Here is a 56,109-nt window from a genome sequence, read left to right on the forward strand (position 1 = left end):
GGGGAAACTCCTGGACTGGGTGGTGAAGTCGAAAACCCGAAATGGCGTGCTCAGTGGGAAGGCAAAAAACTGTTTGATGACAGTTTAAAACCTGCAATCCATGTCGTGAAAGGTGGCGCACCTGAAGGTGATGCTCACGGTATCGACGGCCTGTCAGGTGCAACTCTGACAAGTAACGGCGTGCAGAATACCTTCAAGTTCTGGTTGGGCGAAAACGGCTTTGGTCCGTTCCTGACGAAAGTGCGTAACGGAGGCCTGAACAATGGCTGATACTAAAGAAATGAAAAAAGTCCTGTTTGGGCCGATCCTGAGTAACAACCCGATCGCCCTTCAGGTACTGGGCGTGTGTTCAGCTTTGGCTGTAACCACGAAACTGGAAACAGCGTTTGTAATGGCGCTTGCGGTAACTTTTGTTACAGCATTTTCCAACTTCTTTGTTTCTCTGGTACGTAACCAAATCCCGAGCAGTGTCCGTATTATCGCGCAGATGGCGATTATTGCGTCTCTGGTTATCGTGGTTGACCAGATCCTGAAAGCATACGTTTACGACATCTCTAAACAGCTGTCTGTATTCGTTGGTCTGATCATCACGAACTGTATCGTGATGGGCCGTGCAGAAGCATATGCCATGAAGTCTGCACCACTGCCGTCTCTGCTGGATGGTGTGGGTAACGGTCTGGGTTACGGTTTCGTTCTGCTGACGGTTGGTTTCTTCCGTGAGCTGCTGGGCTCAGGCAAACTTTTCGGTATGCAGGTGCTGCCGCTGATCTCTGAAGGTGGCTGGTATCAGCCAAACGGTATCATGCTGCTGGCTCCGTCTGCCTTCTTCCTGATTGGCTTCCTGATCTGGACACTGCGTACTTTCCGTCCGGAACAAGTTGAAGCGAAGGAGTAAGGGAAACATGGAACATTATATTAGCTTACTGGTTCGCTCGATTTTCATCGAGAACATGGCACTGTCTTTCTTCCTGGGGATGTGCACATTCCTGGCGGTTTCTAAGAAAGTCAAAACCTCTTTTGGTTTGGGTGTCGCGGTTACCGTTGTACTGACCATCTCTGTGCCGGTGAACAACCTGGTTTATAACCTGCTGTTGAAAGACGGTGCAATTGCTGAAGGCGTGGACCTGACGTTCCTGAACTTCATCACCTTCATCGGTGTGATTGCGGCACTGGTACAGATTCTGGAAATGATTCTGGACCGTTTCTTCCCGCCGCTGTACAACGCGCTGGGTATCTTCCTGCCGTTGATCACCGTGAACTGTGCAATCTTCGGTGGCGTATCTTTCATGGTACAGCGAGACTACAACTTCCCTGAGTCTATCGTGTATGGCTTTGGCTCTGGTGTGGGCTGGATGCTGGCAATCGTTGCTCTGGCGGGTATCCGTGAGAAGCTGAAATATGCTGACGTACCAGCGGGCCTGCGTGGTCTGGGTATCACCTTTATCACGGTCGGTCTTATGGCGTTGGGCTTCATGTCCTTCTCCGGTGTACAGCTGTAATCAGGATATTAAGGAATAATTCATGAATGTTATTATTCTTGGCGTAGTTATGTTTACCTTGATTATCCTGGCTCTGGTTTTAGTGATCCTGTTCGCTAAATCTAAGCTGGTACCATCAGGTGACATTACTATTCTAATCAACAACGACCCGGAAAAAGCGATTACGACCCCAGCGGGTGGTAAGCTTCTGGGTGCGCTGGCGAGCAACGGTATTTTCGTATCTTCTGCTTGCGGCGGTGGTGGCTCATGTGGTCAGTGCCGTGTGAAAATCAAATCAGGCGGCGGTGACATCCTGCCAACTGAGCTGGATCACATTACTAAAGGTGAAGCCCGTGAAGGTGAGCGTCTGTCCTGTCAGGTCAACGTGAAAGCCGACATGGACATCGAGCTGCCAGAAGAAATCTTTGGTGTGAAGAAGTGGGAATGTACTGTTATCTCTAACGATAACAAGGCAACCTTCATCAAAGAACTGAAGCTGGGTATCCCGGATGGCGAATCTGTACCTTTCCGTGCAGGTGGTTACATCCAGATCGAAGCGCCTGCTCACCATGTGAAGTATGCTGATTACGACATTCCTGAAGAGTATCGTGAGGACTGGGATAAATTTAACCTGTTCCGTTACGAGTCTAAAGTGAATGATCACACAATCCGTGCATACTCAATGGCGAACTATCCGGAAGAGGAAGGCATTATCATGCTGAACGTGCGTATTGCTACGCCGCCACCTCGTAACCCGGATGTACCACCAGGTATCATGTCTTCTTACATCTGGTCACTGAAAGCTGGTGATAAAGTAACGATTTCAGGTCCGTTTGGTGAGTTCTTCGCGAAAGACACAGATGCAGAAATGGTCTTCATCGGTGGTGGTGCGGGTATGGCGCCTATGCGTTCTCACATCTTCGACCAGCTGAAGCGTCTGCACTCTAAGCGTAAGATGACCTTCTGGTATGGTGCTCGTTCTAAGCGTGAAATGTTCTACGTAGAAGATTTCGACATGCTGCAAGACGAGAACGATAACTTTAAGTGGTACTGTGCCCTGTCTGATCCGATGCCTGAGGATAACTGGGACGGTTACACTGGCTTCATCCACAACGTGCTGTATGAAAACTACCTGAAAGATCATGAAGCACCGGAAGACTGCGAATACTACATGTGTGGTCCACCGATGATGAATGCCGCTGTTATCAGCATGCTGAAAGACCTGGGTGTTGAAGATGAAAACATCCTGCTGGATGACTTCGGCGGCTAAGACAGCCTGAAGCATCATTCAAGAATGGCTGATCCTCTGGGTCAGCCATTTTTCGTCAACCAATCCCTGATTTATTCTTTGAGAGCCCAAAGCACTCACACCGTGATACCGGTGTCTGGGTGGATATGTTCTGAATTTTGGAGATCCCTTGCATGAAAAGACTCTTCACCCGAGCGATGATGCTGCTGGTGATGGCACTGGTTATCAGTGGCTGTAGCGAACAACGTCAGCTGATTCACCTGAACGGCTCAACGATGGGGACATACTATTCAATTAAGTTGATTAAGCAGGAAGGCTTACCAAGCGAAGCTGAACTTCAGAAAGAGATCGATCGGCGCCTGGAACTGGTCAATGACCAGATGTCGACCTATCGTAAGCTCTCCGAGCTCAGTCAATTTAATCAGCACACCAGCAGCGAGCCGTTTGAAGTTTCAGCGGATACGGCTAAAGTCGTCAAAGAAGCAATTCGTTTGTCTGAGCTGACAGATGGCGCGCTGGATGTGACTGTTGGACCACTGGTGAACCTGTGGAGTTTTGGTCCGGAAGCACGGCCTGAGGTGATCCCGACGGATGCTGATTTGGAAGAACGGCGTAAGGAAGTCGGCATTGAGCATCTGAAAGTTGCCGGAAATACTTTAATAAAAGATCTGCCTGGGCTGTATGTTGATTTATCATCGATTGCCAAGGGATACGGTGTTGATGTGGTGGCAGATTATATTGCCTCCATGGGTGCTCAGGATTATCTGGTTGAAATTGGCGGCGAAATCCGCCTGAAAGGCAATAATCTGGAAGGTGTGCCATGGCGCATTGCTATCGAGAAGCCGACTCAGGACGGCAGCCGTGCCATCCAGGAAGTGATTGAACCGGTCGAAATGGCTGTAGCAACATCCGGCGATTATCGTAACTATTTTGAAGAAAATGGTGTACGCTACTCGCATCTGATTAACCCGAAGACTGGGAAGCCAATCACAAACCGTGTTGTGTCTGTGACCGTTTTGCATCCGTCATGTATGACAGCGGATGCGCTGGCAACCGCGTTTTCTGTGATGGGTGAAGAAAAGGCAATTGCACTGGCAAACAAAGAAAAGCTGCCGGTACTGCTGATTGTGAGCACAGACGAAGGCTTTAAAGAGTACAGTTCTGAGGCCTTTGCCCCTTACATGCAGAAAAAGTAATCTGAGAGCATAGTATGTTGGTATATGTAGCAACTTTTGGTGTGTTTCTGTTGGTCATCGTAGCGATGGCTGTGGGTTATATCTTCCAGCGCAAAACCGTTGCCGGTAGCTGTGGTGGGTTAGGGGCCGTTGGCATCGAGAAAGAATGTGACTGCCCGGAACCCTGTGATAAGCGTCTGAAGCGTGAAGCCCGCGCTGCCAAACAAGCAGAATGGAAAAAGAATCAGATTATCTGAGAAATTCACTTTTCCCGGAAAGTATTTCAAAGCCCGTGATTTTCACGGGCTTTTTGCTGCTCGCTATCTGACGGTTCGGCGCTTATAATACTGTATATAAAAACAGTTTATTCGATATAAAGCACGTCTGTTATGTCAGAGAATGATTCCGGGCAACCAGCACAGAAGAAAATCATCCATGTTGATATGGACTGCTTTTTTGCAGCGGTTGAAATGCGTGACAATCCGGCACTTCAGCAGGTGCCGATTGCGATCGGAGGTCGCTCTGAGCAGCGGGGTGTGATCAGTACCTGTAACTACCTTGCCAGGAAATTTGGTGTGCGTTCTGCGATGCCAACTGCACAGGCCATGAAGCTTTGTCCGGATTTAGTCCTGATCCCGGGCAGAATGTCTGTTTACAAAGAAGTATCCCAGCAGATCCGCGAAATTTTCCAGCGTTATACATCCCTCATTGAGCCATTATCTCTGGATGAAGCTTACCTTGATGTCACCCTTTGCCCCTTACATCGGGGGTCTGCAACCCTGATTGCGCAGGATATTCGTCAGGCGATCCGCGAGGAATTGCACCTCACGGCATCTGCGGGTATTGCGCCGGTCAAGTTTATTGCCAAGATTGCTTCGGATATGAATAAACCTGACGGGCAGTTTGTGGTGACTCCGGCAGATATCCCGGCATTTGTCGCGGAACTGCCTCTGGAGAAAATACCCGGGGTTGGCAAAGTGACTATTCAAAAGTTGCATGAACATGGCCTGTATCTGGGCAAAGATGTGCAGGCATACGACAGGACAAAACTGTTACAGCAGTTTGGTAAATTTGGTCAGTCACTCTGGTCGCGGGCACACGGCATTGATGAACGAGAAGTGGTCGTTTCACGAGAGCGGAAGTCAGTGGGCGTTGAACGAACATTCTCGCAAAATATCCGTGAATATGATGAGTGCTGGCAAGTCATTGAGCGGCTGTATCCGGAGCTGGAATCAAGGCTGAAAAGAGTCCGCCCTGATCTTCGGATCGCCCGGCAGGGCATTAAGATTAAGTTTGCTGATTTCCAGCAAACGACAGTCGAACATAGCCAGCCTGTTTTGGAGAAACGTCAGTTTGCGGTCTTGCTGAGTGAAGCGCTGACCAGACAAAAAGGCCGTGAAATCCGGTTGATCGGGATGAGTGTGGGACTGGAACTGGGAACCAAGGCCCAGCAGCTTTCCTTTAACTGGTAACTCATGATAGAAAAAGGGGAGCCTGTGGCTCCCCTTGAAAATCAGAGGTTCATTGTGACCGGAATTATTGTTTGACCGGAATCTGTTTCAGGATGGCAACCATTTGCTCCCAGAACAGGCCGACGGTCTCAATATTTACTTTCTCGTCTGGTGAATGCGGGAACTTAATGGTCGGGCCGAAAGAAATCATATCCATCTCCGGATAAGGTTCTTTGAACAGTCCGCACTCCAGGCCTGCATGGATCACCATGATATTCGGAATATTTCCGTAGATATCTTTATAAGTTTCGCGGAACAGGTGCATCACTTCTGAACTTGGATCCGGTTTCCAGCCAGGGTAAGCACCGGAAAATTCACACTGCGCGCCTGCCAGTTGAGTCAGTGCCAGCAGCGTGTGCTCAACATAGCTGCGGCCGGAATCGATCAGGGAACGGATCAGGCACAGCAGGGTAATGCGATCTGAATCTGTGGTGATAACGCCCAGATTCAGTGAAGTTTCTACCACACCCGGAATATCGTCACTCATGCGAACCACGCCGTTCGGGCAGGCATTGATCAGTGACATCAGGCGTTGCTGACTGCTGATCGCCAGAACGTCAGACGGCATTTCTGCCTGGTCAACCGACAGCTGGATGTTGGTTTCCACTTTACCCAGCTCTTCATTCAGGATTTGCTGGAATGTTGCGAAACGTGCATGTAAAGCATCTGCTTGCTCTGCTGGCAGGGTGGCAATTGCAAATGCTTCCCGCGGAATGGCGTTACGCAGTGTGCCGCCGGTCAGGTTGCTGACTCGCAGACCGAGTTCATCTGCATGACCGAACAGGAAGCGACCCAGCAGTTTGTTCGCATTGGCACGGCCGGTGTGGATATCACAGCCGGAGTGGCCGCCTTTCAGACCCTTGATGACCAGTTTCACGGCAGTGTGACCGGCAGGAACGGCTTCACGGTCAATGGACAGCGACAGCTCGGCGTCGACACCGCCGGCACAACCCATATAAATTTCGCCTTCCTGCTCTGAGTCGGTATTCAGCAGAATGTCGCCTTCCAGCCAGCCTTCTTCCAGACCAAAGGCACCGGTCATTCCTGCTTCTTCATCAATCGTCAGCAGCACTTCCAGCGGACCGTGCTCGATATCTTTCGAAGCCAGTACGGCCAGACAGGTTGCCATGCCGATCCCATTATCCGCCCCCAGGGTGGTCCCTTTCGCGGTGACCCACTCGCCATCAATGTAAGGCTGAATCGGATCGACGGTGAAATCATGATCAGTGTCTTCGTTTTTCTGCGGCACCATATCAATGTGCGCCTGAAGAACAACACCCTTACGGTCTTCCATACCCGGTGTCGCTGGTTTTTTGATGAAGACATTACCCGTGGCATCACGGCGAACTTCCAGACCTTCGCTTTCAGCAAAACGAATGATGTGCTGGGCCAGCGCTTCTTCATGCTTGGATGGATGAGGGATGGCGCAGATTTGATCAAAGAATTGCCACACGATTTGTGGCGAAAGTTGGCTGATTTCAGACACGGAACTCTCCCTAATAAACTGTCATTCATACTGCCTGTTCTGGGCTATCCTTCGGTTTATTTCCAGATCAGGCAGCTGAATATATTACAACAGCTGAAGGGTGCTTGCCATTTTTCCTAAATTTTGAACTGAGAGATTTGCTCATTCAGATGGCGGCCACTGGAGAGTAACTGCTCACTCGCTGCGGCGATTTGTTCTCCCTGTGCAACATGGTGATGACTGTGCTCACTCAGTTCTGCCAGACTCATGTTGATGGCTTCTGCGGCATCTGTCTGCTGCTGGCTGGCGTCAGCGATATGCTGGTTTAAATCCCGGATGGTGTTGATTTGCTGACTGATGGCTGCCAGCGCCTGAGCGACTTCCCCTGAATGTTCAACGGTACTGACTGATTGTTCCCGGGTTTGAACCAGGGCGCGGCTGACATCGGCAGAGCGGTTTTGCAGGCGGGTGATAATGGTTTCAATTTCATTGGTACTGCTTTGGGTCCGGGTCGCCAGGGTGCGGACTTCATCCGCGACGACCGCAAAGCCACGACCCTGCTCACCGGCCCGAGCTGCTTCAATCGCGGCGTTCAGGGCCAGCAGGTTGGTTTGCTCGGCAATATTGCGGATGACATCAAGGACGGCGCCAATGGTTTCTGAATCTTCTGCCAGCGCCTTGGCGCTTTCATTGGTTTCGTCGAGCAGCGCCAGCAGCGCACGCATTTCCTCACTGGAGCGTGAGACAACGTCCAGTCCCTGATCGCTGTGAGTCTGTGCTTCCGTTGCGGCTTCTGCGGCGTTCGTCGCCGAGCGGGCGACTTCCTGATTGCTTGAATGCAACTCAGTCATTGCTGACGCGACTGAATCAACACGCTGATGCGCCTGACCTGCACTTTCTGCTGTGGTATTGGCGACGACATTGAGCTGACTGGCTGCCGCGCTGATGTGTTCACTGACGGGGGAGACGGCTCTCAGCATTTCGCTGATCTTGTCTGCAAACTGGTTGTAAGCCGTGGCAATTTTACTTAATTCATCATTGCCCTGAACGGGCAGGCGGCGGGTCAGATCGCCTTCTCCCCGAGAGATGTCCTGCATGGCTTTCAGCGTTGATTCACAGGGGGCGGTGATGGTCCGGCCGATGGCTCTGGCCAGAATGAGCATGAGGATCAAGGAGCCGCCAATAATCAGACCAAGGCGTTTCAGCTCGGCATAGAATTGAGCTGCCACGTCATCGACATAGATTCCCGAACCGATGATCCACCCCCAGGGGCTGAAGCCTTTCACGAAAGAAATTTTGTCGACAGGTTGGGCATGTCCGGGTTTTTCCCATTGATAGTCGACAAAGCCTTCCCCCTGACGCTGAACAATTTCAGCCATGTTGACGAAAAGCTTGTTCCCGATGGGATCCTGAAACTGAGACAGATCTTTACCATCGAGTTCTGGCTTGAAGGGGTGCATGATCATGCGGGGATGGCTGTCGTTAATCCAGAAATAGTCATTCTTCTCATATCTCAGGCTGGCAATTGCTTGCCTGGCAAGCTGCTGGGCTGTTTCGCGGTTCAGATTTCCGGTTTTTTCCTGCTGATAGTAGAAGTTCAGCAGGCTGTGGGCACTTTCAACCAGATTCCGCGTCTTATCTCGCTTTTGATCCAAGAGTGAATCCTGGTAACCAGATACAAATGTCATCAGCGGGAAGAGTGTGAGGAGCGTGATGATAAAGCCAAGCAGGTAGAGTCGGCTGCTGATCGATAAAGAACGTAGGTGGTGAAGTATTGTCATAGCGCTGCCTTCCTTGTTTGCACTCATGGCAAATGAGCATGAGTCATGTTGTATTCTTATTTGGCGACTATATATGCAACTTTAGTCTCATTTCTTAATTTTTATGCGTTTGCTAACACTTGTGTTGTAAGAAAAATACTTTCACAGGGGTGAGTTTTGTGGTGTTGATCCAGGAAAAATGTGATCTAGTTAAAATTAATATTGTAATTAAATTACCTTTTGGTTATCCTGTGACCAAGTTGCAAGAACGATAGTCAGCACAAGGAAAAGGTATGTGCGCGGACTCCAGGGAACCGAGATCAATCAGCTCTGCTTTGTTTGCAACCTCAAAGCAGCATAAGTAATTGAGGAAGTCGTTGTCATGAAAGTATATGAATCCACAGCTAAATTTTGGAACAAGAAAGGCATTTTCGGTGGTTCTTTCAACTATCCAAGTGCGTTTGGTTACTAAGTAAATTCAAGCCAGCTTTGTTTCTGTCTGGCTATCTGCCTGATTGACTCGCAGCGCTGAGGCGGTGCGAGGTTGATATTCACCCCCTAACTTTCAAGACTGTATACAGCGGTTTGGTAGCAATTTTGATTGTTGCTCTCGCCAGTGAGATTAGTTTTGGCGCCACCCAGGATCGGGTGGCGTTTTTTTATTTCTGTTTTTTTATTCATGAAGTTTCATTCATTCTTTCTCATTGAGAGATTGGATAAAAAAGCATGTATACGATTACATCTTGATGAGCCAGCCAAAGCAGACACTCTTTTTTCTGATTTAAGCGTTTGCCTTGAAAGCAAAAAATAAATTCGGTTAAAAGACATACATCCCTGTATCTGTTTAAGGTGTTGATTTTTAATTGTTTTTAATCTTCAGTAATTTTTGCCGAAGAAAATTTACGCATTATTTGCGGTCAGGCGTGTATTCTTGATGAGTCTGGTAATTTATTAGTGATAAGCCTATAATCGCCCCCCAAAAATGGCTGTGACGCAAACGTTTCCCTTATTGAGGTATAAAATTTTAGCGTTCAGTCTGAACAGATACTTTTCTCCAAGGACCAGAGAACAATGCTTGAGAAACTGTTTAAGTTAGAAGAAAACGGTACGAATGTTCGTACTGAAGTGCTGGCAGGGGTAACGACCTTTTTGACCATGGCCTACATCATCTTTGTCAACCCATCAATGCTGGCCGCGACGGGGATGGATAAAGGCGCGGTTTTTGTTGCAACCTGTCTGGCTGCGATGATCGGCTGTTTCATGATGGGGCTTGTCGCCAACTACCCGGTTGCTCAGGCACCTGGCATGGGTCTGAATGCCTTCTTTACCTATTCAGTTGTCCTTGGTATGGGCCACACCTGGCAGGTTGCCCTGGCTGCTGTGTTTTTCTCCGGTTTATGTTTCATCTTGCTCAGCTTGCTGAAAGTTCGGGAGTGGCTGATCCATGCGATACCACTGTCTCTGAGAACAGGCATCACTGCTGGTATCGGTTTATTCCTGGCCTTTATTGCGCTGCAAAGCGCCGGCATTGTGGTTGATAACCCGGCGACCCTGGTGCACGTTGGTGATTTGACCAGCTTCCCGGCGGCAATGGCTGCGCTGGGCTTCATGCTGACCATCGGTCTGGTTCACCGGGGAATGAAAGCGGCTGTGCTGGTGGCGATCCTGATCGTGACCGGTTTGGGCATTGCGTTTGGTGATGTTCAGTACAACGGCATTGTGTCTGCGCCACCGAGTATTGCGCCAACATTTATGCAACTGGATATCAGTGGTGCCATGGATGTCGGGCTGATCTCAATCGTGTTTGCTTTCCTGTTTGTTGACCTGTTTGATACGGCTGGGACTCTGGTCGGAGCCACCACGAAAGCAGGAATGGTTGATAAAGATGGCAAAATGCCGCGTCTGGGCCGTGCTTTGCTGGCCGACAGTACGGCGACATCTGTTGGTGCTCTGCTGGGCACATCCAATACGACCTCTTATGTTGAGAGTGTGGCCGGTGTCGCTGCGGGTGGCCGGACAGGTCTGACGGCGGTTACAGTGGGTATCATGTTCCTGCTGGCACTGTTTTTTGCCCCTTTGGCTGGGATGGTTCCGGCTTATGCGACCGCTGGCGCGTTGTTTTATGTGGCCATTTTAATGGTCTCCGGCCTGGCGGGAATCGACTGGCGTGACTTAACAGAAGCTGCACCTGTAGTTGTGGTCTGCCTGCTCATGCCGTTAACATACTCCATTGCGGAAGGTATTGCGCTGGGCTTTATTACTTATGCAGCGGTGAAACTGCTGAGTGGTAAAGGCCGTGATGTGAATGTCAGTGTTTGGGTCATTGCCGCACTGTTCACAGCTAAAATCGTCTTTTTATAATTTGTTTTATTGACCAGCGGTATTGATTCGCTGATTTAGAGGTTCATCGGATATGACTAAAAAGTTCGTCATCACCTGGGATAACATGCAAAGCTACACGCGCCAACTGGCGGAAAAACTGCTGCCGGCGGATCAGTGGCAGGGGATTATCGCAGTGAGCCGTGGTGGCCTGGTGCCGGCTGCAATTCTTGCTCGCGAACTGGGTATTCGTTATGTCGATACCGTTTGTATTTCCAGCTACGACCATGACCACCAGCGTGACATGAAAGTACTGAAGAAAGCCGACGGTGATGGTGAAGGATTCATTATTGTGGACGATCTGGTTGATACAGGCGGCACCGCGGAAATGATTCGTGCTATGTATCCGAAAGCAAAATTTGTGACGGTCTGCGCCAAGCCAGCCGGTAAACATCTGGTTGATGATTATGTGGTTGATATTGAGCAGGATACCTGGATTGAACAACCATGGGATATGGCTGTCACTTTTGTTGAGCCGATTTCCAAGCGCTCATGATCCAGCCCGGTTGAAAATATATTTGAAAAGGAGCCTTCAGGCTCCTTTTTTGTGTGCCGTGTTTGGGGTAATTATCCCGAAAACATATACAATGAAGCCAGATTGAAAGTAAAACGGGTTTTGAACCTTCCACACGCAGGAGTCAATAGTGTCTGAGCCTTCCAAGGTGAACCTGTCTGAAAAACTGTTCGCACCGCGTCAAACGACCAAAGAAACCTCCAGTCTGGTCAGGCTGGCCCATGCCTCATCTACAGAAGTTCACAATGCGCTTGACGGCGATACCGTTGCTGGCTGGTATCGGGTCTTACGTCGTCCGCTCTGGATTTGGCAGGGAGTCGATCCCATTGAAATGGAAGGGATCTTTGCCAGAATTGCCACCGCGAAAGCAAAGCGGACCAATGATGAACTGCTGGATACCGTGATTGGATATAAGCCCGGGAACTGGGTTTATGAATGGTCACAACTGGGGAGTCAGTACCAGCGTCTCAGCCGTGAACATCTGGACAAAGGCAATAAGGAAAAAGCGGCCGAGATGATGCTGAAAGCCAGTACTCATTACAGCATCGCAGCTTATCCGCATCTGAAAGGGGATGAGCTGGCTGCCCAGGCTGAGCTGCAGGCGACCGTCACTTATAAAGATGCCATGGAACTGATGCCGCATCAGGTCAAAACGATTGATGTGTCTTATCAGGGAAAAACATTCCAGGCCTTTATCCACTTGCCGCGTACCGATCAGCTGTTACCGACCGTGATTGTCAGCGGCGGTCTGGATACACTCCAGACGGAACTCTGGCCGCTGTATCAGCAATATCTGGGACCAGCGGGTTATGCCATGATCACACTGGACATGCCGTCGGTTGGCCACAGTGCAGCATGGACACTCACCGAAGATACCAGTCAGCTGCATCAGGCATTGCTGCAACAGGTCAGGGACGTCCCCTGGGTTGATCACCACCGAGTCGCAATGCTTGGTATCCGGTTTGGCGGGAATGCTGCAATCCGGCTGGGGTTCGTTGAGCCGACCCGGCTGAAAACCTGTATCAGTCTTGGCGGAATTATTCATAGTTTTCTGTCCCAGCCCAAGCTGCTGAACAGTATGCCGCGCATGTATCTGGATATGTTTGCTTCGCGCATGGGTAAAAACGGCGTGTCTAAAGCAAGTCTGGTTTCCCATATGACGGCCTGGTCGCTGAAGCAGCAGGGGCTGCTCGGGCGCAGGAAAGTTGATATTCCGATGCTGGGTGTCAACCTGAAAGACGATCCGGTCAGCACCGACATGGATAATCAGCTGATTGCAATGTCCAGCCGGGGCGGGAAAGCGGTCAGCCTGCCGGCCGCGCCGCTTCACGACGGTTATCACAGAGCCATGACCCAGGTTGTCGAGTGGCTGAAGGATAAGCTGTGACGGCTCGATGATCTGGTCTGAGGATGTAAATAAAATGTTGCCATTTCTCTGTCGCTGTGTGTTAAATGATAGCGATAGGGGAAACAAGTAGGGTCAACAGACCCTTAGCGCTTTTTGTTGAATACCAGACTAAGGATGGACCTATGCCAACACAAGTCACTTTTCCTTCCCATGGCCGTCTGATGACCAAGCTGACCGCACTTGGTCCTTACCTGCGTCAGCAACAGTCATCTGAAGGACACTTTTTCTTCGATTGCTTAGCCAGCTGCATTAATGCCAAAAAAGCACCGGAAGAGCGTGAGTTCTGGGGATGGTGGCTGGAACTGACCCAAAGTGAGGGCGGGTTCCAGTACCATTACTACTTCGGCCGCTATGATATTCATGGTGATTGGCTGGAAGATAAGGTGCCGGCAAAACATCTGGAGCCGGTACAACAGACACTGGAAGATTTTTACCACAAGCTCAGTACGTTACTGGAACAGGAATACGACCTCCCGATTCATCCGGCCCCGGATCTGTCAGCACCGACTTTATCCGTTTCGGCCTGATTTCCGCATGAAATCCTGAAAAAATAGAAAATGCGTCGACTCAGACGCATTTTTCTTGTGCTTTACGGTCGGGGTTGATAAAACAAATGCCATTCTTCCGCATCCTTTAGTTTTCTTCATGGCAGACAATCACAAATTACAAGCAAGTGAGCACCAGGCTCATCATGCAGCTGAGACTGCATCACAGACCATCGTTGTGAAGTTGGGAACCAGCGTTCTGACAGGGGGCACACTGAGACTCGACCGTGCACATATGGTTGAACTGGTCCGGCAGTGCGCCCATCTTCGCCGACAGGGTCATCAGGTGGTGATTGTGACCTCCGGTGCCATTGCCGCAGGTCGCGAGCATTTAGGTTACCCGGAACTGCCGAAAACCATGGCCAGCAAACAATTGCTGGCTGCCGTGGGTCAGAGTCGTCTGATCCAGGAGTGGGAAAAGCTGTTCAGTATTTACGGACTGCATGTGGGCCAGATGTTGCTGACCCGTGCCGACCTGAACGACAGAGAACGTTATCTGAATGCCCGCGATATGCTGCTGGCACTGCTTGAGAACGATATTATTCCGGTGGTGAATGAGAATGATGCTGTCGCCACCACGGAAATTAAAGTCGGCGATAATGACAATCTATCTGCGTTGGTCGGGATCCTGGCCGGAGCAGACAAGCTATTGTTGCTGACAGACCAGCCCGGACTTTTCACTGCGGATCCGCGCAGCAATCCGGATGCGGAACTGATCCGGGAAGTACATACTATTGATGAAACCCTGCGGAAGCTGGCGGGTGGCAGCGTCGGTGGTCTCGGAACCGGCGGGATGGCGACGAAGTTGCAGGCCGCGGATGTTGCACGTCGTGCCGGAATTGAAGTCATTATTGCTGCGGGCAGCCGTCCGGAAGTGATTGCCGGCATTGTTAATGGTGAGCAGGTCGGAACCCGGTTCCTGCCGCTGGAATCACCGCTGGAAAGCCGGAAGCGCTGGATCCTCGCGGGGCCGCCACCAGCCGGGGATATCATTGTTGATGCCGGTGCCGCGATGGCGGTGACTCAGCGTGGCAGCAGTCTGCTGGCGAAAGGGATCACTGAGGTCAAAGGCCAGTTTGAGCGGGGTGAAGTGGCGCGGATATACAGTGCCGACGGAATTTTGCTGGCCCGCGGGATCAGTCGCTATTCCAGCCAGGATATTGCGAAAATTGCCGGAAAACACAGTCAGGATATTCATAAAGTGCTGGGCTATGAGTACGGTCCGGTTGCTGTCCACCGGGACGATCTGGTACTCATCTAATACAACAGCACAATCATACGGACCGAGAGGGAAACAGGGTGGAATTGCAAGCAATGGGACAAGCAGCAAAACAGGCTGCTTTTACACTGGCGACAACAGCGACCGCACAGAAAAACCAGGCACTGGCTTTTATTGCGGATGAACTGGAAGCCCGTCAGGCTGAAATCCTGGCTGCCAATGAAAAAGATCTGGCTGCTGCGCGGGAAAGCGGGATGTCAGAAGCGTTACTGGATCGTCTGATGCTGAATGCACCGCGTCTGGGGGCAATTGCCGGTGATGTCCGGAACGTGATTGGATTGCCGGATCCTGTGGGTGCTGAGCTGGACTCCCGGGTGCTGGAAAATGGCATGCGCCTGAGTCGTCGCCGGGTTCCGCTGGGTGTTGTTGGTGTGATTTATGAAGCGCGCCCGAATGTGACCATTGATATTGCAGCGCTTTGTCTGAAAACCGGGAACGCCAGCATTCTGCGCGGCGGTCGTGAAACCTTCCATTCTAATATGGCGCTGGTGAGCGTCATTCAACAGGCACTGGAAAAGGCCGGTTTACCGGCAGCGGCGGTGCAGTACATTGCCAAGCCTGACCGTGAACTGGTGTCTGAGCTGCTGACGATGGATCAGTATGTCGATATGATCATTCCGCGTGGTGGTGCCGGTCTGCACAAGATGTGTAAGGAAAAGAGCACGATTCCCGTCATTATCGGCGGCTTTGGGATCAGTCACGCTTTTGTGGATCAGTCTGCGGATCTGATCCGTGCACTGGATGTGGTTGAAAATGCAAAAGTTCAGCGTCCGTCAGCCTGTAATGCGCTGGATACGCTGCTGGTGCATGAAGCGGTAGCCCCGGAGTTTTTGCCGAAACTGGCCGCGCGGATGAATCAGAACAAGGTCACACTGGTTGCAGAAGCGCAGGCAATGACTTTGCTGAAAGACCACGCTGATCAGGTGCGTGCAGCTCAGGAAGGCGACTTTGATACTGAATGGCTGAGTTATACGCTGGGGGTGAAAATTGTTCCGGATGTAGACTCGGCGATTCAGCATATGCACGCGCACAATGCCAGCCATTCAGATGCGATTCTGACCAATGACCTGATGTCTGCGGAGCGGTTTATTAATGCAGCGGGTTCAGCGGCGGTCTACGTTAATGCATCCACCCGTTTTACGGATGGGGCGCAGTTTGGTCTGGGCGCTGAAGTTGCGGTGTCGACTCAGAAATTACATGCCCGCGGTCCGATGGGACTGGAAGAACTGACCAGTTACAAATGGGTTGGTCAGGCTGATTACCTCTGCCGGAGCTGATGATTCAGCCACTAAACAGTCATAGCCGGTTTTTGAAACCGGCTATTTTTTTTCTTCATTTTCAGCGGGGTGACCTTTGTGGGTCAGGTTTTCTACTTCCTGCTGTTTTTTCAGTAACTCGCTGGTTTTGTCGTGATGGCCAAATTTCATATTGGCCGTGTATTTAATGGCCGCAATGTTACTGACCACAACACTCACGATGATGATGGTGATGACCCAGGGGTTGAGCAGCCAGTCCATATCAGACCTCACAGATGTTGTTGATGTACTTACTATAAAGCGTATCAAGGTTTGCCAGAATATGCGATTTTCCTGCAACAGGTTGATCGGCAATGACAGTGGCAAGCTGGCTTGGCGTCAGTTGAGTTCTGAGCTGATTGCTGAGCGGAAAATAGCTGATGTGCCAGGGTTCAATGGCGACCCCGCCTAAGTCAGCGGCATAAGGGCGGTAAAACCCGAAACGGTTCATATGCGCTGTCAGCCAGTTGTTGAATCCGGCCTGATGTCCGCCGTCAAGATATTCCCAGGGTTCCAGTTGCAGCGATTCTCCCTGAGGCAGGCAGTTGGCTGCGTAGACATCCAGATCGGTGCCCCAGTGGTGGCGGCTGGCACCGGGCAGGGCAGACCAGCGTAAAATGGCGTGGATCTTTTCCAGTTCAGACAGACAGGCCGGATTAAGCGGCTGACTGTTGCTGTCCAGAATGGGTCGCAGGCCGTTGAACTTGTTGTTCCAGATCAGCAGCTGACGGTCAAAGGAGCGAAATGCACTGGCCAGTTTCAGATCAAATCCAGCCTGAGCGGCCGCCTCTTGCAAGGCGGCCAGTGCATTCTGAATACCAGCGTGAATCTGGCGTCCCTGATACTCACAGAGATGGCTTTCATCCAGCCCGGTGAGTTGCGCCAGCGTTAAATGGGGCAGGCTGAGACTCATACCAGCGTGTTTTCCAGTACTTTCTGGTACATGTCGGTCAGTTTTTCCAGATCGGCAATCTTCACGCATTCGTTGACCTTGTGAATGGTCGCGTTCACAGGACCCAGTTCAATCACCTGCGCACCGGTGCGGGCAATGAAACGGCCATCAGAGGTGCCGCCGGTGGTCAGCAGTTCCGGACGCTGATGGTTCACTTCTTCAATCGCACGGACGACGGCTTCCAGCAGGGTGCCCTTGTCCGTCAGGAACGGCTGGCCGTTGAAGGTCCAGGCCAGATCATATTCCAGACCATGGGCATCCAGCACGGAGTGTATTTTGCGCTGGATGTCTTCGTTGGTCAGCTCCGTGCTGAAACGCAGGTTAAACTGAACCTTGAGTTCTCCGGGGATTACATTGGATGCACCGGTGCCTGCTGCCATATTGGCAATCTGGAAACTAGTTGGCGGAAAATAATCGTTGCCGTGATCCCAGACTGTGGTTGCCAGCTCTGCCAGTGCAGGCATGGCTTTGTGAACCGGGTTGTCAGCCAGGTGCGGGTAGGCAACATGCCCTTGAACACCTTTCACGACGAGATCACCGGTGATTGAACCGCGGCGGCCATTTTTCACCACATCACCCACTTCATGGGTACTGGACGGTTCACCGACAATACACATGTCGATTTTTTCGTTGCGGGCTTCAAGGGTATCAACAACACGGGTGGTTCCGTTGATAAACGGCCCTTCTTCGTCGGAAGTGATCAGCAACGCAATGGAGCCCTGATGGTCAGGGTGCTCGGCCAGAAAACGTTCAATCGATACGATCATACAGGCCAGTGAGCCTTTCATATCCGCAGCACCGCGGCCGTGCAGATAACCGTCGATAATGGTGGGTTCAAAAGGCGGTGTATGCCACTGTTCAGCCGGACCGGCAGGAACGACGTCAGTATGACCGGCAAAGACAAACAGCGGGGCTTCTGTACCCCGGCGAGCCCAGAGGTTGGTGGTGTCTTCAAACACCATGGTCTCTATCTGAAAGCCCAGTTTTTCCAGTCGGGCGATCATGACATCCTGACACCCTTCGTCTTCCGGGGTGACTGAGGCTCGGCTGATAAGGTCTTTGGTCAGGGCGATCACTGGGCTGTCTGACATCCGTGTTTCCTTCTGTGTTCTTTGGGTTGGGAAAAGTAAATATGGGCAGTTACGCGAAAATGGCCTGATATTGCTCAGGTTTAAAGCCGAGGTGGCAGGTTTTGTTGTGGACCAGCAGCGGGCGTTTGATCATCGCCGGATATTCCAGCATCAGTGCCAGGGCATTCTCCCGGTCCAGGTTGTTTTTTTGCTCATCGGTCAACTGACGGAAAGTGGTGCCGCGCTTGTTCAGCATGGCTTCCCAGCCCAGTTCGGCTTCAAAAGACTCAAGGAGAGTGCGATCCAGGCCGTCAACACGGTAGTCATGGAAGCGGTATTCAACGCCCTGGGCATCGAGCCACTTCTTCATTTTTTTGATGGTATCGCAGTTTTTGATCCCGTAGGCAATGGTGCTCATAATCTAACCTGTTTTGTGCATGGCAGTTGTTTTGAAACAAGCCCCTTTTATAACGGGAATGAGAAAGCGACGCAATGGGAAAGCCTGTGTATCCGCCACCGAAGCAGACCTGAGTGCCGGGGCTATTTCTCCTGCGTTTGCAGATAAATGACTGTGGCAGCTGTGCGTGACCCCACCTCCAGTTTTTTGAGCAGGCTTTTGATATGGACCTTCACTGTGGCTTCTGAAATGAAAAGTAGCATGGCGATGTCTTTATTTCGTTTGCCCTGGGCAACTAGATGAAGAATTTCTCTCTCCCTGCCGGTGAGTTCCTGCAGCGGATCGTCGGCCTGAGTGTTGTTTTCCAGATATTGCCTGACCTGCTCGCTGAATACCTGCTGTCCGGTCAGCGCCTGCTGAAGCAGCGCCAGCAATTGTTCCGGTTCGGTATCCTTCAGTAAATATCCGTCTGCACCGGCCTCCAGTAAGGTCCGGATGTCGTTTGGGTTGTCGGAAACCGTCAGGATGACCACGATTGCCTGACAGCCCTGTTCGCGCAGAGCGCGTAAGGTGTCGAGGCCGGACAGCCCTTTCATGTTGAGATCCAGTAATATCAGATCCGGTTCTTGTTCCAGGGCTATATCCAGTGCCTGATAACCATTGCTGGCTTCCCCGGCAAGCTCGAAATCTGGCTCCAGTTCCAGTAACTGACTGAGGCCGCGTCGCATCAGAGGATGATCATCAACAATGACGATCCGGTGGGCCGGTGGGTTGTGCATCATGGTTATCCTGTACTTTGTAAGGCGAATTTCAGTTGAACGCGGCAGCCCTGACCGGCGGCGCTGAGGATGGTCAGTTTTCCGCCGAGACTTTCTGCCCGCTCGTTCATGATCGACATCCCATAGTGGGATGTTTTGCTCTGATCCGGATCGAATCCCTGACCATCATCACAGATCTCGACCAGCACCTGATCGCCCTGCGGGATACAGTCGACCGTGATGGTTGTCGCTTTTGCATGCTTGATGGCATTGAGCACAGCCTCCCGTGTCAGCTGAATCAGGTGAATGTGCTGTGGCGCCGTCAGTTGCAGGGAGGGCAGCTGATTATGCAGCAGAATGGTCGCTGTGGTCTGATTCCGGAGCGGTGCCAGCATGTCATTTAAGGCGTCGCTGAGCTTGCCGGGTTTAATCGACAGACGAAATGTATTCAGCAGCTCACGAAGCTGACGGTAAGCCTGAGACAGCCCCTGTTCGAGATCATCAATAATGTTGTTTGCGGCGTCCGGGGATGTGGCCAGCTGACGCTTGAGCAGTGTCAGCTGAATTTTCAGATAGGACAGGGCCTGTGCCAGTGAATCATGCAGTTCACGGGCAATGGTGGCCCTTTCCTCCATCAGGAGTAACTGGTCGCTCTGTGTCTGCGTCTGGTGGGCGTACAGCGCCCGGCTGAGCAAATGGCCGACACTAATGATCAGCGCCGGATCCGGACAGGGCAGGGTGTGTTGCCACCAGAGGGTTCCCAGATGCTGGTCTTCCTGTTTGAGCGCATGCTGATGCCAGCTCTGGCTGTCGTCGGGCTTGCCTGCCTGAAATTCAGTGCGAATCCCGTGGCCCTCTTCGACAACCAGCCGGATGACGGCAAAGCCTTCGAGCTGGATCAGTCTGTCCAGAATCTGACTGAAATGTCTGGCCTGAATCCGGTTTACGGACAGCAACTGCGCGCAATCGTACAAGGTTTTCAGGGCATTATTGGCTTCTTTCAGACGATGGGTTTTCTCTTCGACTGTGGTTTCCAGCGCCCGGTAGCTCTGTCCCAGCTCTTGTGCCATATGATTGAAAGCCCGGGCCAGGGTTCCCAGCTCATTCTGGCTGTTTTCATCAACCCGGACCGAGAAATGACGGGCCTGAACCTGTTGGCTGGCGGCAAGCAAGCTCTGCAGTGGCGGCACAATACGGCGTCGGCTGTAGTGAATGGCAAATAATGCCAGCATCAGGATTATCCCCAGCCCCAGACCGGAAATTGCGGCCATGATGTGCAGTTTTTGCTGAGAAAAAGCCTGCAATTCATAGACAAAGTGATCAATGCGATCAACAAACTCGGGCACCTGATGAACAAAGTAATCCGGGGTAGCACCGGTCAGCTGTGGACTGATCCGGCGCCAGTCATCCAGCAGGTTCTGATAGCTTTGCAGCAGATTATCCGGTGTCGTCAGGCTTCTCAGTGAGGTCATGGCTGGTGCATTCAGCGTCTGGCTGAAATGGGCAATGTCAGTTTCACGGGCTTGGCCGTCCTGGGCCAACTGAAAAGCAAGCCGGTAACTCTGCATCCGCAGTGACCCGGCCAGATTCACCATTTCTGCATCATATCGACTGGCATTGACAGCCAGCATGGTGGCGCCTGTTGTCAGAAGCGACAGCAGCACAATCGCGAGCATCACGCGGGCAATAACCCCGGTGACGCTGCCGGCACCGGCACTTTTCAAGGCGGCTTTCGTTGTTGTCTTTCGGTACACCACGGTTCCTTTCTGCTGAATCCCCGACGCCCTGTTTTCGCCGATGTCAGTCATTTTGTGAAGGCTGACAATGTACTTTCTTGATCTCAAACAAGCTTACCCCCGAATTACCCCCTTAGAGGTATATTCTGCTACCAATAACCCTTTTTAAACTAAGTCTATACTTTGACCATCATGTTTTGCATACCCCGGTCAGGCAAAACGGAATAACTGCTGTGATGAATCTATGGCTGATTTAGCTCGACGTTTCTGGCTGAGGCGGGGGAACGCGCCGCAAGCCCCCCGGCTTCCCTGGATGACAGAAGACAAGGTGTTCACAGAACAGTGCACACGCTGCCAGGCGTGCCAGAAAGCCTGTGAGGCCAGCATTATTGTCCAGGGTGACGGCGGTTTTCCTCAGGTTGATTTTCAGCGCGGAGAATGCACGTTTTGCTATCAGTGTGCTGAGGTGTGCCCGGAGCCGTTGTTTCGCCCGCAGGCAGAAGCGCCCTGGCAGGTAAGTGCTGAAATCTCTGAGACCTGTCTGGCATTCAACGGGGTGGAGTGCCGGTCTTGCGGAGAGCAGTGTGAGCCGGTGGCGATTCGTTTTGTACTACAGCAGGGCAAAGTGGCTCAGCCTGTGGTCAGTGCTGCGGATTGTACCGGCTGCGGGGCCTGCGTTTCCGTGTGCCCGGCTCAGGCCATCCAGATTCACTCAGACAGCCTTCATGCAGAAAACCATCATTCAGACAACTATCAATCAGAAAACTATTACCCAGACAACTATCACCCAGACAACTATCACCCAGACAGCCAGGTGGAATAACAGATGATGAAGCAATTCAGACAAGACGCGGATCCGCGTTTTCAGAAATCACCGTCGGCACCTTCCGGAGAGGTCCATATTTCCAGCTTGGTTGTGCACGTGAAACCAGAAGGCCTGGCCCGGGTGAAAACCCGGATCAATGCCATACCGCAGGCTGAAGTTTACGGGGAAAGCCCGGCAGGCAAGCTGGTGGTAGTACTGGAAACCGCAAATCACAGAGAAGTAACCGACATTATTGATGTCATTCAAGCATTTGATCATGTGCTGACGACCTTTCTGGTGTTTCACCAGGTTGAGCAGCAGGGACCTGACTTTGAGGATACACCATGAAAATGACCAGAAGGGCGTTTGTGAAAGCAAACGCGGCAGCTTCGGCCGCAGCAGTGGCCGGCATTACCTTACCGGCCTCGGCAACCAACCTGATTGTCAGTTCGGATGAAACCAAGATCCACTGGGACAAAGCCCCCTGCCGTTTTTGCGGGACGGGCTGCTCGGTGCTGGTGGGGACGCAGCAGGGCAAGGTGATTGCGACGCAGGCCGATCCTGAAGCTGAAGTCAACCGCGGCCTGAACTGTATCAAAGGCTATTTCCTGTCAAAAATCATGTATGGCGCCGACCGTTTAACCACACCTTTGCTGCGCATGAAAGATGGCCAATACCACAAAGATGGTGATTTCCAGCCAGTCAGCTGGGATCAGGCCTTCGATATTATGGCTGAAAAATGGAAAACAGCCCTGAAAGCCAAAGGGCCAACCAGTGTCGGGATGTTCGGTTCAGGACAGTGGACGGTGATGGAAGGCTATGCGGCCTCCAAGATGATGAAGGCAGGCTTCCGTTCCAACAACATCGATCCCAATGCTCGCCACTGTATGGCTTCGGCGGTGGTGGGCTTCATGCGGGCGTTCAACATGGACGAACCGATGGGGTGTTATGACGACTTTGAACATGCGGATGCCTTTGTTCTCTGGGGCTCGAACATGGCGGAGATGCACCCGATATTGTGGACCCGGATTACCGACAGGCGTCTGAGCTATCCCCATGTGAAGGTGAACGTGCTGTCGACTTACTATCACCGCTCTTTTGAGCTGGCGGATAACGGTATGATCTTCCATCCGCAGTCCGATCTGGCGATTGCAAACTTTATCGCGAACTACATTATCGAAAACGACGCGGTGAACTGGGATTTCGTCAACAAGCATACTCACTTTAAACGCGCCGACACGGATATCGGTTACGGGCTGCGCGACGAAGATCCGCGGCAGAAGGCGGCTGCGAATCCAAACTCAGGTGCCATGCATGACATGACGTTTGAGGAATATAAGGCCTCTGTCGCGGAATACACGCTGGAGAAAACGATTGAATTGTCCGGTGTGGAGAAAGACAAGCTTCTGGAGCTGGCGAAATATTACGCCGATCCGAATGTGAAAGTGATGTCACTGTGGACCATGGGGATGAACCAGCATACCCGCGGGGTATGGATGAATAATCTGGTTTACAACATCCACCTGCTGACCGGAAAAATCTCACAGCCGGGGAACAGCCCGTTTTCACTGACCGGCCAGCCTTCAGCCTGCGGAACCGCACGGGAAGTTGGTACCTTTGCGCACCGTTTACCGGCGGATCTGGTAGTGATGAATCCGAAACACCGTGCCATCGCAGAGAAAATCTGGAAGCTGCCGGAAGGGACCATCCCGCCGAAGCCCGGATTTCATGCCGTGCTTCAGGATCGCATGCTGCATGACGGCGTTCTGAACGCGTATTGGGTGATGTGTAACAACAATATGCAGGCGGGCCCGAACATCAATCAGGAGCGGTTGCCCGGCTATCGCAATCCGGAGAACTTTATTGTCTGCTCCGACCCGTACCCGACAGCAACTGCGCAGTCGGCTGACCTGGTTCTGCCAACGGCGATGTGGGTTGAGAAAGAAGGTGCCTATGGGAATGCAGAACGCCGGACACAGGCCTGGTACCAGCAGGTTGCTGCGCCCGGAGACGCCAAATCGGATCTGTGGCAGATCATGGAGTTCAGCAAACGTTTCAAAATCGAAGAGGTCTGGGACGAAGCACTGCTGGCAAAAATGCCGGAATACAAAGGCAAAACCATGTACGACGTGTTATTCCGCAACGGCCAGGTAGATCAGTTCCCGCTGGAACAGGCTCAGGCACTGAATGATGACGCCAAAGCACAGGGTTATTATGTGCAGAAGGGTCTGTTTGAGGAATATGCCAGCTTTGGCCGCGGTCATGGTCATGATCTGGCACCATACGATGATTATCACAACGCCCGTGGTTTGCGCTGGCCGGTGGTGGACGGGAAAGAAACCCGCTGGCGGTATGCCGAGGGCTCTGACCCTTATGTACCTGAAGGGAAAGGTTTCTATTTCTACGGACAGCCGGACGGTAAAGCGAACATCATTTTTGCCCCATATGAACAGCCGCCGGAAGTACCGGATGAAGAATACGACATGTGGCTCTGTACCGGCCGGGTGCTGGAGCACTGGCATACCGGCACCATGACCCGTCGTGTTCCAGAGCTTTATAAAGCAGTTCCGGATGCGGTGTGTTACATGCATCCTGATGATGCGCGGAAGCGCAACATTCGCCGGGGAGACGAAGTCTTGCTGACGTCTCGCCGCGGTGAAGTTCGCTGTCGGGTGGATACCCGGGGCCGGAACAGACCGCCGGCAGGACTGGTCTTTGTGCCTTTCTTCGATGCCAGGGTTCTGATTAATAAGCTGGTGCTGGATGCAACGGATCCGTTGTCGAAACAGACCGACTACAAAAAATGCCCGATCAAGATTACCAAGGCGTAAATGGAGCTGCTCATGAAGATTGCGAACAAATTGACTGGCGGGCTGATCGTCCTGTTGCTTGCCTTGGGTGCTGCCCATGCCGCTACTGACACAAATGATGAGCTGGTGGGCGGCAATGGCGGCCTGCATTCGCTGCGGGGGCAGACAGAGATTAAAGATACTTTCCCCGGGGAAAGCTGGAAAAACTATCCGAAGGATGGCAAGCCTATTGACAGCGACTACGTGTATCAGCCGCCTTTGATTCCGCATACGATACGGAATTACGAAGTCTCGCTGAATGCGAATAAATGCTTGTCCTGCCATAGCTGGAAATATGCCAATGAAATGGGGGCGACCAAAATCAGTGTGACCCATTATCGTTCGCCGCGTCAGGGGCAGGTGCTGTCTGATGTATCTCCCAGCCGGTATTTCTGTCTGCAATGCCATGTGCCGCAGGCGGATGCAACGCCCCTGGTCGACAACACCTTCAAGCGTGTTGACGCCCTGGAAGATAAATAACCACGGAGCCAGTTATGAATATCATTAAACGTTTCTGGTGCCGTTTAAAATCGCCGAGCAAGGCTGCGGTGGGGTTGGTGCTGTTTCTGGGCTTTATGGGCGGTCTGCTGTTTTGGGGGGCCTTTAACACCGGGATGGAGGCCACGAACACTGAAGCTTTTTGTTCCGGTTGCCATGCGCCGATTGTGAAAGAAATCCGCTCCACCATTCATTACTCCAACCGTTCCGGGGTGCGGGCGATCTGTTCTGACTGCCATGTGCCTCATGAATGGACGGATAAAATTGTCCGTAAAGTACAGGCTTCCAAAGAACTGTTTGCTTTTGCAATGGGGACAATCAACACCGAAGAGAAGTTTCAGGAAAGGCGGGGACATCTTGCGCATCGCGAGTGGAGCCGGATGAAGAAAAACGACTCAAAAGAATGCCGTAACTGCCACCAGTTTGACTATATGGATTATTCAGAGCAGGGTGAGCGTGCGGTAAAACAGCACTCTCAGGCGCTGGCAACAGGGGATAAAACCTGCGTGGATTGCCACAAAGGGATTGCGCACCGGTTACCGGATATGAAAGATGTTGAAGGCTGGCAATAAGGAGAAAGGAACATGAGTACGCTGGAATCTGTCATCTGGCATGTATTGGGTTATGCCGCGATGCCTGTGATTATTCTGACCGGCTTCCTTGCCGTGGCTGTGGTGTCATTGTGGCTGCTGTCATTCGGGAAAGACAAATCGACTCACCATTCCTAGGAACTTTCCTGATCCGGCTGCCACCAGCTGAGTGCCAGCTGGATCCCCCAAACGGTATATAGTGGCAGCCATTCAGTCAGGAAATGAGTTTGTTGGGTTGGGCCAGTGAGCCAGATTTCACCCAGGTGAAGCAAAGCGATACTGGTCAATCCCAGCAGGCAGATCATTCGAAACACTCGCCGCTCCATAGATTTATCCTTTCAAAATTTATGGATAAGTATAGATGCAAATGCTAATTATTATCAAGTGTGTGGCGTTGATCTGAATCAGCTGAAATATTGCCAGGCCAAAAAGCCGCACCATGACACAGCTAAAAGCAACCAGGGCAGCGCACTGTGTTTCACGATGATCTGCGGTTTGATGTCGTCACGGACTGCATTGGTGTGACTGGCGGCGGCAACTTTTTCTTTCTGTTGTTTCTTCCGGAACTTGTCCCTCTCCCTGGCCTTGGCTTTTTGCTGTTTCTTGTAGAGTTCAATCCCTTTCTGGATGCCCTGGGCGATGAGCTTGGTCTGTTCTTTGGTTTGGCCTGGCTTTTGCGTAGCTCTGGCGATTTGCAGTGCTTCCGACTGAGTCTCTGGGGACGGGCTGTTAGCTGATTTGCTCATAGCGTTCTCATTGACGATGAAAATAACGTGAAGTAAGCAGTTTATCCCGGAATACTTCAAAGCGTAAATTGAGATGATTTGTAGGAATTTTCCTACATTTTGGCTGTCGAACATTCACGGTTGAATGTTTCCATGTGACTGACCAAGACTATCAAGTTGATGAAATATCATCAATTCTCAGGAAAATCGTCTGTCTGTTTGCAGATGGAAAAAACGTCACAGACGAATTGTTTGTTAAGTATACGTAAAATCGTGATCGTGATTGCAGGTTAGGCAAATTATTCGTGCGTGATGACGCAGAACGAACGTCTATGTCTTTGCCTATTGATCCATATCATTTATTGTCGAAAAAAATAAATACGTTGTTCAAAACTCTGAGCGAAGGACAGATGTATTCGATTGATGCTTATGACAGTCATGGCCAGCTGAAACCATCAGGCTTGTTATGGCTGAGCATGCTGTTCAGTGCAAGAGGCTGGGGCGCGTTTGTAATGGCCGGAGTAAGTCAGGCGCAGGGCGCCAATCTGCTTCAGCTGTTTTTTCCCCATACGCAGAATCTTTATCTGCTGATGGGAATTGGTTTACCGGCTGTGGTTTTAATGTGGCTGAGTGGACTTCGACATAAAAAAAACAAAATAGTGAATGGGCTATGGCGATATGGCAGACCAATTCTGCTGATGACATATGCCCTTGATGTTGTATTGCAAGTGTACCACCTGACGTTAATGAGAGGCGCCTTTAGCTGGCCGGCAGCCGTGACGCTGCTGATATCGCTCTGGCTGATGGCCTATCTGGTACGGAGTTCCCGAGTCAGACATACATTTGCCAATTAGCCTATGGAGAAAGTGTCAGATGAATGATTTTGGGAGAGGGGTGGTGCTGTTTAGTGCCTTACTGAGCCCGCTGGCGATGGCAGACTGGTTGCTGAATGTGAACCTTGAACTGTCCAGTGCCGGTTACCACCAATCGGTAGCGACATCCTTACAGCTGCTGCCAGGTGAAGAAACGGTCATTTTCGGCTCCACTGAAGGAGAGCGCCGTAAGTTTTTCGGCAGTGCAGAATTGCTGGAAGTTTCGGCCGAAGAAGTGAAAATCGCCTTTAAGATACAAGAACAGCTGGATGATGGTGCCTGGCGGGTACTGGCTGCACCGGTAATTTCGACAGGACTTGATACACCGGCTTCATTTGAAACGTGTGAAGACGACGCACTGAACTCAGTGAAACTGCAAGTGGCTGTGATGTCTGCGTAACTCTGTCTTTGTTTGATAAAAGTGTATTTTGATGATTGAAAAGCGCCTTATAAGGCGCTTTTTTGTTTTCTCTTTGATGAAAATTTGAGTGATGAGGCGCAGCCTTCACGAGAGTTAACAATTTTGGATTCGATCTCGTCTTGGCTGTTGATGATCAATATGTTTAACTCAGAAGCGACTATTATCATTTTCTAATCATTGATGTTGCAAAGGCAGAGCGCAGTTTCAATGAGTCGGAAAACAGAACGAGACAATCATGGGAGAATGAAGGTGACGCCACAAAGTGCCATATTACCAGAAGCAGGTCCGTTTTCTTTAGTCTGTGTGTTGAACCTGGTCGGAAACAAGGAAAAGGTTATCCGTCAGTGCCAGGGGCTCCCGGAAATCGCGAAAAAGCTCAACCACCAGCATGTGAGTGCTGATATTCATTTGAGTATGGGGTTTGGGAAAGCGTTCTGGCAGCAATTCGAGTTGGGTTGTCCGGACGATTTTGAAGAATTTACCCCACTGGGAAGTGGTGACGTCACGGCACCGTCGACCGGAGGGGATATTCTGCTGCATATTCATTCGAATCGACATGATTTGAATTTCCATTTGCTGAGCAGCTTTTTACAGCCTATTTCGTCGGAAGTGGAACTGCTGGATGAGACCCATGGTTTTCGTTATCTTGATGCCCGGGATTTGACCGGATTTATTGACGGCACGGAAAATCCGAAAATGCAGGAGGCACGTCGTCAGGTGGCAATTATCCCGGATGGGGAGTTTGCGGGGGGAAGCTTCGTGATGGTCCAGCGTTTTGTCCATCAGCTGCCGGCCTGGCATGCCGTGAACGTCGCCCAGCAGGAAAAAATTATCGGGCGGACCAAAGCGGACTCAGTCGAGTTGGATGATGTCCCTGAGAATTCCCATGTGGGCCGTGTTGATCTGAAAGAAAATGGCAAAGGCCTGAAGATTGTCCGTCACAGTCTCCCTTATGGTGCGGTGAGTGGTGAGCATGGTTTGCTGTTCATTGCTTACTGTGCGGAGCAGCGAAATTTCCGTGAAATGCTCAGTAACATGTATGGTGAGAAAGATGGTCAGACGGATAAGTTACTGGATTTCACCCAGGCCGTGACCGGGGGATACTTCTTTGTGCCGTCTGAAGCAATGCTGAAGCAACTCTGATACTGTTTCGAATGTGATTGACAGAGACAAAAAAGCCGCCTGTTGAGGCGGCTTTTTATGCTTCAGTCTCTCAGGAGAGTCTTACTTCTTGATGCGCAGAACTGGGGTTTCGCCAACAGTCACGGCACCGGACAGTTTGCTCAGCTCTTTGATTTCATCCATGTTAGAAATCACAACCGGGGTCAGCGTAGATTTTGCTTTTTCTTCCAGTACAGCCAGATCAAACTCAATGATAGTGTCACCCACTTTCACGGTTTGGCCTTCTTCTGCGACACGGGTAAAGCCTTCGCCTTTCAGTTCAACAGTATCAATACCGAAGTGTACGAACAGCTCTACACCGTCATCAGACTCGATAGAGAACGCGTGGTTGGTTTCAAAGATCTTACCGATAGTACCGTTAACCGGGGCAACCATTTTGTTACCGGCAGGTTTGATAGCGATGCCATCACCAACGATTTTCTCAGCAAAGACAACATCAGGCACGTCTTCGATATTGACGATTTCGCCTGAAAGTGGGGCGATGATTTCAATCGCGCCTGCTTCATTGGTGTCGTCAGAAACCAGTTTCTTCAATTTGTCAAACAGACCCATAGCGTTGCTCCTAAGCGTTGTTATTCTATCTGCTGCTATCTTAGCAGATGGTTTTTTCTGCGATAAATGTCTCTACGTGTGCTTCGATTTCAGCAGCTGTCGGAAGAGCAAGGGCTTGCTCAGCCATCAGTTTTACATCAGCAAAGTTACTGTTACGAATCACTTTCTTGATACGTGGAATAGAAATCGCACTCATGCTGAACTCATCCAGACCCATACCAAGCAACAGCAGGGTTGCACGTTCATCACCGGCTAACTCACCACACATGCCAGTCCATTTGCCTTCCTTGTGGGAGGCATCAATTACTTGCTTGATGACGGTCAGTACCGCTGGTGACATCGGGTTATACAGATGAGAAATCAGTTCGTTACCACGGTCAACAGCCAGAGTATACTGGGTTAAGTCGTTTGTACCAATGCTAAAGAAGTCAACTTCTTTGGCCAGGTGGTGCGCAATTGCAGCGGCTGCCGGTGTTTCAACCATGACGCCGACTTCAATGCTGTCGTCAAATGCCAGACCTTCTTCACGCAGTTCTGCTTTGTAGGTTTCCAGCTCGTTTTTCAGTTCACGGATTTCTTCAACCGAGATAATCATCGGGAACATGATACGCAATTTACCATGCGCAGATGCTCGCAGAATCGCACGAAGCTGAGCGCGCAGGATGTCACGGCGATCCAGGCTGATACGGACGGCACGCCAGCCCAGGAATGGGTTCATTTCTTTTGGCAGATCCATGTATGGCAGATCTTTATCGCCACCAATGTCCATGGTACGAATAATGACCGCCTGGCCCTGCATGGCTTCCGCCACATCTTTGTATGCCTGATATTGCTCGTCTTCTGTCGGCAGTGCATCACGGTCCATGAACAGGAACTCGGTGCGGTACAGGCCAACACCTTCACCGCCGTTGCGGTTCACACCATCACAGTCTTTCACGGTACCAATGTTACCGCAGACTTCGACCTGATGGCCGTCCAGCGTAATAGCAGGCAGGTCTTTCAGTTTGGCCAGTTCATCTTTTTCGGCCTGGAATTCATCGCGAATGGCTTTGAACTTCGCCATTTCACCATCAGTCGGGTTGATGACGATCTGGTTGTTGATCGCATCCAGAACCAGCATGTCGCCGTTCTGTACCTGTTTGGTGATGTCGTTCGTGCCCACAATCGCAGGCAGCTCCAGTGAACGTGCCATGATTGAGGTGTGCGAGGTACGGCCACCGATGTCGGTGATAAAACCTAACACATAATTCAGGTTGATCTGTGCTGTTTCAGACGGAGTCAGATCGTTGGCCACCAGAATAACTTCTTCATTGATGGCACTCAGGTTGACGATATTGATACCCAGCGCATTTTTGACGAAACGGTTACCGATATCACGGATATCCGTTGCACGCTCTTTCAGGTATTCATCATCCAGCGATTCCAGCGTCATTGCCTGCTCTTCAATTACTGAATAAATAGCGTAGGCTGCTCTCGCTTTGTTTTCTTTAATGAAGGCTATGATTTCCTCTTCAAGCTCTTCATCTTCGAGCAACATGATGTGGCCTTCAAAGATAGCTTCCTTTTCTTCACCGAAGGTCGCTCTTGCTTTTTCTTTGATAACTTCGAGTTGTTCAGAAGATTTCTGACGCGCATTGAAGAAGCACTCAATTTCTTTTTCGATCTGATCGCCAGAAACTGGTGACTTATCAAGAGTAATCTCTTCTTCCTGCAGTAGCAGCGCTTTACCAAAAGCGATACCAGGAGATGCCAGGATACCTGAAATCATAGCCTTACCTTAAAATTAACAAACAACTAGTAGGGAATTTTTGTACTGCGGCTGATTAGTGCAGTTGATCCATCAGGGCAACCAGGTGGTCAACAGCTTCTTGTGCTTGCGCACCTTCAGCAGAAATAGTTACCACAGTGCCTTTGACCAGGCCCAGTGTTTGCAGTTTGAACAGGCTTTTTGCACTTGCGCTTTTACCGTTAGAAGTAACAGTGATGTCTGCGTCAAAACCTTTTGCTTCTTTCACGAACTGCGCAGCAGGACGAGTGTGTAGGCCGTTTTCTGCAGTAATCTCAACTTGCTTCTGATACATTTTTCACCCCGATTCTTGATATCGTCTAATGTAATAATCACGCAACTGAAGGTAAGCTTAATCCCAATAGCGAAAGCTTGCTAATTTAGGTGTTTAATTTCACATTCATTTACATTGATTTAGTGTTGTTCTGGGTCCCATTCTAAGTGGTTTATCACCCAGCAAACATCGACCAGGTCAATTTTTGCCCCTTTATTTCGATGCTGAAAATAAAAGCGTGGTCGGATTTATATTAAAGGTAAGGTCAAAAAGCAATAAAAAAGCCCCCGTTGGGGGGCTTGACATTAACAATTGCTTATCAAAAATGGCAATTTTGTGATCACTGTTGGGTTTCTTTTTCGGTAAAGATGCCAGCAAACAGTGCAGTCGATAAGTAGCGCTCACCTGAGCTTGGTAGCACAACAACAATGTTCTTTCCTGCGAACTCCGGACGTTCCGCCATGCGGTTGGCAGCAACGACTGCCGCACCGGAAGAGATACCAGCCAGGATGCCTTCTTCTTCCATCAGACGGCGAGCCATTTCGATGGCATCTTCAGAGCTGACACGCTCAACTTCGTCGATCAGTGTCAGATCCAGGTTGCCAGGAATGAAACCAGCACCGATACCTTGAATTTTATGCGGGGCCGGTTTGATTTCTTCACCGTTCAGCGCCTGGGTAATGACAGGAGATTCAACCGGCTCAACAGCAACTGTCGTAATGGCTTTTCCTTTCTGCTGCTTGATATAGCGGCTGACGCCAGTCAGCGTACCACCGGTACCGACACCGGAAACGAAAACATCGATTTCACCATCCGTTGCATCCCACAGCTCAGGACCAGTCGTTTTTTCGTGGATTTCAGGGTTTGCCGGGTTGTCAAACTGCTGCAGCAGCAGGTACTTATCCGGATTAGATGCAACGATTTCTTCTGCCTTTTCAATGGCACCTTTCATGCCTTTTGGCGCTTCGGTCAGAACAAGGTTGGCACCCAGTGCTTTGAGTAGTTTACGACGCTCCAGGCTCATACTCTCTGGCATGGTCAGGGTCAGCTTGTACCCACGGGCTGCGGCAACAAATGCCAGAGCAATCCCTGTGTTACCACTGGTTGGTTCTACCAGTTCCACACCTTGTTTCAGGACGCCACGTTTTTCTGCATCCCAGATCATGTTGGCACCGATACGGCATTTCACACTGAAACTAGGGTTACGGGATTCAACTTTGGCCAGAACATTGCCTTTGCTGACACGGTTCAGGCGAACCAGCGGGGTATTACCAATTGTCAGAGAATTATCTTCGTAAATCTTACTCATGCTTGTCGTTCCTTGGTGACACGTTATCAACAGATGATAGACCAAGCATAATCGCTGACTGCATATTGAAAAGTAATTTATTGTTATATCTTAGAGTTATAAGAAAAGGTGTGAACCGGGCCACCGATTTTGTCGTCAGGCCGCCAGAGAACGGAATCCGGGCGTTGTCAGAAGAATAAAGAAAGAGGCGGTCAATCCGCCTCTGTTGTTACCGGCATTGCCGGGGATGAAGGATTCTGACGGGGTCAGAGACTCATCATGGGTTTTCGGTAGTGATCCACCCACATGGCGGTCGCACCGCAGACGGCAACCGGCATGACGAACAGGTTCAGAATCGGGGTCATGGTACACAGCATCACCAGGCTGCCAAAACTCAGGGACTTGCCCCGATACTGTTTCAGCGCGTCCCGCATGGTAATAAAAGGAACCTTGTGATTATCGAACGGGTAATCGACATATTGGATGGTCATCATCCAGGCACTGAACAGAAACCACAGTACGGGCCCAAGTGTCTGACCGATTGCCGGGATCCACAGTAAAATGAGCAGTCCGATTGCTTTGGGCAGGTAATATTTGAGTTTGACCCACTCGCGATGCAGGATGCGGGGTAAGTCTTTCAGAATATCTTTCAGCCCGCTGTCCGGTGGTGCTTCACCGGTTAATTTGGCTTCCAGATGCTCAGCCAGAAGCCCATTGAATGGCGCGGCAATCCAGTTTGCGATGGTACTGAAAAAATAAGAGAGCACCACCAGCAGCGCAATTGCCAGCAACGGCCACAGCAGATAAGACAACCAGTCCAGCCAGCCAGGCAAGCCTTCCAGCCAACTGGTAATCCAGTCATTCAGTCGTGTCAGGACAAAACCAAAAGCAGCGCCAAAAAGCAGTATGTTGACCAGTAAGGGAATGATGACAAAACGGCGGGTTCCCGGCTGCATCGCCAGAGAAACGCCACGGAAAAAATATCCCGCACCGCCGATCGGGGTGGTATTTAAAGCAGTATTTGGCATTGCCAGTCTCCTCAAAAACGATCCTGTTGTCGTGTGTACAGGCGACAGGATATTGATGCAGGCATAGTAACGGTTTCTGTTGGGTGTGATCAATCTGCCGTCATAGACCCGGCAAGCCGCAGATGCCAGTTCATTGATGGAATTTTGTGCTCGGATGCACTATATGACATCAATCACAACTTTGAACTTCTCTTTGGGATTTGAGTTTTGATACATTAGGACAATACCTTCACGAGACAGGCTGTCAGGACAACAAAACAGATCCTGGTTACAGCAAAAATGTCTCAGGTGTGGCACGCTTAGTGGGGTCTGTCCCTGAAGCCAAGCGTTTCAGATTGGTCAGATACACAGTTTCAGGCCGACTTTGTCAGGTAAAACAAGTTATTCAGAGTACTCATAATGCAGGAATTGCGTCTGGTTCTAATTATTGTCGGAGTGCTGGCTATCTCTGCACTTCTGTTGCACGGATTGTGGTCGAGCCGGAAGGACAAGCCCGCCAAGTTTGGTGAAAAACCAATTGGTCGTCTGGACGAAGGCAAGACGAAAGACAACGAAGGGTTCGATCAGGACGGTATCGGTTCCGTCAGGGTCATCGCGAATGGCGGGGAACCGGAAGCGCCTGCCAAGCGCCCGGCACGTAAAGAGCCAGAATTGCACTTTGGTGATGAACTGGCAATTGATCCTTTATTTGACGCGCCGGCGACACCGGCTGCACCCGTGGCGGAAGAACGTCGCGGCGAGATATCTCAGGACTCGCAACCTGAGGTGACCGCTTCGGTACAGACATCGGCTTCTGTGGAAGAAGCTGTACTGGAAACGGTCATCCCTGAGGTTGAGGTCCAGGCAGAAGCGGAAGTGATTCAGCAAGCGCCCAAGTCGGAGCCGCAGTTTGTGTCTGCAGACTCTCGGGTATCGGAGCAGGCGATTTTGCCGCAGACTGAAGAGGTACAAGTTGAGGCAGCACAACAAGTTTCAGAGGTGCCACTCGCTGAGCCTGAAGCGCCTGTTGAAGAAGTGAAACTTGAGCCGGACTTTCTGGTGCTGAATGTACATGCGCGTGGTGGCGAAATGTTAACCGGTGTGAAGCTGTTCCAGTGTCTGGAAAGGCATCACCTGATTTATGGTGAAAACTCTGTTTATCACCGCCATGCTGATTTAGCCGGAACGGGTCCAGTTCTTTTCACGGTGGCTAATATGGTGAGTCCGGGATACTTCCCTCAGGACCAGCTGGATGAGTTTGCCACGCCTGGGGTTGCGTTCTACCTGATGCTGCCTTGTCATGGCCGTGCAGATGACAATTTTAATCTGATGCTGCAGACCGTTCAGCGGATTGCGGATGACATGGGCGCAGATATTCTGGACCATGAGCGTAATCTGATTACGCCGCAGCGCTTGAAAGCCTACCGGGAAAAAGCCAAACAGTACCTGTGATGGTGCCGTTTCGCAGTGAATATGTTTTAGGGCCCCTGATTGGGGCCCTAAATGTTGAGAGTGAAGAATCAGAAAAATCGGGTCTTGTGTCTGCCAACTGCTGTCAAAGTGTTCAGGGCGGTATTTCAGGAACAATACCCGATGGTTTTTGCGACAAGAATTGATGTAGGAAAAAAGAATGACAGACATCCAAGCAAGGCTGGCATCTCTGCGTGAACAGCTCACCTATCACGGCTATCTCTATTATGTAGAAGATAATCCGGAGGTTCCGGATGCTGAGTATGATCGCCTGATGCAGGAATTACTGAAGCTGGAAGCGGCGCACCCGGAACTGATCACGCCTGACTCACCGAGTCAGCGTGTCGGAGGCGAGCCGCTGGCGGCATTTACTCAGGTGAGTCATGAAATACCGATGCTGTCTCTGGACAATGCATTTTCCGATGACGATCTCACGAACTTCAACCGTCGTCTGACCGAGCGGCTGGCTGCTGCAGCTGAAGTCTCTTACTGTTGTGAGCCTAAACTGGATGGTCTGGCTGTCAGTCTGATGTATGAAAATGGTGTCCTCGTACAGGCAGCCACACGGGGCGACGGCACTACCGGTGAAAACATTACCGCAAATGTGAAAACCATTCGTGCCATTCCGCTGAAACTGAGGGGAGAGGGCTGGCCGGTTCGTCTGGAAGTACGGGGTGAGGTGTTCATGCCCAAGCAGGGGTTTGATGACCTGAATGCCCGTGCTCTGAAAAAAGGCGAGAAGACATTTGCGAACCCGCGCAATGCTGCGGCAGGTAGTTTACGCCAGCTGGACCCGCGTATTACCGCAACGCGTCCTTTGAGTTTTTACGCTTATTCGGTTGGTGTTGTGGAAGGGGCGGAACTGGCAGGCAGCCAGTATGAGCGGCTCTGTCAGCTGAAAGGCTGGGGGCTGCCAATGTGTCCGGAAACACGCCTGTTACATAGTCTGGAGGAGGTCATTGCTTTCTATCTGGGGATTGGCGAAAAGCGTCAGCAACTGAGTTATGAAATCGACGGTGTCGTGATTAAGGTCGATGACATCGCCCAGCAGCAGCAACTGGGATTCGTCGCCAGAGCACCGCGATGGGCAATTGCGTATAAGTTCCCGGCTCAGGAAGAGATGACAGTACTGAATCATGTTGAGTTCCAGGTTGGCCGGACGGGGGCGATCACGCCAGTGGCAAAGCTGGAGCCGGTTTCTGTGGGCGGCGTGACAGTCAGCAACGCGACCCTGCACAACGCTGACGAAATTGCCCGTCTGGGTGTCATGATTGGTGATACGGTGATTATCCGCCGGGCCGGTGATGTCATCCCTCAGGTTGTTTCTGTTGTGATGTCCCGGCGGCCGGAAGGGGCTCTGCCCATTGAATTCCCGTCTGAGTGTCCGGTGTGCCAGTCTGCTGTGGAGCGTGTGGAAGGCGAAGCCGTTGCCCGGTGTTCGGGCGGACTGATTTGTCAGGCACAGCGGAAAGAAGCCCTGAAACACTTTGTGTCGCGCAAAGCATTGGATGTGGATGGCTGCGGGACAAAAGTGATCGAACAGCTGGTCGATAAAGAGATGGTTGCTACCCCGGCCGACCTGTTCAAGCTTTCAGCCGGAAAGCTGACAGGACTGGAGCGTATGGGACCGAAATCAGCACAAAAGCTGGTCGATGCTTTTCAGGCGGCGCGAACCACAACACTGCCACGATTTCTGTATTCGCTGGGCATTCGTGAGGTGGGCGAAGCTACCGCCGCGAACCTGGCCAATCATTTCCTGACCCTGGAAGCGGTGATGGCAGCGACCGAAGAACAGTTGATTGAAGTACCGGATGTCGGCTCTGTCGTGGCAGCACATGTTTATAATTTCTTCCGTGAAGCACATAACCGGGATGTGATTACAGATTTGCTGGCTCAGGAGATCCACTGGCCGGAAATTGAAAAACCTTCAGAGGACGTGGCGTTGCCTCTGGCTGGAAAAGTGGTGGTGCTGACCGGCACTCTGTCTCAGCTCAGTCGTTCAGATGCCAAAGCGGCGCTTCAGGCGATGGGAGCCAAAGTGACCGGCAGCGTTTCTAAAAAAACGGATTTGCTGGTTGCCGGTGAAGCGGCTGGTTCAAAACTGGCAAAAGCGCAGGAGCTGGGCATTGAGATTTGGGATGAATCTGAACTGCTGGCACAGCTGAAAAACTGAACCTTTATTCTTGCCGAAAAACGCCCAAAAGCCCGTCAAACTGCTGACGGGCTTTTTTGTGTCTGTCGAAAAGAACACTTTTTTTTCTTCGTGTTTAGCTGATTGGGGCGGCATCATTTTTAATTTCATTTGTGAATATAAAGATGAACTGATATGACATAAAAAACATAAGTAGCAGTATCTTACATTGGAATGCAATCAATGTTGTAACATGCAGAAAAGTACAATCAAGATCTCACTAATAATAACAATGTTTTTTTAAATATCTGTATTTAATGGTTTTATTCTCTTCATTGAAAGCGATTTAATGGAATCATGACTAGGATCACTGATACTGGATAAATTTGCACTGAATCATATTTTTTTAATAGAAAATTAACTTTCTGATTGATGTTTTGCGCTGCGAAAGTAGTCTTATCCCTGAACTGATTCAGTTCTCAACCAAACAAAAAATATGATTGCCAAACTCACAACAAGTTTGACTGACATATTGGGGAGAAAGACCTGACGTCAACGGCGGCCAACCTTTATGACGCAGGTATTCAGCTAGTTTTTAGGAGTTTTCCATGGGTAATGTGTTTAAGCGTTCCGTATTAGGTCTTGCGGTTGCTGCCGCGGCGGTTGCTACTGCAACTTCTGCTCAGGCTGCACCAGCAACTGATACTGTTGATCTGTATGGTCAGGTGGCGGTGTCTGTCTGGCAATATGGTGAAGATAAATTTAAAGATGACAGCGGCAAAGCAGGTGATGCTCCGCTGAAAGTTGAAAACGAATCCCGTTTTGGTCTGCGCGGCTCAAAAGAGCTGGCTCGTGGTCCAAACCTGATCTGGCAGCTGGAAGGCGGTAACGTTGGTGATGACGGTACCGGTTCAGGTCTGGGTGTCCGTGATACTTACGTTGGTGCAAGTTTCAGTGATGGCAGCCGTGTCCGTCTGGGACGTATGCTGACCCCATTATACGAAGTGATTGACTGGCCGTATTCAGGTCAGCGCGCGGGTGCAATCTTCGATTGGGGCGGTGACGTTGTTGGTGGTGCACGTTATGACCGCCAATCGAACATGGTTCGTTTTGACTCAGGGAACTACAGCGGCTTCACATTCAATGTTGCAGCTGGCCGGGGAACCGAAAAAGATAAAGATTCAAACTTTTACGGTGTCGGTGCTCATTACTCTACCGGCCTGTTTACACTGCATGCGGCCTATGAGATGGGGACTGACCGAACTGTCAGCGCATCTTCAACTTTCTACCGTGCATGGTTGGCTCAGCAGGGCGGCAATCCACCAACATTTGAAAAAGTGGAAGGCGAGACGAAGTCAGATACCGACGCATACCTGTTGGGCTTTGAGTTGAATCTCGGTGACTTTGGCCTCTATGGTGCGTATAAGCATGAAGCGGCTGACTATGAAGATGGCTCATTTAAGGTTGATGGTGCAGAAACAACCTTTACGGACATGGATATTGATCAGGGCAGTTACTCTGTTGGTGTGGTTTACAATGGTGTAGAAAACTGGCAGTTCAAGGCGAACTACGCTGCGAACCTGGAAGCAGATGTGAAAGGCAAATCTTTCTCAGGCAGTGAAGACTATATCGTTTCAACAAACGTGACGTACTTCCTGGATGACTCTGCGATTACTTACTTACGCCCATACATGATCTCGAAAGATGATTCAGACGCTGAGTTTGGTTGGGGATGGGGTGTAGAGTACTACTTCTAATCGCTTAGCGACTGCTGCCTTTTTCATTTGACCGGCTGATCAGGCCGGTCCTTTTCCTTTGCCGGTATGGTAAATGTGAGTCAGGAAACCTTCAATTTTCAAGGAACCAGATTGATAAAAAAAGTACCCTCATGGGTACTTTTTTGTTTTTGGCGTCAAATATAGGTAAAGAGCCCCATTAGTTCATATTTTGAATGGCCCAGCTCAGAAAAGCTTTTCGGGTTTCAGGGCTGGCCTGATGAAACCAGTATTGCAGCATCTCTTCCGCTTCCGGATTGTCGGCAACAATATTTGTTTGGTTGTCTGTATTTGCCGGTTTTGGGATGTGCCTGATTGAAGCGATGCGCTCTGTCCGGTTGTACTCTTTGGCCAGTTGGACAAAATCCGGTGAAAGGGTAAACCCAACGGCTAATTTGTCTGATTTTACTTTCAACGGATGCCCCTGATTCAAGATGCTGAAATCGGGGGATTTGTCATATGCCTGGCCTTGTGCCAGTGTGTCTATTTTCGGGACTTCAAGCGTAAGTGCTGTGTCTTTGGCGTCGAACAGCGCAATGAGAGGCACTGAATCGTATTTGGTCTTCAGACTGCCAGATTCCATGACAATTTTGCCGATACGGAAAACCACCTGATTCTGACCGTTAGGTAAGGCCAGTACTGGCTGATGATTAAAACCGAGTGAAGAGTAGCCGGCATCCTGTTCATTCACTACCAGTAGATGAACGCCTTTGGGCAGTTCAAGACTGACCTGTGCGATGGCCGGTGTGGTGCATGCCAGTAGTGCTGACGACAAGAGTAAATTCTTTATTTTCATTGAGGCAATCCTTTAGCGCCTGCGGGAATCTGCTTATTCATTTGTAAAAATACAGTTTACTGGAGCAATCTGCATGGTAAAGCAGTAAAAGGGTCAACTTGAAGGAATCTGAACCAGGTCACTCTCGCTCGCCTGACTTGCAGGCGACTTGCAACGCAGATATCAATCGCAGGTTGAGGATTGCCGCGTCAGTGGTAGAATGCCGCTATTGCAGACTGCGTAAAGTCATGCATCAGCTTACGCCTTTCGTTTGAATCATTTGTTTGAAGGTCTTTTCATGACGGTTAAAACTCGTTTTGCTCCGAGCCCAACAGGCTTCCTGCACGTTGGTGGTGCCCGTACTGCGTTGTATTCCTGGTTGTATGCCAAACACACCGGCGGTGAATTTGTGCTGCGGATTGAAGATACGGATCTGGAGCGTTCAACCCAGGAAGCCATCGATGCCATTATGGAAGGTATGGAGTGGCTGGGTCTGAACTGGGATGAAGGTCCTTACTATCAGACAAAACGATTTGACCGTTATAACCAACTGATCGATCAGTTGCTGGTGGAAGATAAAGCCTACAAATGCTATTGCCCGAAAGATCTGCTGGATGAGATCCGTGAAGAGCAGATGGCTGCAGGTCTGAAACCACGTTATGACGCGAACCATCCTCGGATTATTGAAGCCAATGCAGCTGCGACTGAAGCGTCTCCTTTCGTGATTCGTTTCCGGAACCCGAAAGAGGGCAGCGTGGTATTTGACGACCACATTCGCGGCCGTATCGAAATCAGCAACAGCGAACTGGATGACCTGATCATTCGCCGTACCGATGGCAGCCCGACGTATAACTTCTGTGTTGTTGTGGATGACTGGGACATGGAAATTACCCATGTCGTTCGTGGTGAAGATCATATCAACAATACGCCTCGTCAGATCAACATCTACAAGGCCCTGGGTGCGCCAGTGCCTGAATTTGCCCACTGTGCCATGATTCTTGGCGACGATGGTGCCAAGTTGTCAAAACGTCACGGTGCCGTGAGCGTGATGCAGTATCGTGATGATGGTTATCTGCCGGAAGCGCTGCTGAACTATCTGGTTCGTCTGGGCTGGTCTCATGGCGATCAGGAAATCTTCACGCAGGAAGAGATGATCAATCTGTTCAGCCTGGACGATATCAGCAAGTCGGCTTCTGCGTTCAATACCGATAAACTGCGCTGGCTGAATAACCACTATATTAAGACCTCAGCAGCTGAGTATGTGGCGAAGCACCTGCAGTGGCATCTGGACCATCAGGGCATCGACACAACAGGGGGCCCGGCTGTCACTGAAGTGATCAAGTTACTGGCTGAGCGCAGTGATACGCTGGTTGAGCTGGCAGCACAGTCTCGCTACTTCTTTGAAGATTTCTCTGCATTCGATGAAGCGGCTGCGAAGAAACACCTGCGTCCGGTTGCCAAAGAAGCATTGGAGTTGGCTAAACAGAAAGCCGAAGCACTGGCAGACTGGAATACAGAATCTCTGCATCAGCTCATTCAGCAAACTTGTGAAGAGCTGGATCTGGGCATGGGTAAAGTCGGAATGCCGCTGCGTGTTGCCGTAACGGGTCAGGGTCAGTCACCATCGGTCGATGCTGTGATGAACCTGGTTGGTCAGGCTCGTGTGATCGCACGTATTCAGATGGCTCTGGACTTTATTGCGCAGCGTGAAGCTAACGCCTGAGTGATATCAGTCTGAAGTAACAGGAAGCGGAGGTGATGACCTCCGCTTTTTTTTTTTGTGATTTGACTGGCGTCTTATTTGTTCTGACGCTCATAGGTGTCTACACACACCCAAAAGTTTTGCGCACCGGCACAGTATTGCATGGCATCTTTCGGGATCTGAGTTGGTGTTCCGGACAATGTATAGGCCAGCGCATTAAAGCTGATCGCCAGCAGCGCTGCTGTTGCAAACATTGCGAACTTTTTCATAGCTCTCTCCTTTTGTGATGACGAAAAGTGATAGCCGAAAAGCGCACCTTATGCGGTATTGCGCTGGAATCCGTGAATCACTCTGTCTTTATCACTAATAGACTAGAACAAGATCATATTTTTCAATTATTAAAAAGAGTCGGAATCTTGTTGTGGATACAGGCTGCGCTTCTGGCTAAAAATATTGGGATGAAATGGAAAAACAGTATTGTGTCTGACCGGTGAGAGTCAGATAAAGCGGGTCGGTCTGAATAAATCCGGGATTGTCAGGATGACGAGGAAGTGGCGCTCCCTGCAGGAGTCGAACCTGCGGCCTTCCCCTTAGGAGGGGGACGCTCTATCCTACTGAGCTAAGGGAGCCTTCCTGAAAAAGCAGGAAGGCCATTATACTCAAAAGCTGAGACTTTTTAACCCTTTAGTATCTGCGTTGCGGCTGCTTGGTCAGTAAATCACCAGGTTGAATGCTGGCAGCAAGTTCGTTTTGCTGCACGCTGAGTTCGGCTGAGTTTTCATAGACGCGATCCACAACCAGGGTGATTTTCGTTTCCACCATCCGGTTTCGTGAAATCCCGTACTGGTCAATAAAGCCGGCGGTGTGCCATAGTCTCAGGAGATCTCCCTGCTTCACACCGTGAGCTCTGCCTACGTTGACCTGTACCTGATTGCCGTGTGCATTGACCACTTCCGGCAGGCTTGCGCGGCAGGCCAGGGAAGACTCCAAGTCCAGCATGATGTTGCGGCTGATCCGTTGTAAGGCTGCGCCATAAGCTGAAACCCAGAAGCGTGCGCTTTGCGTATCGACCTGGCTGACCCGTGAAAACGGCCATTCTGCAACTTCACGGTACTTACGCTGAACCAGCACCTCACCGGTCTTGCCGTCCAGTACCTGAACTTCCGCTGAGAACTGACGGTTAATCTTATCGCTGGACAGCAGGCTCTGATCCAAAGTGGAAGTCAGATCGGTAATCTGGCCACTCACGATGTACTGGGCGTCATAATCTTCGGCCAGCATCATCATGGCCCCGGGATTATCCGGCTGAACCGGGACAGCACTGGTTCCGGTTACGACAAAACTCTGCGATTGTTTGCCGATTTGCCGTTTCAGTAACTGAGTAAAATCTTTGCCGACCTGATAAATCCCTCCCAACGCCGCCTGTTGGGGGATAGCCAGAGAAAAGTCACTGATCAGCATCCCTTTCTTGTACTGGACGTTGTGGCAACTTTTTGCCGACGGGTAAATATCGACCCGTGCGGTGACGTAATAATTGCCGTCTTTGACAAAACTTTTGCTGATCTGAACATGACGGACTTCTGTTCCATTGAACTGGTATTCCTGCCGGTCTTCCTGCAAATAGGGTTTCAGATTGGAAAAGCTGGAAAAATCAGCTCCTGCGTAATGCATGGCACGGTATACGGCGTCTTCGATGGCATTGGTCCGGGCCGAAGACTTACTTTCCAGCAGAATCGCCTGACCGGTGACTTCAAACCAGGCGGCCTGCAATGGCATAGCGGTAAGTATTCCCAGACCCAGAAGGGCTTTCCTGAGCGTGTTTTTCATAGATTTTCCAATTTCCGGCGTTTTCGGTACGATAATTGCTTTGTTTTGTCTGTCGTTCAGGTTGAAACCCCATTAGGGTTCAAGCCAATTAGCCTAACAGCTTTTTACATTGCCAACATCCTGAGTCGCAAGCTGATGTATGCAAAGAGTGTTCCTAAAAAGTCAAAATGGGAGCGCGGCAATGAAAAGTCATAAAGTTTTCGAGATAGCGGACGATAAAAGGCCATTGTCTCGTTTCTTCCGGAGCAGGGTAGAATGAAAAAATGGACCATCTTGCTGTTGTCGCTGCTGACAGCATCATGTACGTATTCACCAGTTTATAACGGTAAAGAGAGCTATACAGGCAGCAACTTCTTGCTGAAGGAAACGCCTCGCCATACCATAGACTTCTTTATTGAAGGAATGACGAAGCAGCTGGTGGAATCAAACCAGTATCTGACGGCAAAAACGCCGCTGGCTGTGACATCGTTTGTTGATATCCAGCAAATGAATGAAACCAACTGGCTCGGCAATGCGGTTTCTGAAGGCTTCATGTACCATATGCAGCAAATGGGTTTTACGGTTGTTGACTACAAGGCGACTGGTGCTATCCGCGTCACGCCGGAAGGGGACTTCTCGCTGAGCCGGAACTGGAAAGAATTGGCTTCTGAGCAGCCTGTAGACTACGTTTTGACCGGAACTATGCTGCGTCAGGGTGGCGGTGTGCTGATTAATGCCCGTGTGATTGGTATGCGTTCACGGGTAGTGATTGCCAGTGCGCAGGGATTCCTGCCGGAAGATCGTATTGGCCGTGACCTGGATACGCTGAATAAAATGCGCTTGGAAAATGGTGTCCTGATCCGTTCCGAAGCGACGAAATTTGAGAATAACTCGATCATATTAAAACCTTAGGAGCTACTATGCGGTTTTGGTGGATGGCTGTTTTGCTGATTACCCTGTCTGGTTGCCAGCCGTTAACGGAATTTCGCAATGTGAATCTGATCACGGCGGTGGGCTATGCTTCGATTAGCGAGCAGCGGGGTCAAACCATCGAAGAAAAGCGGATCCGTGCGATGCGCGCATCTAAACTGGATGCTTACCGTGAGCTGACTGAACAGGTTTATGGCATGCGGATCAGTGCCAGAGCTGGACTGACGGACCAGCAACTGGGCTCTGAAGAAACGGATGGCGCGGTTGATGGCGTGATCCGTGGCGCTGAAGTGATTCGCAGCTACCCGGTGGGTGATAGCTATGTCACTGAAATGCAATTAGATCTCAACAACATGGAACGGATGAAACGTCAGGGTGAGGTCTATCATGTGCCTGCGAATCAGTCTGTGATGTTCTGATTTGCACAAGAACCAGAAAAAAGCGGCAAGGTGATGCAAAACCTTGCCGCTTTTTTATTTGTTGTTTGGAGAGTTCAGATCAGCTTTTGGCTTCTTCCTGCGTTTTGTCTTGAGCGTCATCAATGCGGAAAACCGGTAGTTGCCAGCTATAGCGCATGGCTGCAAGGCGGAGCAGGAATCCCGTGACCAACGTCACTCCGATTGCAATATTTTCCGGGACTGCAAAATGCAACTGGGCCATGTAGAGGCCAGCGGCAATGAAGGCGACGGAAGCGTAAAGCTCTTTATGCAGGACCAGCGGCGTCCGTCGGCATATCAGATCGCGCAGCAAACCACCAAACACACCCGTGACGACGGCTGCCATCAGACAGATGATCACAGGTTGTCCCATGTTCATGGCGACCCGGCATCCCAGGATGCTGAAAACAATCAGGCCCAGTGCATCCAGTACAACGAAGACTTTGTGAAAACGCACCACTAAAGGCGCAATCCAGGTGGTCAGTAATCCGGCCAAACAGGTAATCAGCAGGTACTGAGGATTCGCAATCCAGTTCAGCGGGTAATGACCCAGTAAAATATCCCTGACCGTACCGCCGCCAATCGCAGTTGCGCTGGCAACCAGCATCACACCAAACCAGTCCATGTGGCGTTTGCCGGCCGCTAATGCGCCTGTCATCGCTTCTGCAGTAATGCCGACAATATATAAAACGGTTAATAGCATGAAAAATCAGACTCTTAATGAAAAGTGGGGAGAACAGATCGCAATGGTAAATGTGATTTGTGTCAATATCCAATGAAATTTTTCAGTGCTTTCATTAGCTGTCGTAATCCTGACACTGAGGTGGGAAATTTGTATTGAAGAAACCATGGCCTGCCGACTGTCGCCACAATGACGGGTGCGGCAGCTTCATACAGAACTGTTATCGAATTGATTGCTTGGGGATAAAAAGCAGAGAGAATGGTGGCGCGCAGGAGTCAATAAATTGGCGACCTGTTGCCAAGCCTGATGCTTTCCTCAGGCTTTCAGGTTGGTTCCGATCGAACGCAGGTTCTGAGCAATACCTTCTTTATTGTAAGTCTGGTGATGCCCCAGACTTTGCTGGAAAAGATTGTTCAGTTTATGAAAGCTGAGCTGAGCGCGTTGCAGGGCAGCGCCATTGAGTTCATTGTGGTGCATGCATTCGCTGAGCAGGTGCTGAATGGTATCGACCTGACTGACAAAGTCAGGATTTTCTTTCAGTTGACTGCTCTGGCTATGTCGGGCAATTTGCTGATCCTGAAGCTGAATTTTATCGACCAGCTCTTTTTTGTCACGGGCAAAACGAGTGATGTCGCCAGACTGACGCTTCACAATGGCCTCTCTTTCCTGTTCAAGCAGGCGTAAGAGGGCCTCAAGTGTGGCATGTTGCTGGGCAAGTAGTTGTTCAATGTTCGGCGACATAGGTCAAACTCCGGAAAAACCGCGGCGAGCGACTGATCATATCAGAGCCCGCGCAGTTCGTCCTCAAAACGCATCATATTACTCGCCAGGCGGTCAGCATCGACTTTGTAGGAACCATTGCTGATGGCGTTTTTGATCGCTTCAACTTTGTTGCGGTCGAAGCTCGGTTCAGCAGCCAGCTGCTGATGGATCTGACCAACGGCACGGGCCTGTGAACTGAGTGAAACAGCATCCCTTGGGGTGTGGCTGGTTTCTTCTCGGACTTCAGTCCTGCTCTGATTGGTATTGGTACTGCTGGTGTTACGCAGATTGGCCAGAAGCTGACCGCTGCGCAGGGAATCAATACTTGCCATAATCCTGTAGCCTTAAACAGATATTCATCGGTAATGCCCTGCTATCGGCAAGGCTCTGTATAACTTTAGCATTTTTTTAATATCTGACGGTGACTTCGCCAACAGCTGTAATCGTTGCACCGACGATGCGACGGGACTTATTGTTCTGTACTCGGATTTCCTCACCCAGAGAGCCGTCTGATAATGCCGTCCCTTTGGTGACAATGTTCAGGCCGCTCTGTCCCGCTTTGATGAGCACAGAGTCATTCCGGCAAACCAGGCAGATGTCATTGCCTTCCACCGCTTCACCCATATTGATGTTTCGTTTGACTGTTGAGCCGATAATCTGTTCCGGGTATTCAAAAACGACACTGCGCTGAAACCGGGTTTCAACCTGATCGACCTTCAGATCGGATGCCCTGATGACAGCTCCGCGGGCCAGCGGCCGGGCGGCAACGACACGCGGGAGCATCAGGCTGACCTGCACCGGTACATAGACTTGCCAGCCTGCGGTCGGACAGCTGACGAGAACGGTGACATTTCCGGTGAGTGACTGTTTACCGGGGACAGAGCTGCTCAGCGGTTCCTGGCAGTCTCCGATACGCAGACGATTGTCCAGTTCCGCGGCGGTAATTTTCAGTTCGCCCCGCTCTGGTCTGAGCACCAGGCTCCGGATGTGATCTGTTGCTGCCTGACGCACATTACTTAGCATATTATCGCTAGCAGCAATTGCATTCGCGCTTAAGAAACCGCAGAGTATGCCGATAAAGATTAAACAGAGTGTGAAATGTGTTCTTTCGGTCACGATTTTCGCTCTTTTTAGGTCGCTTTCAGGGGCTACAATTGCACCATGATAGGGGATTTTGAGTCGGATTACTCGTTTATCCTTCAAAATTGTCTATTTTAACAACAATTCATTTCGACAACTTTGGAGTCAGGTATATGTCGGGGATTTTGGATTCTGTGAATCAGCGCACTCAGCTTGTGGGACAAAACCGTCTGGAGCTGCTGACCTTCAAGCTGAACCGCCGTCAGCGCTACGGTATCAACGTCTTCAAGGTGAAAGAGGTACTGCAGTGTCCGAAGCTCACAGCGATGCCGAATCTCCATCCGCTGGTCAAAGGAATCGCTCACATTCGTGGTCTGACCATTTCTGTAATTGATATGAGTCTGGCAACTGGTGGTCGCCCAATTGAAAACACAGAGAATTGTTTTGTGATCATCTCCGAGTTTAATCGCTCTGTGCAGGGTTTTTTAGTGTCCGCTGTTGAGCGAATCATTAATATGAACTGGGAGGAAATTCTTCCGCCGCCGAAAGGGGCAGGTAGTACCAACTATCTGACTGCGGTGACAGAAATTGATGGCGAGCTGGTTGAAATCCTGGATGTGGAGAAAATTCTGGACGAAATTTCGCCAAGGACAACCGAAGTCTCCGAATCTCTGCGCGAAGAAATGATCAATGAGAATCCGGTGACCCGCCGTGTTCTGGTTGCGGATGACTCCAGTGTTGCGCGTAAACAGGTGCAACGTGCCATCGAATCAATCGGTTGCGAATGTATTCTGGTGAAAGATGGCCGTGAGGCACTCGAAAAGTTACGCGCAATGGCAAATGAAGACAGCATTTATAATCAGATTGATTTGGTCATTTCGGATATCGAAATGCCTGAAATGGACGGTTATACGCTGACAGCGGCCATCAGAAATGATGCCAAACTAAAAGATTTACATGTTATCCTGCACACCTCGTTGAGCGGGGTATTTAATCAGGCGATGGTCAACAGAGTTGGCGCGAATGCATTTATTCCTAAGTTCAATCCCGATGAACTGGGTGCAGCGGTCAAAGCGGCCATGCCTGGATAAACTGACGTTAGAGTAGTAGATGACAGCCATAACAATTAAAGACCAGGAATATAGAGATTTTTGCCGTTTTTTAGAAGGACAGTGCGGTATCGTTCTTGGCGACAGCAAACAGTATCTGGTTCGGAGTCGCCTGAGTCCTTTGGTTAGCCGTTTTGGCTTGGCGTCGCTCTCGGAATTACTGCAGAATGTCATTACCGGCCGGAACCGTGAATTGCGGGTTGCGGCTGTGGATGCCATGACGACCAACGAGACCCTGTGGTTCAGAGACAGCTATCCATTCACGGTTCTGGCAGAGAAAATTTTGCCTGAACTGGCGAGTAATAAGCGTCCAATCCGGATATGGTCGGCTGCAAGTTCCTCTGGTCAGGAACCGTATTCTATCGCGATGACGGTGCTGGAGACGCAGCAGCGTCGTCCGGGGATGTTGTCGCTGGGAACTCAAGTCACAGCGACCGATATTTCTCAAACCATGCTGGATATGTGCCGGACCGGCGTTTATGACAGCCTGGCGCTGAGTCGCGGGTTGTCGCCTGAACGCCGTCAGGCTTTTTTTGAACCGATTGGCAATGGCCGGATGCGGATCAGCAGTAAAGTAAAGCAGATGGTGAACTTCCGTCCGCAGAACCTGAAAGACAGCTATGCGCTGTTGGGCAAGTTCGATGTGATTTTCTGCCGGAACGTTCTGATTTACTTTGCGCCGGACATGAAAGCCAAAGTGCTGAATCAAATGGCAGCCAGCCTGAATCCGGGCGGTTATCTGTTGCTTGGTGCTTCTGAATCTCTGACGGGTTTGACTGACCGTTTCGAAATGGTTCGCTGTAACCCCGGCATTATCTACAAACTCAAGTAAACATGAAGGGCCCGTTTCGGGCCCTTTTGCTATGCCTGCGTTGCTGAGCAGGTGTGGCTGAATCTATTCCGATTAATGTTGGCACGCCCTTTGCAATTATTTCTGCAAGTTATTCAGGAGGCAGATGATGGCCATTTCTTTTGATAAAGCACTCGGTGTACACCAATACACAGTAGGCGTCCGCGGCAAACGGGCGGAAACCCTTGCCAGCAATATCGCTAACGCCAATACACCGGGCTATAAGGCAAAAGATCTGGACTTCCAGCGCGCATTGAATGCGGCAACGTCGGAGGCAAAGATTGGCCTCAGCCGGACCAATGAGCGGCATATTGCTGCCTCTGCAACGCTGATGGGTGAACAGAAATACCGCATCCCGGACCAGCCGGATACCGGTGACGGCAACACAGTGGACGCCCAGCTGGAACAAAACCTGTTTATGCAAAACGCACTGGAATATCAGGCATCGCTGGATTTTCTGGGCTCGAAATTCAAAAACCTGAGCAAGGCATTAAAAGGGGAATAATCAATGAGTTTGTTTAACGTTTTTAATGTCACCGGGTCGGCAATGAGTGCAGAATCCGTGCGTCTGAATACCACGGCCAGTAACCTGGCAAACGCCAATACCGTCAGCAGTTCAGCGGCGGAAACCTACAAAGCCCGGCACCCGGTCTTTGAAGCGGCGTTGCAAAGTGCCAGTTATCAGCGTGACGAAAGTGTTCCTGTACGGGTGAAAGCGATTGTTGAGAGTCAGAAACCTCTGACTGCGGAATATAACCCGTCGCATCCTTTGGCCAATGCCGAAGGTTATATCTACAAACCAAATGTGAATGTGATGGAAGAGATGGCAAACATGATCTCGGCTTCACGTTCCTACCAGAGCAATGTTCAGGTCGCAGATGCCAGTAAGCAGATGCTGATGCGAACACTGCAGATGGGCCAATAAGGGTAAGGAGTGACTGACATGACCGGTATTAAAGGCACAGGTCAAAGCCCTTTGTCCTATGTTGACCAGCTCAAAAGCATGCAGGAGAAAAAACTGCAGTCTGAGCAGAAAGTCACGGGACAACAAGAGCTGAAGCAGGAAGATTTTCTGTCGCTGCTGACCAAACAGCTGTCGCAGCAGGATCCGTTTAAGCCTGTTGGTAACGACCAGATGATTGCGCAGATGGCGTCGTTCGCTACGGTTGACGGCATCAGCAAAATGAACGAACAGTTTGGCGGCCTGAACGCAGCCATGACGTCAAACCAGGCGCTGCAGGCTTCTTCTCTTGTCGGCCGTGACGTTCTGGTACCGAACCCGACAGCTTCGAAAGGTTCTGAGGGCGGGATTTCAGGCATGGTGAAACTGCCGCAGTCGCTGAACAGCCTGATTGTCCGGGTTGAGAACGCTGCCGGTGAGCTGGTGCGCTCTTTTGATTTAGGCGCAAAACCTGCGGGTGACCACCGCGTTGCCTGGGACGGTAAAGACGACAACGGCAATATGTTGCCTGCCGGCCAGTACCAGTTGAAAGTCGGCGGCTTTGCTGACGGCAAGAGCACCGAATTTGATGTATCGACCTATGCCAATGTGAACAGTGTGCTGCTGGGCAATGGTGATGGCAACGTGATGCTGAATCTGGCGGGTTTTGAATCCCCGATCAAGCTGACAGACGTGCTGGAAGTCGGTAAAGCATAACAAAAGAACACAGCGCCTGCCGGCAGAGGGTGCGGCAGGTGAAATAAGAAATACGCTGTACACAGAATTCAGGAGAGTTACCCATGGGTTTTAATGTCGCACTCAGTGGTCTGGGCGCTGCTCAGAAAGATCTAAACACCACAAGTAACAACATTGCCAACGCCAATACTTACGGCTTTAAGGAGTCGCGTGCTGAGTTTGGCGATGTCTACTCCCGCTCGATTTTTTCAAATCCGAAGACCACCACGGGTGGCGGTGTACAGACCTCTGTCGTGGCGCAGCAGTTCCATGAAGGTTCCAGTATTTATACCAACAACCCGATGGATCTGCGGATTTCCGGAACCGGCTTCTTTGCCGTAGCCGATCAGCGTCTGGAGCCGAACAACAACAGCTTAACCCGTAACGGTGCATTCCACCTGAACAAAGACAACTACATTGTGAACTCAGAAGATCAGTTCCTGCTGGGTTACGGTGTGGATCAGGAAACCGATCAGGTGGTTTCTTATGAACCACAGGCACTGAAAGTGCCGGATCAGTTTGGTCAGCCGAAAGCGACCACCCAGGTTGATATCGGTGTGAACCTGCCGGCCAACGGCGATCCGAAAGACATTAATCAGTTTGACTTTTCAGACCCGGATACATACAACAAGTCAACGTCGGTGACGATGTACGATTCACTGGGTCAGCCGTACAAAATGACCAGTTACTATGTGAAGGACAACACGCAGCCAAACCGCTGGGCGACTTTCTACACGGTCACAGACGCCGATGGTGAAAAAGCCCTGAATATCGAGGGTGGTGCAGCGACCAATGTTGGCGGTCATGCCGGGGCCTATGTCGATTTTAACTTCGACGGTACTGTTTCTCAGATCAACGGCGGGGATCCGATGATCTCTGAGAGCTTCGCAGCTGCCGGGATCAGTATGAACGGTGCTGACGGTAGCCAGACCCTGAACTTCAACTTTGATGCTCCGACGCAGTATGCCGCACCGTTTGAAGTGCGCAGATTCAGCGAAAATGGTGCAACCACCGGTTATCTGGCGAAAGTTGACGTGGATGCGAAAGGATCGATTGTCGCGACTTACAGTAACGGCGAAAACATCACGCTGGGTCGTGTGGGTATGGTCCGTGTGCCGAACGAACAGGGCCTGCTGAAAATAGGCGGTACGCAGTGGGACGTGAGCCAGGATTCAGGCGCCGCTGTCTGGGGTGAAGCGACCTTCGGTGCATTCGGCTCCGTGAAGAGCGGTACGCTGGAACAGTCGAACATTGATATGACTCAGGAGCTGGTGGATCTGATCACCGCTCAGCGTAACTTCCAGGCCAACTCCCGTGCGCTTGAAGTGGATAACAGTCTGCAACAGACCATCCTGCAGATTCGTTAATTCGGATCTGCTCCGGATTGCCGCCTGATTTTTCCGGGCGGCAATCTTTGTCCTTTCACTTTCCTGCCTCTAGTCATTTCTTTGGCGCTTTGACCGCCACAATTCTGAACCCTGGGAAGCTGCTCCCACTAATTTCCTGATCTTTCATCGCTTTTAACGCCATTTCAAATGGTTTCCTAAAACTGGTACGCATATTGCTTCTAAAGTTGCAGTACTGATTGGGAGACTCAAAATGGATCGTGCATTGTATTTGGCAATGAGTGGCGCAAAGCAGGATATGTATGGCCTGCAGCTGCATGCCAACAACCTGGCCAACGTTCGGACCACAGGCTTTCGCGCTGATTTAGAACAGGCGCGCAGCATGCAGGCGTTTGGTGAAGGGATGCCGAGCCGTGTGTTTGCCATGACTGAAAGAGCAGGGCAGGATTTTGCCCAGGGTGCCGTCATGACGACAGGTCGTGACCTTGATGTTGCCGTTGAGGGACAGGGCTGGCTGGCGGTACTGGATGCCAGTGGTCAGGAAGCCTATACCCGCGCCGGTCACCTGAAAATTGACCAGACAGGCCTGCTGCAAAACAGCAACGGCAGCCTGATGGTGGGTGAAAACGGCGGCCCGATCTTTATCCCGCTGCCAGTCAGTAAAATTCAGGTCGGTAAGGATGGTACAGTATCCATCCGCCCGCAGGGCGCACCCGCCGATGCGATGGAAGTGGTTGATCGCATCAAGATGGTGAAGCCCGACAACAGTGAATTATTTAAAGACGTTGATGGTCTGTTCAAATCGAAAGTACCGGCTCAGATTTTTGATGCCGATGCAGGGGTCACGCTGCTCAGCGGCGCGCTGGAAGGCAGTAATGTGAATGCCGTCGGCGAAATGACCAGCATGATTGATCTTCAGCGTCACTTTGAAATGCAAGTGAAGTTAATGAAAACCGCAGAGGAAATGGACCAGGCGTCTTCTTCTCTGCTGCGTTTGGGCTAATGAGGAAGGAATAACACATGCATCCAGCACTATGGGTCAGTAAAACCGGTCTTGACGCGCAGCAAACCAATATCGCGACGATTTCGAATAACCTGGCGAACGCCTCGACAATAGGCTTTAAGAAGAGCCGTGCGGTTTTTGAAGATCTGTTTTATCAGAATATTAACCAGCCTGGCGGTCAGTCCAGTCAGGATACAACGTTACCGTCGGGTCTGATGCTGGGTGCCGGTGCCAAAGTGGTTGCCACACAGAAGGTGCACACTCAGGGCAACACTCAGACCACCAACAACGCCATGGATATGATGATTGAAGGGGATGGTTTCTTCCAGATCCTGCTGCCGGACGGCAACATCGGTTATACCCGAAACGGCCAGTTTACGGTGAATCAGGAAGGCCAGATGGTGACATCAGGCGGCGGTTATCTGCTGCAGCCTGAAATTGTGGTCCCGGAAGATGCTGTGGCAATCACAGTGGGAACCGATGGCGAAGTCTCTGCCCGGATCCGAAACCAGCAGGCCAATGTGGTGCTGGGTCAGCTGACCACGGTAGATTTCATTAACCCGGGTGGTCTTGAGCCAATCGGTCAGAACCTGTTCCTGCCGACGGGCGCCAGTGGTGATCCGCAGGAAGGGGTTCCGGGTCTGGATGGTTTTGGTCAGATTCGTCAGTCTATGCTGGAAACCTCCAATGTGAATGTGACCGAAGAGCTGGTGAATATGATTGAAGCTCAGCGTGTATACGAAATGAACTCGAAAGTAATTTCTACCGTCGACCAGATGCTGAGCTACGTGAACCAGCAGCTTTAATCAAGGGGCAAGGGCTATGAAAAGGAACTGGCTGTTCACCGCGCTGATTCTGACGCTGACCGGCTGTGTGCAGTTGCCGGACCGGCAGAATGAGCTGGCACAGGCAACGACCAATGTCGATGCCGTGGAAGGAAAGCAGGAGTCACCGAAGGGGGATCTGATTGATCTGGTCCGTCGTCGTGATGATCCGCAGGCCGGTGATCCGGCCTGGTCTGGCGTCCGTCCACAGGAAAAGCCGGCCCATTATGCGACAGCAACCGGTTCCCTGTTCAGTCAGGCCCTGGCCCAGGATATGTATGATGATACCCGTCCGCGCGGCATCGGTGATATTGTCACTGTGCTGCTGGCGGAGAAAAACAAAGCCAATAAAAGCGCCAGTACAGATGTCGGGAAATCGACCGACCTGAGTATGGATCCGCTGGATCTGGGTGGGAAACCGCTGACCATTGGCGACCGCGATATCTCCTACAGTGTGAGTAACGAGAACAAGTTCAAGGGCAATACCTCTGCTGATCAAAGTAACAGTATTCAGGGTTACATTTCGGTCGAAGTTGTAGACGTGCTGGCGAACGGTAATCTGCTGGTGCGCGGCGAAAAATGGCTGACACTGAATACCGGCGATGAATATATCCGTGTCAGCGGCACGATTCGTCCGGATGACATCTCGCAGGAAAACACCATTGAATCGACCCGGATTGCTAATGCCCGGATCCAGTATTCAGGTACTGGTGACCGGCAGGATGTGCAGGAGCAAGGCTGGCTGGCCCGCTTCTTCAACGTGAGCCTGTAAATTGCCTTTTGAACGATGAACCGTAACCCGACGATGAGAACAATGACCGTGACCAGAACGATGCTATGGGCAGGACTCGCCCTGTTAATGGCTTTCCCTTTGCAGGCAGCCCGGATTAAGGATGTCTCTGAAGTCGCCGGGGTACGGAGTAACCAGTTGTCAGGCTATGGTCTGGTGGTGGGTCTGCCGGGTACCGGCGAAACGACGCCGTTTACGGACCAGAGCTTTAATGCCATGCTTCAGAACTTCGGTATTCAGTTGCCGCCAGGTACTAAGCCGAAGACCAAAAACGTGGCTGCTGTCGCTGTGAGCGCGACGCTGCCGGCGTTTACCAAGCAGGGCCAGCATATTGATATCACCGTGTCTTCTATCGGCTCGGCGAAAAGCCTGCGGGGCGGTACGCTGCTGCAAACCTTCCTGCGCGGTCTGGACGGGAAAATTTATGCTGTTGCCCAGGGCAGCCTGGTGGTGGGCGGTTTCAGTGCTGAAGGTCTGGATGGCTCTAAACTGGTGGGGAATAATCCGACCGTCGGCCGGATTGCCAATGGCGCGATTGTTGAACAGGAAGTGCCGAACCCGTTCAGCCGCGGTGATCATCTGACATTTAACCTGTTTGAGTCTGATTTCACCACAGCCCAGCGGATGGCGGATGCCATTAACCAGTTCCTGGGGCCGGATATGGCAGCACCGGTGGATGCGACTTCAGTGCGTGTGCGTGCGCCGCGTGATGTCAGTCAGCGTGTGGCTTTCCTCTCGACGATTGAGAATCTCGAATTTAATCCGGCTGAAGGCGCTGCGAAAATTATTGTGAATTCACGGACCGGAACCATTGTTGTCGGCCAGCATGTCAAACTGAAACCGGCGGCAATTACGCACGGTGGGATGACCGTATCGATTCAGGAGAATCCGACGGTCAGTCAGCCCAATCCGTTTTCCGGCGGAGAGACAGTTGTGGTACCCGATTCACAGATTCAGGTCACAGAAGAAGATTCCCGTATGTTTAAGTTCAATCCGGGGATTACGCTGGATGAGCTGGTCCGTGCGGTGAATCAGGTCGGGGCAGCGCCTTCAGACTTGATGGCAATTCTCCAGGCTCTGAAACAGGCCGGTGCCATCGAAGGGCAATTGATCATTATTTAATTTCCGTAGTGCAGCCTGCC

At 50.9% G+C, this 56,109-nt stretch carries 60 protein-coding genes and 1 tRNA gene (1 of these 61 cut by a window edge); 38 read left to right on the forward strand and 23 right to left on the reverse strand.

The genetic code is table 11. From position 1 onward, the window contains the following. The 7 genes from ACYP03_RS00275 to dinB all read left to right on the forward strand — a co-directional run. Positions 1–270: the 3' portion of a Na(+)-translocating NADH-quinone reductase subunit C gene (locus tag ACYP03_RS00275; protein WP_459778003.1), read on the forward strand. Its footprint begins 522 nt before the window's first position; only the last 270 of its 792 coding nucleotides appear in the window; its start codon lies beyond the left edge, outside the window; its stop codon occupies positions 268–270. Continuing rightward, a complete protein-coding gene (locus ACYP03_RS00280) occupies positions 263–895 on the forward strand; it encodes an NADH:ubiquinone reductase (Na(+)-transporting) subunit D (RefSeq protein WP_248143516.1) in 633 nt (210 codons plus the stop codon). The genes ACYP03_RS00275 and ACYP03_RS00280 overlap by 8 nt, the downstream gene beginning before the upstream one ends. A gap of 7 nt (positions 896–902) precedes the next feature. Continuing rightward, a complete protein-coding gene (nqrE, locus tag ACYP03_RS00285) occupies positions 903–1,499 on the forward strand; it encodes an NADH:ubiquinone reductase (Na(+)-transporting) subunit E (protein ID WP_330960801.1) in 597 nt (198 codons plus the stop codon). A gap of 22 nt (positions 1,500–1,521) precedes the next feature. Further along, positions 1,522–2,748 (forward strand): NADH:ubiquinone reductase (Na(+)-transporting) subunit F, encoded by a 1,227-nt coding sequence (nqrF, locus tag ACYP03_RS00290; protein WP_248143518.1) that lies wholly within the window; start codon positions 1,522–1,524, stop codon positions 2,746–2,748. Positions 2,749–2,900: 152 nt separating this feature from the next. After that, entirely contained in the window at positions 2,901–3,923 is a 1,023-nt protein-coding gene (locus ACYP03_RS00295) for an FAD:protein FMN transferase (protein ID WP_459778008.1), read from the forward strand. 14 nt (positions 3,924–3,937) lie between these two features. Beyond that, positions 3,938–4,159, forward strand: coding sequence for a (Na+)-NQR maturation NqrM (nqrM, locus tag ACYP03_RS00300; protein WP_248143521.1), 222 nt, complete (start codon positions 3,938–3,940; stop codon positions 4,157–4,159). A 132-nt stretch (positions 4,160–4,291) separates the two neighbouring features. Then, positions 4,292–5,374 carry a DNA polymerase IV gene (gene dinB, locus ACYP03_RS00305; RefSeq protein ID WP_330960799.1) on the forward strand — a complete coding sequence of 361 codons (1,083 nt, stop codon included), beginning with the start codon at positions 4,292–4,294 and terminating at the stop codon, positions 5,372–5,374. Positions 5,375–5,438: 64 nt separating this feature from the next. Here the strand turns inward: dinB and ACYP03_RS00310 are convergent, their stop codons facing one another. Further along, on the reverse strand, positions 5,439–6,899 hold the full coding sequence (locus tag ACYP03_RS00310; RefSeq protein ID WP_459778011.1) for an aminoacyl-histidine dipeptidase: 1,461 nt from the start codon (positions 6,897–6,899) through the stop codon (positions 5,439–5,441). A 116-nt stretch (positions 6,900–7,015) separates the two neighbouring features. Further along, on the reverse strand, positions 7,016–8,659 hold the full coding sequence (locus ACYP03_RS00315) for a methyl-accepting chemotaxis protein (RefSeq protein ID WP_330960797.1): 1,644 nt from the start codon (positions 8,657–8,659) through the stop codon (positions 7,016–7,018). A gap of 1,050 nt (positions 8,660–9,709) precedes the next feature. On the opposite strand from ACYP03_RS00315, the gene ACYP03_RS00320 reads away from it, so the two are divergent. From ACYP03_RS00320 to ACYP03_RS00345, 6 genes are all read left to right on the forward strand, one after another. After that, a complete protein-coding gene (locus ACYP03_RS00320; protein WP_248143528.1) occupies positions 9,710–10,999 on the forward strand; it encodes an NCS2 family permease in 1,290 nt (429 codons plus the stop codon). A gap of 52 nt (positions 11,000–11,051) precedes the next feature. Continuing rightward, positions 11,052–11,513 (forward strand): xanthine phosphoribosyltransferase, encoded by a 462-nt coding sequence (gpt, locus tag ACYP03_RS00325; RefSeq protein ID WP_248143529.1) that lies wholly within the window; start codon positions 11,052–11,054, stop codon positions 11,511–11,513. Between the two features lie 148 nt (positions 11,514–11,661). Further along, a complete protein-coding gene (frsA, locus tag ACYP03_RS00330; RefSeq protein WP_248143530.1) occupies positions 11,662–12,918 on the forward strand; it encodes an esterase FrsA in 1,257 nt (418 codons plus the stop codon). Between the two features lie 143 nt (positions 12,919–13,061). Then, entirely contained in the window at positions 13,062–13,466 is a 405-nt protein-coding gene (gene crl, locus ACYP03_RS00335) for a sigma factor-binding protein Crl (protein ID WP_248143531.1), read from the forward strand. Between the two features lie 118 nt (positions 13,467–13,584). After that, positions 13,585–14,745, forward strand: coding sequence for a glutamate 5-kinase (gene proB / locus ACYP03_RS00340; RefSeq protein ID WP_248143532.1), 1,161 nt, complete (start codon positions 13,585–13,587; stop codon positions 14,743–14,745). A 38-nt stretch (positions 14,746–14,783) separates the two neighbouring features. Beyond that, positions 14,784–16,040 (forward strand): glutamate-5-semialdehyde dehydrogenase, encoded by a 1,257-nt coding sequence (locus ACYP03_RS00345; RefSeq protein ID WP_459778013.1) that lies wholly within the window; start codon positions 14,784–14,786, stop codon positions 16,038–16,040. A 42-nt stretch (positions 16,041–16,082) separates the two neighbouring features. Here ACYP03_RS00345 and ACYP03_RS00350 read toward each other — a convergent pair whose 3' ends face one another. The 6 genes from ACYP03_RS00350 to narQ form a co-directional block, all read right to left on the reverse strand. Further along, positions 16,083–16,280, reverse strand: coding sequence for a DUF2897 family protein (locus ACYP03_RS00350; protein WP_248143534.1), 198 nt, complete (start codon positions 16,278–16,280; stop codon positions 16,083–16,085). A 1-nt stretch (position 16,281) separates the two neighbouring features. Then, positions 16,282–16,971: a M15 family metallopeptidase gene (locus ACYP03_RS00355; protein WP_459778016.1), complete on the reverse strand. Its 690-nt coding sequence runs from the start codon at positions 16,969–16,971 to the stop codon at positions 16,282–16,284. Continuing rightward, positions 16,968–18,101: a succinyl-diaminopimelate desuccinylase gene (gene dapE / locus ACYP03_RS00360; protein WP_459778019.1), complete on the reverse strand. Its 1,134-nt coding sequence runs from the start codon at positions 18,099–18,101 to the stop codon at positions 16,968–16,970. Before dapE ends, ACYP03_RS00355 begins: the two co-directional genes overlap by 4 nt. Positions 18,102–18,150: 49 nt before the next feature. Then, complete coding sequence (locus tag ACYP03_RS00365) at positions 18,151–18,498, reverse strand: ArsC family reductase (RefSeq protein WP_459778021.1); 348 nt, start codon at positions 18,496–18,498, stop codon at positions 18,151–18,153. A 122-nt stretch (positions 18,499–18,620) separates the two neighbouring features. Beyond that, positions 18,621–19,259, reverse strand: coding sequence for a response regulator (locus ACYP03_RS00370; RefSeq protein WP_248143539.1), 639 nt, complete (start codon positions 19,257–19,259; stop codon positions 18,621–18,623). A gap of 2 nt (positions 19,260–19,261) precedes the next feature. Then, positions 19,262–20,989, reverse strand: a complete 1,728-nt coding sequence (gene narQ, locus ACYP03_RS00375; RefSeq protein ID WP_330960791.1) for a nitrate/nitrite two-component system sensor histidine kinase NarQ — start codon at positions 20,987–20,989, stop codon at positions 19,262–19,264. Positions 20,990–21,215: 226 nt separating this feature from the next. Between narQ and napF the strand changes: the two genes are divergently transcribed. The 6 genes from napF to ACYP03_RS00405 are packed head-to-tail and all read left to right on the forward strand — an operon-like array spanning position 21,216 to position 25,851. Next, positions 21,216–21,794, forward strand: a complete 579-nt coding sequence (napF, locus tag ACYP03_RS00380) for a ferredoxin-type protein NapF (RefSeq protein ID WP_459778025.1) — start codon at positions 21,216–21,218, stop codon at positions 21,792–21,794. Positions 21,795–21,797: 3 nt separating this feature from the next. Further along, positions 21,798–22,124, forward strand: a complete 327-nt coding sequence (locus tag ACYP03_RS00385; protein WP_330960789.1) for a chaperone NapD — start codon at positions 21,798–21,800, stop codon at positions 22,122–22,124. Then, the gene (gene napA / locus ACYP03_RS00390) at positions 22,121–24,607 is read left to right on the forward strand and encodes a periplasmic nitrate reductase subunit alpha (RefSeq protein WP_248143542.1); all 2,487 of its coding nucleotides are present in this window, start codon (positions 22,121–22,123) and stop codon (positions 24,605–24,607) included. The genes ACYP03_RS00385 and napA overlap by 4 nt, the downstream gene beginning before the upstream one ends. A 12-nt stretch (positions 24,608–24,619) precedes the next feature. Next, positions 24,620–25,105 carry a nitrate reductase cytochrome c-type subunit gene (locus ACYP03_RS00395; protein ID WP_459778027.1) on the forward strand — a complete coding sequence of 162 codons (486 nt, stop codon included), beginning with the start codon at positions 24,620–24,622 and terminating at the stop codon, positions 25,103–25,105. A 14-nt stretch (positions 25,106–25,119) separates the two neighbouring features. Continuing rightward, the gene (locus ACYP03_RS00400; RefSeq protein WP_459778029.1) at positions 25,120–25,695 is read left to right on the forward strand and encodes a NapC/NirT family cytochrome c; all 576 of its coding nucleotides are present in this window, start codon (positions 25,120–25,122) and stop codon (positions 25,693–25,695) included. A 12-nt stretch (positions 25,696–25,707) separates the two neighbouring features. After that, on the forward strand, positions 25,708–25,851 hold the full coding sequence (locus ACYP03_RS00405; protein WP_248143544.1) for a TIGR02808 family protein: 144 nt from the start codon (positions 25,708–25,710) through the stop codon (positions 25,849–25,851). On the opposite strand, the gene ACYP03_RS00410 is transcribed toward ACYP03_RS00405, so the two are convergent. Together ACYP03_RS00410 and ACYP03_RS00415 are read right to left on the reverse strand one after the other, a co-directional pair. Beyond that, positions 25,848–26,027, reverse strand: a complete 180-nt coding sequence (locus ACYP03_RS00410) for a hypothetical protein (protein ID WP_248143545.1) — start codon at positions 26,025–26,027, stop codon at positions 25,848–25,850. The genes ACYP03_RS00405 and ACYP03_RS00410 overlap by 4 nt on opposite strands. A 90-nt stretch (positions 26,028–26,117) precedes the next feature. Continuing rightward, complete coding sequence (locus ACYP03_RS00415; protein ID WP_459778031.1) at positions 26,118–26,459, reverse strand: DUF2956 domain-containing protein; 342 nt, start codon at positions 26,457–26,459, stop codon at positions 26,118–26,120. 389 nt (positions 26,460–26,848) lie between these two features. Between ACYP03_RS00415 and ACYP03_RS00420 the strand changes: the two genes are divergently transcribed. The 3 genes from ACYP03_RS00420 (at position 26,849) to ACYP03_RS00430 (ending at position 28,874) form a co-directional block, all read left to right on the forward strand. Beyond that, positions 26,849–27,292 carry a DUF2919 domain-containing protein gene (locus tag ACYP03_RS00420; protein ID WP_459778032.1) on the forward strand — a complete coding sequence of 148 codons (444 nt, stop codon included), beginning with the start codon at positions 26,849–26,851 and terminating at the stop codon, positions 27,290–27,292. A 19-nt stretch (positions 27,293–27,311) separates the two neighbouring features. Beyond that, positions 27,312–27,710: a hypothetical protein gene (locus ACYP03_RS00425; RefSeq protein WP_248143549.1), complete on the forward strand. Its 399-nt coding sequence runs from the start codon at positions 27,312–27,314 to the stop codon at positions 27,708–27,710. Positions 27,711–27,974: 264 nt separating this feature from the next. Then, on the forward strand, positions 27,975–28,874 hold the full coding sequence (locus ACYP03_RS00430; RefSeq protein ID WP_459778408.1) for a Dyp-type peroxidase: 900 nt from the start codon (positions 27,975–27,977) through the stop codon (positions 28,872–28,874). A gap of 81 nt (positions 28,875–28,955) precedes the next feature. Here ACYP03_RS00430 and crr read toward each other — a convergent pair whose 3' ends face one another. From crr to cysZ, 5 genes are all read right to left on the reverse strand, one after another. Beyond that, positions 28,956–29,465: a PTS glucose transporter subunit IIA gene (gene crr / locus ACYP03_RS00435; protein WP_036748389.1), complete on the reverse strand. Its 510-nt coding sequence runs from the start codon at positions 29,463–29,465 to the stop codon at positions 28,956–28,958. 40 nt (positions 29,466–29,505) lie between these two features. Further along, on the reverse strand, positions 29,506–31,233 hold the full coding sequence (gene ptsI, locus ACYP03_RS00440; protein ID WP_330960784.1) for a phosphoenolpyruvate-protein phosphotransferase PtsI: 1,728 nt from the start codon (positions 31,231–31,233) through the stop codon (positions 29,506–29,508). 55 nt (positions 31,234–31,288) lie between these two features. Continuing rightward, entirely contained in the window at positions 31,289–31,546 is a 258-nt protein-coding gene (locus ACYP03_RS00445; protein WP_248143552.1) for an HPr family phosphocarrier protein, read from the reverse strand. Positions 31,547–31,865: 319 nt separating this feature from the next. Then, the gene (gene cysK / locus ACYP03_RS00450; RefSeq protein ID WP_248143553.1) at positions 31,866–32,834 is read right to left on the reverse strand and encodes a cysteine synthase A; all 969 of its coding nucleotides are present in this window, start codon (positions 32,832–32,834) and stop codon (positions 31,866–31,868) included. Between the two features lie 245 nt (positions 32,835–33,079). After that, entirely contained in the window at positions 33,080–33,841 is a 762-nt protein-coding gene (gene cysZ / locus ACYP03_RS00455) for a sulfate transporter CysZ (RefSeq protein WP_248143554.1), read from the reverse strand. Between the two features lie 399 nt (positions 33,842–34,240). On the opposite strand from cysZ, the gene zipA reads away from it, so the two are divergent. The 3 genes from zipA to ACYP03_RS00470 all read left to right on the forward strand — a co-directional run bounded on the left by zipA (position 34,241) and on the right by ACYP03_RS00470 (position 39,178). Further along, a complete protein-coding gene (gene zipA / locus ACYP03_RS00460; protein WP_459778038.1) occupies positions 34,241–35,272 on the forward strand; it encodes a cell division protein ZipA in 1,032 nt (343 codons plus the stop codon). A gap of 178 nt (positions 35,273–35,450) precedes the next feature. Beyond that, entirely contained in the window at positions 35,451–37,463 is a 2,013-nt protein-coding gene (gene ligA, locus ACYP03_RS00465) for an NAD-dependent DNA ligase LigA (protein ID WP_459778040.1), read from the forward strand. A 566-nt stretch (positions 37,464–38,029) separates the two neighbouring features. Then, positions 38,030–39,178 (forward strand): porin, encoded by a 1,149-nt coding sequence (locus tag ACYP03_RS00470; RefSeq protein ID WP_248143559.1) that lies wholly within the window; start codon positions 38,030–38,032, stop codon positions 39,176–39,178. Positions 39,179–39,356: 178 nt separating this feature from the next. Here ACYP03_RS00470 and ACYP03_RS00475 read toward each other — a convergent pair whose 3' ends face one another. After that, positions 39,357–39,992, reverse strand: coding sequence for a YccT family protein (locus ACYP03_RS00475; protein ID WP_459778042.1), 636 nt, complete (start codon positions 39,990–39,992; stop codon positions 39,357–39,359). A 277-nt stretch (positions 39,993–40,269) separates the two neighbouring features. Here ACYP03_RS00475 and gltX point away from each other — a divergent pair, with 277 nt between their 5' ends. Beyond that, positions 40,270–41,694, forward strand: coding sequence for a glutamate--tRNA ligase (gene gltX / locus ACYP03_RS00480; RefSeq protein ID WP_459778044.1), 1,425 nt, complete (start codon positions 40,270–40,272; stop codon positions 41,692–41,694). A gap of 74 nt (positions 41,695–41,768) precedes the next feature. Here gltX and ACYP03_RS00485 read toward each other — a convergent pair whose 3' ends face one another. The 3 genes from ACYP03_RS00485 to ACYP03_RS00495 all read right to left on the reverse strand — a co-directional run bounded on the left by ACYP03_RS00485 (position 41,769) and on the right by ACYP03_RS00495 (position 43,500). Beyond that, positions 41,769–41,942: a hypothetical protein gene (locus ACYP03_RS00485; RefSeq protein ID WP_248143563.1), complete on the reverse strand. Its 174-nt coding sequence runs from the start codon at positions 41,940–41,942 to the stop codon at positions 41,769–41,771. Positions 41,943–42,225: 283 nt separating this feature from the next. Beyond that, positions 42,226–42,302: transfer RNA gene (locus ACYP03_RS00490), tRNA-Arg, on the reverse strand. Between the two features lie 55 nt (positions 42,303–42,357). Then, a complete protein-coding gene (locus tag ACYP03_RS00495; RefSeq protein ID WP_248143565.1) occupies positions 42,358–43,500 on the reverse strand; it encodes a flagella assembly protein FlgT in 1,143 nt (380 codons plus the stop codon). A 255-nt stretch (positions 43,501–43,755) separates the two neighbouring features. Here ACYP03_RS00495 and ACYP03_RS00500 point away from each other — a divergent pair, with 255 nt between their 5' ends. Next, positions 43,756–44,391, forward strand: coding sequence for a FlgO family outer membrane protein (locus tag ACYP03_RS00500; protein ID WP_248143567.1), 636 nt, complete (start codon positions 43,756–43,758; stop codon positions 44,389–44,391). An 8-nt stretch (positions 44,392–44,399) separates the two neighbouring features. Next, on the forward strand, positions 44,400–44,828 hold the full coding sequence (locus tag ACYP03_RS00505) for an LPP20 family lipoprotein (protein ID WP_248143569.1): 429 nt from the start codon (positions 44,400–44,402) through the stop codon (positions 44,826–44,828). Between the two features lie 79 nt (positions 44,829–44,907). Here the strand turns inward: ACYP03_RS00505 and ACYP03_RS00510 are convergent, their stop codons facing one another. From ACYP03_RS00510 to flgA, 4 genes are all read right to left on the reverse strand, one after another. Further along, the gene (locus ACYP03_RS00510; protein ID WP_248143571.1) at positions 44,908–45,549 is read right to left on the reverse strand and encodes a trimeric intracellular cation channel family protein; all 642 of its coding nucleotides are present in this window, start codon (positions 45,547–45,549) and stop codon (positions 44,908–44,910) included. 294 nt (positions 45,550–45,843) lie between these two features. Continuing rightward, entirely contained in the window at positions 45,844–46,269 is a 426-nt protein-coding gene (locus ACYP03_RS00515) for a flagella synthesis protein FlgN (protein WP_248143573.1), read from the reverse strand. Between the two features lie 41 nt (positions 46,270–46,310). Beyond that, on the reverse strand, positions 46,311–46,622 hold the full coding sequence (flgM, locus tag ACYP03_RS00520) for a flagellar biosynthesis anti-sigma factor FlgM (protein ID WP_248143575.1): 312 nt from the start codon (positions 46,620–46,622) through the stop codon (positions 46,311–46,313). Between the two features lie 76 nt (positions 46,623–46,698). Further along, entirely contained in the window at positions 46,699–47,313 is a 615-nt protein-coding gene (gene flgA, locus ACYP03_RS00525; protein ID WP_459778049.1) for a flagellar basal body P-ring formation chaperone FlgA, read from the reverse strand. Between the two features lie 230 nt (positions 47,314–47,543). On the opposite strand from flgA, the gene ACYP03_RS00530 reads away from it, so the two are divergent. The 10 genes from ACYP03_RS00530 to ACYP03_RS00575 all read left to right on the forward strand — a co-directional run bounded on the left by ACYP03_RS00530 (position 47,544) and on the right by ACYP03_RS00575 (position 56,089). Beyond that, positions 47,544–48,461: a chemotaxis protein CheV gene (locus ACYP03_RS00530; protein WP_248143578.1), complete on the forward strand. Its 918-nt coding sequence runs from the start codon at positions 47,544–47,546 to the stop codon at positions 48,459–48,461. A 19-nt stretch (positions 48,462–48,480) separates the two neighbouring features. Next, positions 48,481–49,311, forward strand: coding sequence for a CheR family methyltransferase (locus ACYP03_RS00535; protein ID WP_248143580.1), 831 nt, complete (start codon positions 48,481–48,483; stop codon positions 49,309–49,311). A 127-nt stretch (positions 49,312–49,438) separates the two neighbouring features. Beyond that, positions 49,439–49,834 carry a flagellar basal body rod protein FlgB gene (gene flgB, locus ACYP03_RS00540; protein ID WP_330960840.1) on the forward strand — a complete coding sequence of 132 codons (396 nt, stop codon included), beginning with the start codon at positions 49,439–49,441 and terminating at the stop codon, positions 49,832–49,834. A gap of 3 nt (positions 49,835–49,837) precedes the next feature. Continuing rightward, positions 49,838–50,254, forward strand: a complete 417-nt coding sequence (flgC, locus tag ACYP03_RS00545; RefSeq protein WP_248143582.1) for a flagellar basal body rod protein FlgC — start codon at positions 49,838–49,840, stop codon at positions 50,252–50,254. An 18-nt stretch (positions 50,255–50,272) separates the two neighbouring features. Continuing rightward, positions 50,273–50,986, forward strand: a complete 714-nt coding sequence (locus tag ACYP03_RS00550) for a flagellar hook assembly protein FlgD (RefSeq protein ID WP_248143583.1) — start codon at positions 50,273–50,275, stop codon at positions 50,984–50,986. An 83-nt stretch (positions 50,987–51,069) separates the two neighbouring features. After that, entirely contained in the window at positions 51,070–52,371 is a 1,302-nt protein-coding gene (gene flgE / locus ACYP03_RS00555) for a flagellar hook protein FlgE (RefSeq protein WP_248143585.1), read from the forward strand. A 232-nt stretch (positions 52,372–52,603) separates the two neighbouring features. After that, positions 52,604–53,353, forward strand: coding sequence for a flagellar basal-body rod protein FlgF (gene flgF / locus ACYP03_RS00560; protein ID WP_248143587.1), 750 nt, complete (start codon positions 52,604–52,606; stop codon positions 53,351–53,353). A gap of 17 nt (positions 53,354–53,370) precedes the next feature. Beyond that, positions 53,371–54,159 (forward strand): flagellar basal-body rod protein FlgG, encoded by a 789-nt coding sequence (gene flgG / locus ACYP03_RS00565; protein WP_248143589.1) that lies wholly within the window; start codon positions 53,371–53,373, stop codon positions 54,157–54,159. 16 nt (positions 54,160–54,175) lie between these two features. Further along, a complete protein-coding gene (flgH, locus tag ACYP03_RS00570) occupies positions 54,176–54,949 on the forward strand; it encodes a flagellar basal body L-ring protein FlgH (RefSeq protein ID WP_459778056.1) in 774 nt (257 codons plus the stop codon). Positions 54,950–54,991: 42 nt separating this feature from the next. Beyond that, positions 54,992–56,089: a flagellar basal body P-ring protein FlgI gene (locus tag ACYP03_RS00575; protein WP_442957576.1), complete on the forward strand. Its 1,098-nt coding sequence runs from the start codon at positions 54,992–54,994 to the stop codon at positions 56,087–56,089. Positions 56,090–56,109 lie beyond the last annotated feature (20 nt).

This window comes from Photobacterium sp. R1 (genome assembly GCF_054600795.1).

Excerpts from the sequence above, each read along its gene's own strand:
- ACYP03_RS00280 (WP_248143516.1), top strand. The coding sequence starts at position 263 with ATGGCTGATACTAAAGAAATGAAAAAAGTCCTGTTTGGGCCGATCCTG.
- nqrE (WP_330960801.1), top strand. The coding sequence starts at position 903 with ATGGAACATTATATTAGCTTACTGGTTCGCTCGATTTTCATCGAGAAC.
- nqrF (WP_248143518.1), top strand. The coding sequence starts at position 1,522 with ATGAATGTTATTATTCTTGGCGTAGTTATGTTTACCTTGATTATCCTG.
- ACYP03_RS00295 (WP_459778008.1), top strand. The coding sequence starts at position 2,901 with ATGAAAAGACTCTTCACCCGAGCGATGATGCTGCTGGTGATGGCACTG.
- nqrM (WP_248143521.1), top strand. The coding sequence starts at position 3,938 with ATGTTGGTATATGTAGCAACTTTTGGTGTGTTTCTGTTGGTCATCGTA.
- dinB (WP_330960799.1), top strand. The coding sequence starts at position 4,292 with ATGTCAGAGAATGATTCCGGGCAACCAGCACAGAAGAAAATCATCCAT.
- ACYP03_RS00315 (WP_330960797.1), bottom strand. The coding sequence starts at position 8,659 with ATGACAATACTTCACCACCTACGTTCTTTATCGATCAGCAGCCGACTC.
- ACYP03_RS00320 (WP_248143528.1), top strand. The coding sequence starts at position 9,710 with ATGCTTGAGAAACTGTTTAAGTTAGAAGAAAACGGTACGAATGTTCGT.
- gpt (WP_248143529.1), top strand. The coding sequence starts at position 11,052 with ATGACTAAAAAGTTCGTCATCACCTGGGATAACATGCAAAGCTACACG.
- crl (WP_248143531.1), top strand. The coding sequence starts at position 13,062 with ATGCCAACACAAGTCACTTTTCCTTCCCATGGCCGTCTGATGACCAAG.
- proB (WP_248143532.1), top strand. The coding sequence starts at position 13,585 with ATGGCAGACAATCACAAATTACAAGCAAGTGAGCACCAGGCTCATCAT.
- ACYP03_RS00350 (WP_248143534.1), bottom strand. The coding sequence starts at position 16,280 with ATGGACTGGCTGCTCAACCCCTGGGTCATCACCATCATCATCGTGAGT.
- ACYP03_RS00355 (WP_459778016.1), bottom strand. The coding sequence starts at position 16,971 with ATGAGTCTCAGCCTGCCCCATTTAACGCTGGCGCAACTCACCGGGCTG.
- dapE (WP_459778019.1), bottom strand. The coding sequence starts at position 18,101 with ATGTCAGACAGCCCAGTGATCGCCCTGACCAAAGACCTTATCAGCCGA.
- ACYP03_RS00365 (WP_459778021.1), bottom strand. The coding sequence starts at position 18,498 with ATGAGCACCATTGCCTACGGGATCAAAAACTGCGATACCATCAAAAAA.
- ACYP03_RS00370 (WP_248143539.1), bottom strand. The coding sequence starts at position 19,259 with ATGATGCACAACCCACCGGCCCACCGGATCGTCATTGTTGATGATCAT.
- napF (WP_459778025.1), top strand. The coding sequence starts at position 21,216 with ATGGCTGATTTAGCTCGACGTTTCTGGCTGAGGCGGGGGAACGCGCCG.
- ACYP03_RS00385 (WP_330960789.1), top strand. The coding sequence starts at position 21,798 with ATGATGAAGCAATTCAGACAAGACGCGGATCCGCGTTTTCAGAAATCA.
- napA (WP_248143542.1), top strand. The coding sequence starts at position 22,121 with ATGAAAATGACCAGAAGGGCGTTTGTGAAAGCAAACGCGGCAGCTTCG.
- ACYP03_RS00395 (WP_459778027.1), top strand. The coding sequence starts at position 24,620 with ATGAAGATTGCGAACAAATTGACTGGCGGGCTGATCGTCCTGTTGCTT.
- ACYP03_RS00400 (WP_459778029.1), top strand. The coding sequence starts at position 25,120 with ATGAATATCATTAAACGTTTCTGGTGCCGTTTAAAATCGCCGAGCAAG.
- ACYP03_RS00405 (WP_248143544.1), top strand. The coding sequence starts at position 25,708 with ATGAGTACGCTGGAATCTGTCATCTGGCATGTATTGGGTTATGCCGCG.
- ACYP03_RS00415 (WP_459778031.1), bottom strand. The coding sequence starts at position 26,459 with ATGAGCAAATCAGCTAACAGCCCGTCCCCAGAGACTCAGTCGGAAGCA.
- ACYP03_RS00420 (WP_459778032.1), top strand. The coding sequence starts at position 26,849 with ATGTATTCGATTGATGCTTATGACAGTCATGGCCAGCTGAAACCATCA.
- ACYP03_RS00425 (WP_248143549.1), top strand. The coding sequence starts at position 27,312 with ATGAATGATTTTGGGAGAGGGGTGGTGCTGTTTAGTGCCTTACTGAGC.
- ACYP03_RS00430 (WP_459778408.1), top strand. The coding sequence starts at position 27,975 with ATGAAGGTGACGCCACAAAGTGCCATATTACCAGAAGCAGGTCCGTTT.
- crr (WP_036748389.1), bottom strand. The coding sequence starts at position 29,465 with ATGGGTCTGTTTGACAAATTGAAGAAACTGGTTTCTGACGACACCAAT.
- ptsI (WP_330960784.1), bottom strand. The coding sequence starts at position 31,233 with ATGATTTCAGGTATCCTGGCATCTCCTGGTATCGCTTTTGGTAAAGCG.
- ACYP03_RS00445 (WP_248143552.1), bottom strand. The coding sequence starts at position 31,546 with ATGTATCAGAAGCAAGTTGAGATTACTGCAGAAAACGGCCTACACACT.
- cysK (WP_248143553.1), bottom strand. The coding sequence starts at position 32,834 with ATGAGTAAGATTTACGAAGATAATTCTCTGACAATTGGTAATACCCCG.
- cysZ (WP_248143554.1), bottom strand. The coding sequence starts at position 33,841 with ATGCCAAATACTGCTTTAAATACCACCCCGATCGGCGGTGCGGGATAT.
- zipA (WP_459778038.1), top strand. The coding sequence starts at position 34,241 with ATGCAGGAATTGCGTCTGGTTCTAATTATTGTCGGAGTGCTGGCTATC.
- ligA (WP_459778040.1), top strand. The coding sequence starts at position 35,451 with ATGACAGACATCCAAGCAAGGCTGGCATCTCTGCGTGAACAGCTCACC.
- ACYP03_RS00470 (WP_248143559.1), top strand. The coding sequence starts at position 38,030 with ATGGGTAATGTGTTTAAGCGTTCCGTATTAGGTCTTGCGGTTGCTGCC.
- ACYP03_RS00475 (WP_459778042.1), bottom strand. The coding sequence starts at position 39,992 with ATGAAAATAAAGAATTTACTCTTGTCGTCAGCACTACTGGCATGCACC.
- gltX (WP_459778044.1), top strand. The coding sequence starts at position 40,270 with ATGACGGTTAAAACTCGTTTTGCTCCGAGCCCAACAGGCTTCCTGCAC.
- ACYP03_RS00485 (WP_248143563.1), bottom strand. The coding sequence starts at position 41,942 with ATGAAAAAGTTCGCAATGTTTGCAACAGCAGCGCTGCTGGCGATCAGC.
- ACYP03_RS00495 (WP_248143565.1), bottom strand. The coding sequence starts at position 43,500 with ATGAAAAACACGCTCAGGAAAGCCCTTCTGGGTCTGGGAATACTTACC.
- ACYP03_RS00500 (WP_248143567.1), top strand. The coding sequence starts at position 43,756 with ATGAAAAAATGGACCATCTTGCTGTTGTCGCTGCTGACAGCATCATGT.
- ACYP03_RS00505 (WP_248143569.1), top strand. The coding sequence starts at position 44,400 with ATGCGGTTTTGGTGGATGGCTGTTTTGCTGATTACCCTGTCTGGTTGC.
- ACYP03_RS00510 (WP_248143571.1), bottom strand. The coding sequence starts at position 45,549 with ATGCTATTAACCGTTTTATATATTGTCGGCATTACTGCAGAAGCGATG.
- ACYP03_RS00515 (WP_248143573.1), bottom strand. The coding sequence starts at position 46,269 with ATGTCGCCGAACATTGAACAACTACTTGCCCAGCAACATGCCACACTT.
- flgM (WP_248143575.1), bottom strand. The coding sequence starts at position 46,622 with ATGGCAAGTATTGATTCCCTGCGCAGCGGTCAGCTTCTGGCCAATCTG.
- flgA (WP_459778049.1), bottom strand. The coding sequence starts at position 47,313 with ATGCTAAGTAATGTGCGTCAGGCAGCAACAGATCACATCCGGAGCCTG.
- ACYP03_RS00530 (WP_248143578.1), top strand. The coding sequence starts at position 47,544 with ATGTCGGGGATTTTGGATTCTGTGAATCAGCGCACTCAGCTTGTGGGA.
- ACYP03_RS00535 (WP_248143580.1), top strand. The coding sequence starts at position 48,481 with ATGACAGCCATAACAATTAAAGACCAGGAATATAGAGATTTTTGCCGT.
- flgB (WP_330960840.1), top strand. The coding sequence starts at position 49,439 with ATGGCCATTTCTTTTGATAAAGCACTCGGTGTACACCAATACACAGTA.
- flgC (WP_248143582.1), top strand. The coding sequence starts at position 49,838 with ATGAGTTTGTTTAACGTTTTTAATGTCACCGGGTCGGCAATGAGTGCA.
- ACYP03_RS00550 (WP_248143583.1), top strand. The coding sequence starts at position 50,273 with ATGACCGGTATTAAAGGCACAGGTCAAAGCCCTTTGTCCTATGTTGAC.
- flgE (WP_248143585.1), top strand. The coding sequence starts at position 51,070 with ATGGGTTTTAATGTCGCACTCAGTGGTCTGGGCGCTGCTCAGAAAGAT.
- flgF (WP_248143587.1), top strand. The coding sequence starts at position 52,604 with ATGGATCGTGCATTGTATTTGGCAATGAGTGGCGCAAAGCAGGATATG.
- flgG (WP_248143589.1), top strand. The coding sequence starts at position 53,371 with ATGCATCCAGCACTATGGGTCAGTAAAACCGGTCTTGACGCGCAGCAA.
- flgH (WP_459778056.1), top strand. The coding sequence starts at position 54,176 with ATGAAAAGGAACTGGCTGTTCACCGCGCTGATTCTGACGCTGACCGGC.
- ACYP03_RS00575 (WP_442957576.1), top strand. The coding sequence starts at position 54,992 with ATGACCGTGACCAGAACGATGCTATGGGCAGGACTCGCCCTGTTAATG.